The 56,743-nt window shown below is 40.4% G+C and carries 65 protein-coding genes and 1 riboswitch (2 of these 66 only partly in view); of the genes, 16 read left to right on the top strand and 49 right to left on the bottom strand.

The genetic code is table 11. The features are described 5' to 3' along the window. From QUF73_26195 to QUF73_26170, 6 genes are all read right to left on the bottom strand, one after another. Positions 1-661 carry the 5' portion of a glycerol-3-phosphate dehydrogenase/oxidase gene (locus tag QUF73_26195; GenBank protein ID MDM5229611.1) on the bottom strand. 1,004 nt of this gene lie to the left of the window's left edge, so only the first 661 of its 1,665 coding nucleotides appear in the window; the start codon lies at positions 659-661; its stop codon lies beyond the left edge, outside the window. A gap of 318 nt (positions 662-979) precedes the next feature. Beyond that, positions 980-2,470 (bottom strand): glycerol kinase GlpK, encoded by a 1,491-nt coding sequence (glpK, locus tag QUF73_26190; GenBank protein ID MDM5229610.1) that lies wholly within the window; start codon positions 2,468-2,470, stop codon positions 980-982. Positions 2,471-2,505: 35 nt separating this feature from the next. Further along, positions 2,506-3,330, bottom strand: a complete 825-nt coding sequence (locus tag QUF73_26185; protein MDM5229609.1) for an MIP/aquaporin family protein — start codon at positions 3,328-3,330, stop codon at positions 2,506-2,508. Between the two features lie 172 nt (positions 3,331-3,502). Then, positions 3,503-4,048, bottom strand: coding sequence for a glycerol-3-phosphate responsive antiterminator (locus QUF73_26180; GenBank protein MDM5229608.1), 546 nt, complete (start codon positions 4,046-4,048; stop codon positions 3,503-3,505). Between the two features lie 65 nt (positions 4,049-4,113). After that, positions 4,114-4,773, bottom strand: coding sequence for a phosphatase PAP2 family protein (locus QUF73_26175; GenBank protein MDM5229607.1), 660 nt, complete (start codon positions 4,771-4,773; stop codon positions 4,114-4,116). 175 nt (positions 4,774-4,948) lie between these two features. Further along, positions 4,949-5,803 carry a Ku protein gene (locus QUF73_26170; protein ID MDM5229606.1) on the bottom strand — a complete coding sequence of 285 codons (855 nt, stop codon included), beginning with the start codon at positions 5,801-5,803 and terminating at the stop codon, positions 4,949-4,951. Between the two features lie 145 nt (positions 5,804-5,948). Between QUF73_26170 and QUF73_26165 the strand changes: the two genes are divergently transcribed. Then, positions 5,949-7,787: a DNA ligase D gene (locus tag QUF73_26165; protein MDM5229605.1), complete on the top strand. Its 1,839-nt coding sequence runs from the start codon at positions 5,949-5,951 to the stop codon at positions 7,785-7,787. A gap of 15 nt (positions 7,788-7,802) precedes the next feature. On the opposite strand, the gene dapF is transcribed toward QUF73_26165, so the two are convergent. The 6 genes from dapF to ribD form a co-directional block, all read right to left on the bottom strand. Beyond that, on the bottom strand, positions 7,803-8,789 hold the full coding sequence (dapF, locus tag QUF73_26160) for a diaminopimelate epimerase (protein ID MDM5229604.1): 987 nt from the start codon (positions 8,787-8,789) through the stop codon (positions 7,803-7,805). Between the two features lie 549 nt (positions 8,790-9,338). Then, positions 9,339-10,637, bottom strand: coding sequence for an NCS2 family permease (locus QUF73_26155; GenBank protein MDM5229603.1), 1,299 nt, complete (start codon positions 10,635-10,637; stop codon positions 9,339-9,341). A gap of 281 nt (positions 10,638-10,918) precedes the next feature. Next, positions 10,919-11,395: a 6,7-dimethyl-8-ribityllumazine synthase gene (gene ribE, locus QUF73_26150; protein MDM5229602.1), complete on the bottom strand. Its 477-nt coding sequence runs from the start codon at positions 11,393-11,395 to the stop codon at positions 10,919-10,921. 14 nt (positions 11,396-11,409) lie between these two features. Beyond that, positions 11,410-12,603 carry a bifunctional 3,4-dihydroxy-2-butanone-4-phosphate synthase/GTP cyclohydrolase II gene (locus QUF73_26145; protein ID MDM5229601.1) on the bottom strand — a complete coding sequence of 398 codons (1,194 nt, stop codon included), beginning with the start codon at positions 12,601-12,603 and terminating at the stop codon, positions 11,410-11,412. A 25-nt stretch (positions 12,604-12,628) separates the two neighbouring features. Further along, the gene (ribE, locus tag QUF73_26140; GenBank protein ID MDM5229600.1) at positions 12,629-13,282 is read right to left on the bottom strand and encodes a riboflavin synthase; all 654 of its coding nucleotides are present in this window, start codon (positions 13,280-13,282) and stop codon (positions 12,629-12,631) included. Next, a complete protein-coding gene (gene ribD, locus QUF73_26135; GenBank protein ID MDM5229599.1) occupies positions 13,282-14,379 on the bottom strand; it encodes a bifunctional diaminohydroxyphosphoribosylaminopyrimidine deaminase/5-amino-6-(5-phosphoribosylamino)uracil reductase RibD in 1,098 nt (365 codons plus the stop codon). Before ribD ends, ribE (QUF73_26140) begins: the two co-directional genes overlap by 1 nt. Positions 14,380-14,522: 143 nt before the next feature. Then, a riboswitch (FMN riboswitch) is annotated at positions 14,523-14,685 on the bottom strand. Positions 14,686-14,812: 127 nt separating this feature from the next. Between ribD and QUF73_26130 the strand changes: the two genes are divergently transcribed. Then, positions 14,813-15,634, top strand: a complete 822-nt coding sequence (locus QUF73_26130; GenBank protein ID MDM5229598.1) for an EcsC family protein — start codon at positions 14,813-14,815, stop codon at positions 15,632-15,634. Between the two features lie 19 nt (positions 15,635-15,653). On the opposite strand, the gene QUF73_26125 is transcribed toward QUF73_26130, so the two are convergent. From QUF73_26125 to QUF73_26085, 9 genes are all read right to left on the bottom strand, one after another. Further along, a complete protein-coding gene (locus tag QUF73_26125) occupies positions 15,654-16,229 on the bottom strand; it encodes a TlpA disulfide reductase family protein (GenBank protein MDM5229597.1) in 576 nt (191 codons plus the stop codon). An 89-nt stretch (positions 16,230-16,318) separates the two neighbouring features. Next, positions 16,319-17,098, bottom strand: a complete 780-nt coding sequence (locus QUF73_26120; protein ID MDM5229596.1) for a hypothetical protein — start codon at positions 17,096-17,098, stop codon at positions 16,319-16,321. Positions 17,099-17,302: 204 nt separating this feature from the next. Then, positions 17,303-18,643 carry a S8 family serine peptidase gene (locus QUF73_26115; GenBank protein MDM5229595.1) on the bottom strand — a complete coding sequence of 447 codons (1,341 nt, stop codon included), beginning with the start codon at positions 18,641-18,643 and terminating at the stop codon, positions 17,303-17,305. Positions 18,644-18,913: 270 nt separating this feature from the next. Then, the gene (locus tag QUF73_26110) at positions 18,914-19,759 is read right to left on the bottom strand and encodes a patatin family protein (GenBank protein ID MDM5229594.1); all 846 of its coding nucleotides are present in this window, start codon (positions 19,757-19,759) and stop codon (positions 18,914-18,916) included. A gap of 94 nt (positions 19,760-19,853) precedes the next feature. Next, positions 19,854-20,630 (bottom strand): ABC transporter permease, encoded by a 777-nt coding sequence (locus QUF73_26105; protein MDM5229593.1) that lies wholly within the window; start codon positions 20,628-20,630, stop codon positions 19,854-19,856. Beyond that, positions 20,627-21,532 (bottom strand): ABC transporter ATP-binding protein, encoded by a 906-nt coding sequence (locus QUF73_26100; protein MDM5229592.1) that lies wholly within the window; start codon positions 21,530-21,532, stop codon positions 20,627-20,629. The genes QUF73_26105 and QUF73_26100 overlap by 4 nt, the downstream gene beginning before the upstream one ends. A gap of 2 nt (positions 21,533-21,534) precedes the next feature. Beyond that, positions 21,535-21,732, bottom strand: coding sequence for a PLD nuclease N-terminal domain-containing protein (locus QUF73_26095; protein MDM5229591.1), 198 nt, complete (start codon positions 21,730-21,732; stop codon positions 21,535-21,537). 140 nt (positions 21,733-21,872) lie between these two features. Continuing rightward, positions 21,873-22,874 (bottom strand): WYL domain-containing protein, encoded by a 1,002-nt coding sequence (locus QUF73_26090; protein MDM5229590.1) that lies wholly within the window; start codon positions 22,872-22,874, stop codon positions 21,873-21,875. Positions 22,875-22,967: 93 nt separating this feature from the next. Next, positions 22,968-23,306: a DUF4870 domain-containing protein gene (locus tag QUF73_26085; GenBank protein MDM5229589.1), complete on the bottom strand. Its 339-nt coding sequence runs from the start codon at positions 23,304-23,306 to the stop codon at positions 22,968-22,970. 231 nt (positions 23,307-23,537) lie between these two features. Here QUF73_26085 and QUF73_26080 point away from each other — a divergent pair, with 231 nt between their 5' ends. From QUF73_26080 to QUF73_26065, 4 genes are all read left to right on the top strand, one after another. After that, complete coding sequence (locus QUF73_26080; GenBank protein ID MDM5229588.1) at positions 23,538-24,317, top strand: undecaprenyl-diphosphate phosphatase; 780 nt, start codon at positions 23,538-23,540, stop codon at positions 24,315-24,317. A gap of 23 nt (positions 24,318-24,340) precedes the next feature. Beyond that, positions 24,341-24,925 carry a DedA family protein gene (locus QUF73_26075; GenBank protein ID MDM5229587.1) on the top strand — a complete coding sequence of 195 codons (585 nt, stop codon included), beginning with the start codon at positions 24,341-24,343 and terminating at the stop codon, positions 24,923-24,925. 142 nt (positions 24,926-25,067) lie between these two features. Next, a complete protein-coding gene (locus QUF73_26070) occupies positions 25,068-26,192 on the top strand; it encodes an amidohydrolase (GenBank protein ID MDM5229586.1) in 1,125 nt (374 codons plus the stop codon). A 312-nt stretch (positions 26,193-26,504) separates the two neighbouring features. Further along, positions 26,505-27,065 carry a GNAT family N-acetyltransferase gene (locus QUF73_26065; GenBank protein ID MDM5229585.1) on the top strand — a complete coding sequence of 187 codons (561 nt, stop codon included), beginning with the start codon at positions 26,505-26,507 and terminating at the stop codon, positions 27,063-27,065. Between the two features lie 48 nt (positions 27,066-27,113). Here the strand turns inward: QUF73_26065 and QUF73_26060 are convergent, their stop codons facing one another. Further along, entirely contained in the window at positions 27,114-27,272 is a 159-nt protein-coding gene (locus tag QUF73_26060; GenBank protein ID MDM5229584.1) for a hypothetical protein, read from the bottom strand. A 236-nt stretch (positions 27,273-27,508) separates the two neighbouring features. On the opposite strand from QUF73_26060, the gene QUF73_26055 reads away from it, so the two are divergent. Beyond that, a complete protein-coding gene (locus QUF73_26055; GenBank protein ID MDM5229583.1) occupies positions 27,509-28,873 on the top strand; it encodes an MATE family efflux transporter in 1,365 nt (454 codons plus the stop codon). A 42-nt stretch (positions 28,874-28,915) separates the two neighbouring features. Here the strand turns inward: QUF73_26055 and QUF73_26050 are convergent, their stop codons facing one another. Next, a complete protein-coding gene (locus QUF73_26050) occupies positions 28,916-29,689 on the bottom strand; it encodes an SDR family oxidoreductase (GenBank protein ID MDM5229582.1) in 774 nt (257 codons plus the stop codon). 228 nt (positions 29,690-29,917) lie between these two features. On the opposite strand from QUF73_26050, the gene QUF73_26045 reads away from it, so the two are divergent. Then, positions 29,918-30,400, top strand: coding sequence for an Hsp20/alpha crystallin family protein (locus QUF73_26045; protein MDM5229581.1), 483 nt, complete (start codon positions 29,918-29,920; stop codon positions 30,398-30,400). Positions 30,401-30,413: 13 nt separating this feature from the next. Continuing rightward, positions 30,414-30,911 carry an Hsp20/alpha crystallin family protein gene (locus QUF73_26040; protein MDM5229580.1) on the top strand — a complete coding sequence of 166 codons (498 nt, stop codon included), beginning with the start codon at positions 30,414-30,416 and terminating at the stop codon, positions 30,909-30,911. Here QUF73_26040 and QUF73_26035 read toward each other — a convergent pair. The 7 genes from QUF73_26035 to QUF73_26005 all read right to left on the bottom strand — a co-directional run bounded on the left by QUF73_26035 (position 30,908) and on the right by QUF73_26005 (position 36,714). Further along, positions 30,908-31,405: a GNAT family N-acetyltransferase gene (locus QUF73_26035; protein MDM5229579.1), complete on the bottom strand. Its 498-nt coding sequence runs from the start codon at positions 31,403-31,405 to the stop codon at positions 30,908-30,910. The genes QUF73_26040 and QUF73_26035 overlap by 4 nt on opposite strands. A gap of 183 nt (positions 31,406-31,588) precedes the next feature. After that, positions 31,589-32,338, bottom strand: a complete 750-nt coding sequence (locus tag QUF73_26030; protein MDM5229578.1) for a CAP domain-containing protein — start codon at positions 32,336-32,338, stop codon at positions 31,589-31,591. A gap of 451 nt (positions 32,339-32,789) precedes the next feature. Further along, positions 32,790-33,251, bottom strand: coding sequence for a FixH family protein (locus QUF73_26025; protein MDM5229577.1), 462 nt, complete (start codon positions 33,249-33,251; stop codon positions 32,790-32,792). Positions 33,252-33,267: 16 nt separating this feature from the next. Continuing rightward, complete coding sequence (locus QUF73_26020; GenBank protein ID MDM5229576.1) at positions 33,268-34,671, bottom strand: HAMP domain-containing sensor histidine kinase; 1,404 nt, start codon at positions 34,669-34,671, stop codon at positions 33,268-33,270. Then, positions 34,668-35,342 carry a response regulator transcription factor gene (locus QUF73_26015; GenBank protein MDM5229575.1) on the bottom strand — a complete coding sequence of 225 codons (675 nt, stop codon included), beginning with the start codon at positions 35,340-35,342 and terminating at the stop codon, positions 34,668-34,670. Before QUF73_26015 ends, QUF73_26020 begins: the two co-directional genes overlap by 4 nt. A 1-nt stretch (position 35,343) precedes the next feature. Then, positions 35,344-36,324 (bottom strand): WD40 repeat domain-containing protein, encoded by a 981-nt coding sequence (locus tag QUF73_26010; protein ID MDM5229574.1) that lies wholly within the window; start codon positions 36,322-36,324, stop codon positions 35,344-35,346. 123 nt (positions 36,325-36,447) lie between these two features. Further along, positions 36,448-36,714 carry a hypothetical protein gene (locus QUF73_26005; GenBank protein MDM5229573.1) on the bottom strand — a complete coding sequence of 89 codons (267 nt, stop codon included), beginning with the start codon at positions 36,712-36,714 and terminating at the stop codon, positions 36,448-36,450. 117 nt (positions 36,715-36,831) lie between these two features. On the opposite strand from QUF73_26005, the gene QUF73_26000 reads away from it, so the two are divergent. After that, entirely contained in the window at positions 36,832-37,074 is a 243-nt protein-coding gene (locus QUF73_26000) for a DNA alkylation repair protein (protein ID MDM5229572.1), read from the top strand. Positions 37,075-37,119: 45 nt separating this feature from the next. Here the strand turns inward: QUF73_26000 and QUF73_25995 are convergent, their stop codons facing one another. The 3 genes from QUF73_25995 to QUF73_25985 all read right to left on the bottom strand — a co-directional run bounded on the left by QUF73_25995 (position 37,120) and on the right by QUF73_25985 (position 39,393). Next, the gene (locus QUF73_25995) at positions 37,120-37,953 is read right to left on the bottom strand and encodes a hypothetical protein (protein ID MDM5229571.1); all 834 of its coding nucleotides are present in this window, start codon (positions 37,951-37,953) and stop codon (positions 37,120-37,122) included. Positions 37,954-38,078: 125 nt separating this feature from the next. After that, the gene (locus tag QUF73_25990) at positions 38,079-38,999 is read right to left on the bottom strand and encodes a GTP-binding protein (GenBank protein MDM5229570.1); all 921 of its coding nucleotides are present in this window, start codon (positions 38,997-38,999) and stop codon (positions 38,079-38,081) included. After that, positions 38,992-39,393: a hypothetical protein gene (locus tag QUF73_25985; GenBank protein ID MDM5229569.1), complete on the bottom strand. Its 402-nt coding sequence runs from the start codon at positions 39,391-39,393 to the stop codon at positions 38,992-38,994. The genes QUF73_25990 and QUF73_25985 overlap by 8 nt, the downstream gene beginning before the upstream one ends. 115 nt (positions 39,394-39,508) lie before the next feature. Between QUF73_25985 and QUF73_25980 the strand changes: the two genes are divergently transcribed. After that, positions 39,509-40,126: a class I SAM-dependent methyltransferase gene (locus tag QUF73_25980; protein MDM5229568.1), complete on the top strand. Its 618-nt coding sequence runs from the start codon at positions 39,509-39,511 to the stop codon at positions 40,124-40,126. Between the two features lie 49 nt (positions 40,127-40,175). Here the strand turns inward: QUF73_25980 and QUF73_25975 are convergent, their stop codons facing one another. The 4 genes from QUF73_25975 to QUF73_25960 form a co-directional block, all read right to left on the bottom strand. Next, complete coding sequence (locus QUF73_25975; protein ID MDM5229567.1) at positions 40,176-41,105, bottom strand: LCP family protein; 930 nt, start codon at positions 41,103-41,105, stop codon at positions 40,176-40,178. A 127-nt stretch (positions 41,106-41,232) separates the two neighbouring features. Beyond that, positions 41,233-42,711: a S41 family peptidase gene (locus QUF73_25970; protein ID MDM5229566.1), complete on the bottom strand. Its 1,479-nt coding sequence runs from the start codon at positions 42,709-42,711 to the stop codon at positions 41,233-41,235. 151 nt (positions 42,712-42,862) lie between these two features. Beyond that, positions 42,863-43,069 carry a cation transporter gene (locus QUF73_25965; protein ID MDM5229565.1) on the bottom strand — a complete coding sequence of 69 codons (207 nt, stop codon included), beginning with the start codon at positions 43,067-43,069 and terminating at the stop codon, positions 42,863-42,865. Between the two features lie 112 nt (positions 43,070-43,181). Next, the gene (locus QUF73_25960; protein MDM5229564.1) at positions 43,182-43,694 is read right to left on the bottom strand and encodes a GNAT family protein; all 513 of its coding nucleotides are present in this window, start codon (positions 43,692-43,694) and stop codon (positions 43,182-43,184) included. A 189-nt stretch (positions 43,695-43,883) separates the two neighbouring features. On the opposite strand from QUF73_25960, the gene QUF73_25955 reads away from it, so the two are divergent. After that, a complete protein-coding gene (locus tag QUF73_25955; protein MDM5229563.1) occupies positions 43,884-44,129 on the top strand; it encodes a hypothetical protein in 246 nt (81 codons plus the stop codon). Between the two features lie 19 nt (positions 44,130-44,148). On the opposite strand, the gene QUF73_25950 is transcribed toward QUF73_25955, so the two are convergent. Then, positions 44,149-45,021, bottom strand: coding sequence for a M15 family metallopeptidase (locus tag QUF73_25950; protein ID MDM5229562.1), 873 nt, complete (start codon positions 45,019-45,021; stop codon positions 44,149-44,151). A gap of 314 nt (positions 45,022-45,335) precedes the next feature. Continuing rightward, positions 45,336-46,040 carry a purine-nucleoside phosphorylase gene (gene deoD / locus QUF73_25945; protein MDM5229561.1) on the bottom strand — a complete coding sequence of 235 codons (705 nt, stop codon included), beginning with the start codon at positions 46,038-46,040 and terminating at the stop codon, positions 45,336-45,338. A gap of 153 nt (positions 46,041-46,193) precedes the next feature. On the opposite strand from deoD, the gene QUF73_25940 reads away from it, so the two are divergent. Then, the gene (locus QUF73_25940; protein MDM5229560.1) at positions 46,194-46,322 is read left to right on the top strand and encodes a hypothetical protein; all 129 of its coding nucleotides are present in this window, start codon (positions 46,194-46,196) and stop codon (positions 46,320-46,322) included. 14 nt (positions 46,323-46,336) lie between these two features. After that, positions 46,337-46,486, top strand: a complete 150-nt coding sequence (locus QUF73_25935; GenBank protein MDM5229559.1) for a hypothetical protein — start codon at positions 46,337-46,339, stop codon at positions 46,484-46,486. 52 nt (positions 46,487-46,538) lie between these two features. Here QUF73_25935 and QUF73_25930 read toward each other — a convergent pair whose 3' ends face one another. Beyond that, positions 46,539-46,847: a YodL domain-containing protein gene (locus QUF73_25930; GenBank protein ID MDM5229558.1), complete on the bottom strand. Its 309-nt coding sequence runs from the start codon at positions 46,845-46,847 to the stop codon at positions 46,539-46,541. A 305-nt stretch (positions 46,848-47,152) separates the two neighbouring features. On the opposite strand from QUF73_25930, the gene QUF73_25925 reads away from it, so the two are divergent. Further along, positions 47,153-48,010, top strand: a complete 858-nt coding sequence (locus QUF73_25925; protein ID MDM5229557.1) for a glycerophosphodiester phosphodiesterase family protein — start codon at positions 47,153-47,155, stop codon at positions 48,008-48,010. A 75-nt stretch (positions 48,011-48,085) separates the two neighbouring features. On the opposite strand, the gene QUF73_25920 is transcribed toward QUF73_25925, so the two are convergent. Beyond that, entirely contained in the window at positions 48,086-48,856 is a 771-nt protein-coding gene (locus QUF73_25920; protein ID MDM5229556.1) for a sporulation protein, read from the bottom strand. Positions 48,857-49,195: 339 nt separating this feature from the next. Continuing rightward, positions 49,196-49,369: a YozD family protein gene (locus tag QUF73_25915; protein ID MDM5229555.1), complete on the bottom strand. Its 174-nt coding sequence runs from the start codon at positions 49,367-49,369 to the stop codon at positions 49,196-49,198. A gap of 175 nt (positions 49,370-49,544) precedes the next feature. On the opposite strand from QUF73_25915, the gene QUF73_25910 reads away from it, so the two are divergent. Continuing rightward, positions 49,545-49,706, top strand: coding sequence for a hypothetical protein (locus tag QUF73_25910; protein ID MDM5229554.1), 162 nt, complete (start codon positions 49,545-49,547; stop codon positions 49,704-49,706). Between the two features lie 26 nt (positions 49,707-49,732). On the opposite strand, the gene QUF73_25905 is transcribed toward QUF73_25910, so the two are convergent. From QUF73_25905 to QUF73_25875, 7 genes are all read right to left on the bottom strand, one after another. Then, on the bottom strand, positions 49,733-50,428 hold the full coding sequence (locus QUF73_25905; GenBank protein ID MDM5229553.1) for a hypothetical protein: 696 nt from the start codon (positions 50,426-50,428) through the stop codon (positions 49,733-49,735). A 169-nt stretch (positions 50,429-50,597) separates the two neighbouring features. After that, positions 50,598-50,819 carry a YozE family protein gene (locus QUF73_25900; GenBank protein MDM5229552.1) on the bottom strand — a complete coding sequence of 74 codons (222 nt, stop codon included), beginning with the start codon at positions 50,817-50,819 and terminating at the stop codon, positions 50,598-50,600. A 313-nt stretch (positions 50,820-51,132) separates the two neighbouring features. Continuing rightward, positions 51,133-51,420, bottom strand: coding sequence for a YokU family protein (locus QUF73_25895; GenBank protein ID MDM5229551.1), 288 nt, complete (start codon positions 51,418-51,420; stop codon positions 51,133-51,135). Positions 51,421-51,436: 16 nt separating this feature from the next. After that, positions 51,437-52,867: a lysine 2,3-aminomutase gene (gene ablA, locus QUF73_25890; GenBank protein ID MDM5229550.1), complete on the bottom strand. Its 1,431-nt coding sequence runs from the start codon at positions 52,865-52,867 to the stop codon at positions 51,437-51,439. Positions 52,868-53,031: 164 nt separating this feature from the next. Beyond that, positions 53,032-54,474: a sigma 54-interacting transcriptional regulator gene (locus tag QUF73_25885; GenBank protein MDM5229549.1), complete on the bottom strand. Its 1,443-nt coding sequence runs from the start codon at positions 54,472-54,474 to the stop codon at positions 53,032-53,034. Between the two features lie 73 nt (positions 54,475-54,547). Further along, positions 54,548-55,423: a putative beta-lysine N-acetyltransferase gene (ablB, locus tag QUF73_25880; protein ID MDM5229548.1), complete on the bottom strand. Its 876-nt coding sequence runs from the start codon at positions 55,421-55,423 to the stop codon at positions 54,548-54,550. A gap of 182 nt (positions 55,424-55,605) precedes the next feature. After that, positions 55,606-56,743: the 3' portion of an aldehyde dehydrogenase family protein gene (locus QUF73_25875; protein ID MDM5229547.1), read on the bottom strand. Its footprint extends 284 nt past the window's final position; the window shows 1,138 of its 1,422 coding nt (coding positions 285-1,422); its start codon lies off the right edge, out of view; its stop codon occupies positions 55,606-55,608.

Genomic DNA, 56,743 nt, shown 5'->3' with positions numbered 1-56,743 from the left:
CTTCATGAACATTGCCTGTTAGCTGATCTGCAGCTGCAGCTCCGCATACTTTTCCTTGTTCATCATATAAAAGTTTTTCAACCTTCACATAGTTAACAGGCATTGCGCCTTTTTCTGCCGCAGCTTTCATTACCTCAATTGTAAGACGGGCATCATCTGTGCGATATTCCACATAATAACCGCCGCCTTTAAGTCCATCTTTTTTTATAAGCGGCTCTTTTGATAGTGTTTCCCTGGTATTGAGCATGCTTCTGCGTTCAGACTTTCTGACGCCTGCAAGAAAGTCGTAAACTCTAAGGCCGATTGAGGTTGAAAATTTTCCAAACGTGCCTCCTTTATGCATTGGAAGCAGCATCCACTCCGGTGTAGTCACATGTGGTCCATTTTCATATACGATTGCCCGCTCCTTGCCGACTTCCGCTACCATTTTAACTTCAAATTGTTTAAGATATCTTAATCCGCCGTGAACCAGTTTTGTTGAACGGCTGGAAGTTCCGGCTGCAAAATCCTGCATTTCGACGAGTGCTGTTTTCATTCCCCGTGTTGCCGCATCCAGAGCAATTCCCGCTCCGGTTATGCCGCCGCCAATAATCAGAACATCAAATTCTTCCTTTGTCAGTGTTTCTATCATTTCAGTACGATTTAAATTAGAAAATGTCATTGCTGTCTCCTCCTTGTCGAAAAGGCTAGTAGTTGTAACTGCCCTTTAAAAGCAGGGAAATAGAAAAGCGCAAGCGCCTTGCCCAGCCCCGACAAGCACAAGACGAGCTTTCCGGAAAGGCGTTCTTTGCCTTTTTGGAAAGATTGACTTGTGACCTCGAGGGGTTAGGCGCTGTAGCTAGACATAAAAAGAGACCACAAAATACATCATCGATTAGCCGATAATGATTTTGTGGTCTCTCCGCATCTCCTGCCGAACTATTAACTTGAGCTTATTATAACATAAAAGATATGATTTGTGTGTAAAACTTGCTTTTGATTATTTAAAAGCAATTGCTGCCTTTACAGCTTTTTTCCAGCCTTGATAAAGATCTGCACGGACTTTTTCTTCCATTGATGGATGATAAGATCGATCAATTGCCCATTGCTCAGCAATTTCCTCCTGTGATTTCCAGAACCCGACGGCCAATCCAGCAAGGTAAGCTGCCCCAAGCGCAGTAGTTTCATTAATTGTCGGTCTTTCAACCGGCACCTCTAAAATATCTGACTGGAACTCCATCAAGAAGTTATTTTTCACGGCACCTCCGTCAACCCTAAGCGTCTTAAGTTCAATGCCTGAGTCCGCTTCCATAGCAGATAGAACATCTTTTGTCTGATAAGCAAGTGACTCAAGTGTCGCACGGATAAAATGCTCTTTGGACGTTCCCCGTGTGACTCCGAATACTGCTCCCCTTACATCACTGTCCCAATATGGTGTCCCTAGACCTACAAATGCCGGTACTACATAAACTCCATCTGTCGAGTCCACTCTTTTTGCATAGCTTTCACTGTCCTTTGTATCCTTGAGCATCCTCATTCCATCACGGAGCCATTGAATGGCAGAACCAGCTACAAAAATGCTGCCCTCCAATGCATATTCAATTTTCCCCTCAAGCCCCCAGGCAATGGTGGTTAGAAGTCCATGTTCAGATTGCACGGCTTTTTCACCTGTATTCATAAGCATGAAACAGCCGGTTCCGTAAGTGTTCTTAGCCATTCCTTTCTCAAAGCATGCTTGTCCAAATAGCGCAGCCTGCTGATCACCCGCTGCTCCGGCGATGGGTACTTCCTTGCCGAAAAAGTGATAGTCAATTGTCTTAGCATACACTCCGGAAGATGGCTTCACTTCAGGCAGCATCGTTTCAGGAACTCCAAGAATGTTAAGCAGTTCTTCATCCCATTTAAGTTCGTGAATATTAAACATTAATGTGCGTGACGCATTGGAGTAATCAGTCACATGCGCTTTTCCTCCAGATAGTTTCCAGATTAGCCATGTATCGATGGTTCCAAATAATAATTTGCCCTGTTCAGCTTTTTCCCTTGCCCCTTCCACATGGTCCAGTATCCACTTAACTTTTGTCCCTGAGAAGTATGCATCTATTAAAAGACCGGTTTTTTCTCTGAATAGATCGTTATAGCCTTTTTCCTTCAATTCATCGCAAATTTCGCCTGTCTGCCTTGACTGCCAGACAATCGCATTATAAACCGGGGCTCCTGTTTCTTTATCCCAAACTACTGTTGTTTCCCTCTGATTTGTAATGCCAATGCCGGCAATTTGCTCAGGTTTTATGCCGGATTCCGAAAAAACACCGGCAATCACCGATAAAATTGAACCCCATATTTCATTAGCATTATGTTCAACCCAGCCAGGCTTTGGAAAATGCTGTGTGAACTCTTTTTGTGCCGTGTGAACAATTTCCCCTTTTTTATTAAATAGGATAGCACGCGAACTAGTAGTCCCCTGGTCTAATGATAAAATATATGTTTCCACAATTAACTCCTCCCAATTTTGTTCATTATTCTTATTTATGCTGCCACTTTAGAAGAATCAACTTCCCCTGGCTGTTTTTTGCCAAAAATATATGAAAGAATTAATACTATTATATTAACACCCAGCACTGCCCATAACATACCTGAATCTTTCCCATCAAACATCACTTGATAGAAGCTTGAGCCCATTAATCCCCCCAGGATTGGCCCAGTTACCGGTATCCATGCATACCCCCAGTTCGATTTCCCTTTTCCTGCAATGGGAAGAAGAAAATGAGCAATGCGCGGTCCCAGGTCTCGAGCCGGATTAATCGCATAGCCAGTTGTCCCTCCGAGCGACATTCCGATCACAACAATCAAAAGGCCTACAGCAATAGGATTTAAGCCTTCTGTAAATTGATTTGCTCCAATAAACATCAATCCCAGTACAAGAATAAACGTCCCAATCATTTCACTTAATAAATTTGAAAATGTATGGGGAATCGCAGGACTGGTTGAGAAAACAGCAAGTTTTGCACCCTGGTCTTCTGTTTCTTTCCAATGCGGCAGATAGTGAAGGAATACAATAACTCCTCCCAAAAAACCCCCGAGGACTTGAGCCAGAATATAGGCAGGCACGTCTGCCCAAGGGAAATCCCCGCTAAGCGCAAACCCGATTGTTACAGCAGGATTCAAGTGTGCCCCGCTAATCGATCCTACAGCAAAAACCCCCATCGTTACAGCAAGTCCCCAGGCAATTGTGATAACAATCCACCCTCCATTAAAAGAGAAAGTCTTTTTTAAATTCACCCCGGCAACAACGCCTCCTCCAAAAACAATCAAGATCATCGTTCCAATTATTTCTCCCATAAAAGCAGACATCTGAAAATCCCCTTTCCCTTTTAGCTGATCGGATACAAAAAAAGGAGATTCACGACAGATTAAGCCTTCTAAGGCTAAACTGTGTGAATCTCCTAATCTCCGACACATAAATTAACTTGTAAACCGAGTATACAAGTCTATGAAAACGTTGTCAAACGTTTCTTGAACATTTTCATGAAAACATTTCCCATAATTCTATTTTCGAAGTGGTAATAGCAGCTGCTCCTGCATCAAGCGCATTCTTCACTTCTTCTTCTGATCGGATAAGCCCTCCCGCAAATATTGGGGTATTCAAGCGATCATTCACTTCTTTTATCATCCATGGCATGGCTCCCGGCAAAACCTCTATAAAGTCCGGCTTTGTCTTCTCGATTAATTTATAGCTCTTTTCGAGTGCGTGCGAATCGATCAGAAAAATTCTCTGAACAGCAATCACTCCTTTTTGTTTTGCTTTCAGGATGACACTGGACTTCGTAGAAATTAATCCGTAAGGCTTAAATTCCTGGCAAATATATTCTGCGGCATAGTCATCACTCTTCAAGCCATGAATCAGATCAACATGATATATCATTTTTTTGTTATGTACTTTCGCCATCTGTGAAACATTTTTCAGCTGTGAAATGTGCATATCGAGAAATACGCCAATTTCATAGGGACTTTCCAGGAACTTTTCAAATTCTTTCATGTTCGAAGATGCGGGCAAAATCCTTTGATTCATTCTTTCCACTCCTGTTTCTGTTATTCCCCTATGTTATAAAGAATGCGCGCATTTCTCAATACCCATTAAACATTTTTGCGGTACTCATAATAACGGAATCCAATTATCATTATCGTCAGCCATGCACCTCCGGCAGCAAAACCAGCAATTACATCACTGGGAAAATGAACACCCAGATAGATGCGGCTTAATCCAATCATGATGATAAAACAGCCCAGCAGCACTGTCCACGCAGCTTTCCAGCGTTTTCTTTTTGCCAGATGGATGATCATATAAGCCAGTGATCCATAAAAAATAAAAGATCCCATTGAATGTCCACTCGGAAAACTGAATCCCTGCTCCTCGATCAGAGGTCTGATATCCGGTCGTTCTCTTTTGAAAATCCATTTCAGCAGCAAGTTAAAAAGTGCTCCGAGACCAGATGAAAGAACCATGAACAACGCTAGTGACCTCTTTTTAAAAACAAACAAAAGAACGGCCGCCATTAAGACAGCAAAAGCCAGCCACTTAACCGACCCCAAAAAGGTAACCACATTCATAAACTCCGTCAGCCTGGGAGAGATAAATGCCTGAACATACTCAATCACAGTTTCATCGAAACGAATTAGCTCATTTTCCTTCAATTCGTCCACTATTTCAATAAAAAGCAGCAAAAATCCGCCAATAATGGAAGCTGCCAACGCTAAGTAGATGATATTTTTCGATGTTAAATTCTTCCTGTTCATTTATACAAATCCTTTTTATTTATTGTATTACCACTAACTTTGGTAAACGGAACACTTTTTTAAGTATTATTCTAAAATACTCCATGGCGATTTTCTTCAGCATTTCTTCAAAATATGAATAGCTTTCAATCAGTTAAAAACCGAGTTTGCATCAGCAAAGTCGGTTTTATTTCTACTAAGCCTGCTTTTTAGCTTTTGTTTTTGCAGAGGCGCGTTTCTTTTTAGCTGCCGGTTTTTTCGTTGTTTCAGCATCAGCAGGCTTAGTTTTATCAATGGATGCCTGCAGGGCAGCCATAAGGTCGGTTACATTGGCCGCAGGTTCTTTTTCAACAGGTGTGACTATATCTTTTCCAGTCCGTTTTGCTTCGATAAGCTCCAAAAGAGCTGTACGGTAGTCATCATTATATTTCTCCGGCTTGAATTCAGTCGTTAACTGATCAATCAGCATAATGGCAGTATCGATTTCTTTATCAGTCACTTTGTCCTCTGCAGGGACATTTGGAACGTCAGCAGCCTTTCGCACTTCATCAGGGTAATGGATCGTCTCCATAACGAGTGTATTTTCATACACCCGGACAACTGCCAGCTGTTCTTTGGAACGAATAATGATTTTGGCCAAGCCTACCTTTTCTGATGTCTCAAGCGCTTTTCTTAAAAGAGAATATGCCTTCCCTCCTCCATCCCCGGGAGACATATAATACGTGCGATTATAATAAATCGGATCAATCTCCTGTATTTTTACAAAGTCCATAATCTCGACAGCTTTATCCTCATTTTCCTGTTTAAGCTTTTCTAAATCCTCATCCTCTAAAACGACAAACTTTCCTTTTGTGTATTCATAAGCTTTTACAATATCTTCGTTTTTGACTTCTACTTCACAAACAGGGCATGTCTTCTCATATTTAATTGGTGAATGACATTCTTTATGAAGATTCCTCAGCTTTATATCCTTATCTTCTGTAGCTGAGTGCAGCTTAATTGGTATATTCACCAGCCCAAAACTGATGCTTCCTTTCCACATTGTATGCATAGCCAAACTCCCATTCTTATTAGATGTAGTAATCATAATTTGTGTATTAACAAAATCGGAGATACGCTAAAACATTTGGAAACTGAGTAGTTTTAGCGGCAATGGCCAAAACTATAGTAACGATTGTAAAGGGAGGCCAAATTGAATGAGACCTATGCTTCCTACATTAACTTTCGATGTTCCGGAAGAGAAGGCATGGCTATTTGAAGCAAAGTATGATGGTTTTAGAGCAATCCTGCACTTGGACAAGGAACCCAGACTGACAAGCAGGAACGATAAGCCCTTATTACATCTTTTCCCAGAAATTAAGACTTTTTTGGAACAAAACAAAGATAATTTTAAACCATATCTTCCACTTGCACTAGATGGAGAATTAGTCTTTCTTGAGAATGCCTATAAAGCTCATTTTGGGTCCATCCAGGTCAGGGGCAGGATGAGGTCTGAAAAGAAAATTCAAGAGAAAGCAAAAACTGCCCCCTGCCGTCTTCTTATTTTTGACATATTAATGGCAAAAGGCAAAAAAATGAACGATAAAGAGTACTTTATCAGAAAAGCAGAACTGGAAGCATTGTTTAAAGATTGTAATATGCCCTTAAAACCTGATGAGAAGGATCCGAGATTGATACAATTAATCCCTCCATACCGCAGCTTTAATGAACTTTGGGAAAAAATTGTCCTGCATGACGGTGAAGGAATCGTGGCAAAGCAGATGAAGAATAAATGGGAAGAAGGAAAAAGATCATCTTTATGGCTAAAATTCAAGAATTGGAAATACGTTTCCTGCTTTATCACTGCATATGAAAAATCAAATGGCTACTTTTATGCTGGTGTATACCAGGAGGATGCTGTCATAGCAATCGGACAGTTTCTTTTTGGGTTGAAGCCCGACGAAAAACAAGCCTTATTCCAAATAATTAAAGATAATAAAACAGATGAAAACAGCCAATTCATTTATGTAGAACCAGCCATATGTGTGGAAGTTAAATATCTGGAGATTTATGAGGAACAAATGCGCGAACCTCATTTCCACCAGTTTCGTTTCGATTTGAAGCCTGATGCCTGCACTTATGATAAATTTATACAGAAGCAGAAAAACCTGCCTCCCGAAATAGAAATTACCCACCCAGACAAGCCATTATGGGAAACACCAGCTATTCAAAAGATTGATTACATTCACTTTTTAAGAGAGATTGCTCCATATCTGCTGCCATTTTTAAAAAACAGGCTTTTAACTGTAATCCGCTATCCGCATGGGATCTTTGCAGAGCCTTTCTACCAGAAAAATTGCCCGGATTACGCACCGGATTTTGTGGAAACCGAAATGTCAGAGGGCATCAACTATATTGTCTGCAATAATATTCAAACGCTGCTCTGGCTTGGCAACCAGCTTGCATTCGAATATCATATCCCCTTTAAAACCATTTACAGCAATGGACCAAGCGAAATAGTGTTTGATTTAGATCCTCCTTCGAGAGACGCTTTTCATCTTGCCATTAAAGCTGCTCTATTGATTAAAGAGGTGCTTGACCAGCTGAAATTAATCAGCTTCGTTAAAACATCCGGCAATAAAGGTCTGCAAATCTATATCCCGCTGCAGGAAAATACGTATAGCTTTGATGATACTCGGCTGTTCACCGAATTTATTGCCCAGTATCTAGTTTCCAAAGCCCCCGATTCTTTTACAACAGAAAGATTAAAGAAAAATCGCGGAGGCAGGCTTTATGTGGATTATATCCAGCACGCAGAAGGCAAGACAATCATTGCTCCTTATTCAGCAAGAGGAAATAAAGCAGCGACTGTTGCTGCTCCTCTGTTTTGGGAGGAAGTCAACGAGAAATTAACAATGGAGCGGTTTCAGATAACCAATCTTATAAAAAGGATAAACAGCGATGGAGATCCATTCAGTTCTTATTTTCAAACAAAGGAAATTCAGCCCTTTTCCCCGGTGCTCGAATTTTTAAAACATCAAAACAAAAAAGGATAAGGCCAGTGCCTTATCCTACATCCATTCTTTAAGTACTGCTTGGGCATATTCCTGAAGTTTAGCATACTGCTTAATTTCACCAGTATGTTCCGCTTTCGGGGACAGGGAGAACTCTGCTGGATTTTCCATATTGACTTCCGCTTCACAGCGGTAAACATAGCTGGCATTCCCAATTAAATCAATGAACTGCCTGCCATTCTTCTCATGAACTACACAGCGCACTTTTCCGCCATTATTGTATACTTCAACAGGCTCTTCGATTTTATTCAGCCCATTCATGCAAGTAACAAGTGTTGAAGCGGACATGGCCGTACCGCAGGCATTGGTAAATCCTACTCCCCGCTCAAATGTCCTAACATAAATATGCCCTTTTTTTAATGGCTTTACAAAGCTGACATTTACTCCATCAGGAAAGAATTCATTCGGCCCGTTCAAATATTCGCTGATATTTTTTTGCAGGTCAGATGTAATTTGCTCTTTCTCCACAATGGAAACAAAATGGGGATTAGGGACTGCTAAGGCTGTAAAAGCTAATTCCTCTGAAATCCCGCTGACTTTTTCATTAATTATAGTATCTTTATCATCGAGAACTAAAGGAAGATCCTTCAAATCGAATGAAACAGGTGATATTTCAACAAGATAAGTTGGGATGTCCTCAAAGATGTCCTCTTGCTTTTTCACCTGCAAATCCGCTTTCATGGTTTCAATGATGGCTTCTTTTAGACCAAGAAGTTCACATACATAACGGGCAACGCATCTTAATCCATTTCCGCACATTGAGGCTTCTGATCCATCCGGATTAAAAACACGCATCCTGGCATCTGCTTTTTCGCTTTTTAATACAAAAAGAATTCCATCTGCACCAAGTTCAGTGCTGCGGTCACATATTGCTTTAGCAAGCTCAGCACGATTCTCTTCTGTAAAATTATACGTATGGGAAATTTCATCTATTATAAAGAAATCATTTCCTGATCCATGACATTTCAGCAGTTCAATGTTCATAGTAATTCCTCCAAACCATTTGTAGCTCAACTTATAATTAAGAGTGCCATAAAAGCATTTATTATTCAATAATTGTTTTCTTTATTATATTATTAACTTATCAGAAAACTGATAAGTTCCTTCATTTAGGGAAGTGACCGATATTAATACTGAACTTTATACATTTAAATTTTTCATTCAGCGGATCGAAGAGTTTAGCAGCGTTATTAATGAAAAAAATGCCTTTGTAGAAACAACGGCATTTTTTAATAAAACTATTGTTTATGAAGGGATTATCCGGGTGCGTTTTAATGACTATAGGATTTTCCCCTTCCCCGAGGACCTTTCCCAGGCAGACATTCCGGTGTCTGTTAAAAGGAAGATGGCAGCAGAAATGAAAAGATATATTAAGCCGCAGAAAAAATATCTCAAATACCACTGCGGCTAACATATTAGCTGCGGCTGTTAGCTGGTATATTTTCCAGGATTCATAAGCTGACTGGACCACGCTAATGATTCTGAATAGATTACATAAAAAGGATGCCCCAATAGGGCATCCCAATGTCTATATTAACTAATCACATGAAAAACAAAGTTGAATAAAAACAAAGCAGCTATGACATACAATGCAAATGAAACTTCCCTTGCTTTGCCAATCGAGATCTTTAAAATTGGATACAGAATAAATCCAATGGCAATGCCGTCCGCAATACTATACGTGAACGGAATCATGGCAATGATAAAGATAGCTGGAAAGCTTTCGCTCATATCCTTTAAGTCAAGGTTGCGGATGTTTTGAAGCATCAGTCCGCCAATAATGATAAGAATAGGTGCAATTGCACTGTTGGGAATCAATTTAATAACAGGAATAAAGAATGCTGATAGCATAAACAGCAAACCAGTTGTAACTGCTGTTAATCCTGTACGTCCGCCGGCAGCCATACTCGCTGTACTTTCCACCGTTGCTACAGTTGGGCTTGTCCCAAAAATACCTGACAATAATGCAGAAACCGAAGTTGCCTGAAAAGCACGCTTAAACTGTTCCGGCCTATTTATAAAACCAACATGACCGTGAACTAATCCGATATTTTCAAAGACAAGAACCATTGTCAATGAAAAAATGGCAATCCAAAAAGTGACGGAAAGCAAGTTATCGAATGACATCGCTCCAAATACTTCCATATAATCAGAAAGAGCAAACGGCTTTTCCTCGGTATTTTGCACATTAATCAGCCCAAAAGCCCATGCTATCAATGTTCCTGCTACAACAGTAATCAAAAAGTTGCCAGGCACATTGCGCATGAATAAAATGATGGCAAGCAAGAACGTTAAGATGCTTGCAAGCACTTGCGGGTCTCCAAGCTCACCCAGAGCAATAATGGAGTTTGTCCCTTTTTCAACGATTCCGCCCTTTTCAAGTCCGATCAGCATCAAGAAAAGTCCGAGTCCCACTGTTATTGCTTCTTTAAGTGAATGCGGAATCGATTCGCTCAATGTCTTTGCGAATCGCGAAAAAGCCACGAATACAAAGATCAGACCAGAAATAAAGACAACAGCCAATGCTTCCTGCCATGATAAGCCCATGGATTGGACCATAGTATAGGAAAATAAAGCGTTAATTCCCATTCCAGGCACAAGGAGAATCGGTACATTTGCCCAAAACCCCATTATCAAACAGCCGACAACCGATGTTATAATGGTTGCAAAAATGGCTGCTTCCAGCGGAATTCCTGCTTCAGAGAGAATTAGAGAGTTAACTGCGATAATATAAACAATCGTAAAAAAGCCGATTGCCCCAGCCATAACCTCCCTTTTTACAGTTGTTCCATTTGAATCAAGCTGAAAAAGCTGGTTAAACCACTTATTCATATATACTACCTATCTATTAAATTAGCCCTCTCCCTACCCGCTCTCCCCGCATATATCTCCCTCAGTTAAGAGGGATCCCTTAAAAGCACGGGTGAGCCACAAGCAGTATTTTATCAAAAAAAACTCATCTTGCCAATAGAAAGGTCAGACGTCTGCTCATATATTTCTAAAAAAATCGGCGGAAATTTCCCCGCCGATTTTGATAGATATAGCAACAGGGCAAGACAGTTGCACCTGGAAGCATCCTCTTATTTTTTCATGCCGGTAAAAAATGCGGAACATTATTCACCGTCGGATAATTGTCTATAAAGATTGCCCATTTCAATTGCTCCAACAGCCGCTTCCCATCCTTTGTTTCCGGCTTTGGTGCCTGCACGCTCAATTGCCTGTTCAATCGTGTCCGTTGTAAGAACACCGAAGATAACAGGGACACCGCTTTGCAATGCTGTCGCAGAGACCCCTTTAGCCACTTCGCCGCTGACATAATCAAAATGCGGAGTTGCTCCGCGGATAACTGTGCCAAGTGTAATGACTGCATCATATTTTCCGGATTGGGATAGCTTTTTAGCTGCCAGAGGGATTTCGAATGCTCCAGGAACCCACACAACTGTCACATCTTCTTCGCTTACTCCGTGGCGCTTGAGTGCATCTTCCGCTCCGCTTAAAAGCTTGCCCGTAATGAATTCATTAAAACGCGACACTACAATTGCCATTTTTAATCCTGTTCCTACTAGATGTCCTTCGATTACCTTTTTCATCTCTAATCGCTCCCTTAAAATTGTAATAAATGCCCAAGTTTTGTTTTCTTTGTTTTTAAGTAATTTTCATTTTCAGATTTGGCAGGCATTTGAAGAGGAACCCGTTCTGATACCTCCAGCCCGTAGCCGCCCAGTCCAGCAATTTTGCGGGGATTATTGGTTAGCAGGCGCATTTTTTTTACTCCCAGATCCCTAAGGATTTGTGCACCTACCCCATAGTCGCGTAAATCGTCCTTAAATCCGAGCTTATGATTTGCTTCAACGGTATCGTAGCCCTCTTCCTGCAGCTTATAGGCTTTCATTTTATTGATCAGGCCAATGCCGCGCCCTTCCTGTCTCATGTATAAAAGGATCCCCCGACCTTCTTCTTCAATCTGCGCTAATGCTGCTTCAAGCTGCGGTCCGCAGTCACAGCGGTTAGACCCGAATACATCTCCGGTCAGACATTCCGAATGAACACGAAGCAATACGGGGTCATTTTCATCGATTTCTCCCTTTACAAGAGCAACATGGTCTTTTCCATCGACTGTGTTTGTATAGCCTACTGCTTTAAAATCTCCAAATTCTGTTGGAAGCTGTATCTCCACTTCCCTTTTTACAATGGAGTCATGCTTCAATCGATACTCTATCAATTGCTGAATAGTAATCATTTTTAAGTTAAACTTTTCAGCCACTTTTTCCAGGTCATCCACTCGCGCCATTGTTCCATCATCTTTCATAATTTCACAGATAATCCCGGCTGGTGCAGCACCGGCAAGGCGAGCCAGATCAACCGCAGCCTCTGTATGGCCTGCACGCCTTAAGACTCCACCCTTTTTCGCCACTAGGGGAAAAACATGTCCCGGCCTGGAAAAGTCTGAAGGTTTAGCGTCATCCTCAAGCATTTCCTTTATCGTGAAAGCACGCTCAAATGCACTGATGCCTGTAGTGGTTTTCACATGGTCAATACTGACTGTGAAAGCTGTTCCATGGCTGTCAGTGTTCACTTCTGCCATTGGATTCAGTTCCAGCTTTTCAGCCAGCTCCTCAGTGATAGGTGTACAGATCAGGCCTCTGCCTTCTTTGGCCATAAAGTTGATTGTATCGGGTTTCGCATATTCCGCGATTGCCAGGAAATCACCTTCATTTTCCCTGTCTTCATCATCACAGACAATGATGACTTTTCCTGCTTTTAAATCTTCTAATGCCTCATTTATTTCACTGAACATGTTTGATTGACCCTCCTTTTGCTAATTATAAGAAGCCATTCTCTTTAAGGAATCGCTCTGATACTCCTTCTTTAGGCGAAGCGGCTTCCTGCTGCCTATTCATGAAGGAATATAGATATTTGGCAAGCATATCGAACTCGAGGTTAACAATGTCTCCCGCTGCTTTGAAGCCGAGTACCGTTTCACTTGCTGTGTGGGGAATGATTGAGACAGTAACAGTATTGTCTTCATTACCGAAAACAGTCAGGGAAATCCCATCCACGGCAATTGATCCTTTCATGATAAGCAAATGGCTTAATGCAGGCGGCACAGAAATTTGTATATAAATGGCATTTTCACTTGCTGATTTTTTTATGATCTGACCTGTTCCATCAACATGCCCTGTCACAAAATGCCCTCCAAAGCGGCCATTTGCCGACATCGCCCTCTCCAGATTAACTTTTGTTCGTTCTTTAATGGCAGAAAGCGAAGTACTTTTGAATGTTTCAGGCATGACATCTGCTGAAAATTCATTTTTCGCAAATTCCGTAACTGTAAGGCATACGCCATTAACCGAAATGCTGTCCCCCAGTTGAACATCTGATAAAACTTTGGAGGCCTGAATCGTCAGTTTCATGGCCTTGCCTTGCTGAACTACTTTTTTTACTGTTCCCAGTTCCTCAATAATTCCAGTAAACATTATTCCCTGGCCTCCCTCAGCGGTTTTGCGGTAATTCTAAGGTCTCCGCCAATCCTTTGAATTTCTGTGAATTCCAGTAAAGGGGCGTCTTTTACATAGTCGGCACCATCCCCGCCAATAAATGGAATCGCCTTATTGCCACCAATAATTTTAGGAGCCACATAAAGGATTATCTGCTGAAAGAAACCGCTTTTTATAAATGAAGCATGAACCTCTGATCCGCCTTCAACAAATAAAGACATAATATTTCTTTCACCTAAATTTTTCAATACTTCTTTAATCGGCACCTCATTAGCAGGAAAAGAAAAAACTTCAGCATCATACTTCTTTATCTCTTCTGCCTTTGACCGATCTATTTCGCAACCGGTAAAAATTATGGTCTTTACAGATTGATCTCGGATGACATTTGCGTCTGCCGGAATTCTCAGATTTGTATCTAATACAACTCGAATGGGATTTTTTCCGCCTTGGGGCAGTCTGGCGGTTAAAAGGGGATTATCGTGAATGATCGTATTTACGCCTGTAAGTATTGCGTCATGTTCATGCCGTAGCCGATGTACATCCTGCCTGGATTCTGGAGAGGTAATCCATTTGCTGTCACCGGTTTTTGCAGCTGTTTTCCCATCAAATGATGAGGCTGCTTTAATGGTTACATATGGTGTCTTTGTTTTTATTAAATGGAAAAATGGTTCGTTTAGGGCATCTGCTTCCTCCTTCAATAAGCCGGTCACTACTTCAATCCCGGCATCCTGCATCCTTTCAATTCCTTTGCCGGAAACAAGAGGATTTGGATCGGCAGAAGCAATAAAAACCCTATTAATTCCTGAATTAATGATTAAGTCTGCGCATGGCGGAGTCCTGCCAAAATGGCTGCATGGCTCAAGCGTGACATAAATATCAGCGCCCTTAGCCTTATCGCCAGCTGCAGCAATCGCATGGACTTCAGCATGGTGAGTTCCTGCTTTCAGGTGAGCACCCATCCCCAGAATTTCACCATTTTTAACAACAACCGCACCCACCTGCGGGTTAGGACTGGTTTGGCCTTTAGTGGCCGCTGCCAGGCTGATGGCTAACTTCATATATTCCTGATGGTTCAAATTATCTGATTCCTCCTTCCCTTACAATTTCTCCAGATTAAGTTTGAAACGGCAAAACCCCGTACACCAGCTAGGCGAAACGGGGCAAAATCACATGACAAAATAAGCGTTTAAAAAAGGTTTTTTTGAACGCAGTACTATAATCATTCCTTCTCCCATCCAGACTTTCACTGTCGGCTTTGGAGTTTCACCAAATCCACCGCTTTTATTAGAAAAGCATCTCTACTAATAAAACCGGGTCACGGACTAAGAGGGCGTACCCTCATCACCGCCGGTTGGGAATTTCACCCTGCCCCGAAGGAAATCCTATTCTATTATAAGAATCTTACCATGAATAGTCGGAATATACAAAGAGAATTGCTTGTGAAAGAATTGAAACTTTTGCTTTAAACAGCCGTATAGTTAATTATATAAGAAGGAGAGGACTTTAAATATGATTGAACCAAGAGAACATCTAATAAATGAATTAAAAAAATGTGAAGAATGGGAAAAAGACCAAGGTGATTTATGGTTTTGGGAGAAGCTGGGAAGACTCCCTTTTAAGCTTATTGATAGATTCACACCGGAGTTCATACAAAAAAAAGTTGGAGTGATTCTTGATGAGCTTGGCACATATATTCAATCAGGAGGAAGATATTTAAGTTCAGCTTCGGCCTTAAAGAATTATTATCCTGAACAAAATATTCATACCTTACAGGATGTAGAAGCCCTGCCCATATCAAAGATGAATGAAGCCGCCGAAAAGCTAAGCTCAAACCGCAAAAGAACCGCTGCATTGCAAGGTGCGAGTACTGGGGTGGGAGGGATTTTCACCCTGACGATTGATATCCCGCTTCTCCTTGGCATTCAGCTAAAAACCCTGCAGGATATCGCGATTTGCTATGGCTTTGATCCAGCTGATAAGAATGAAAGAATGTTCATCGTAAAAATTCTGCAATTTGTTTCCAGTGACATTGTAGGAAAAAAAGCCATTCTGCAGCAGCTTTCCATGTTTGGTTCTAAAGAAGACGGACAAAAAAGGGAAGTCGTTTCAGAGCTTCAGGGATGGAGAGAAGTTGTGTTTTCTTACAGAGATCAAATTGGCTGGAAAAAACTTTTCCAATTGATCCCGATAGCCGGACTGCTGTTTGGGGCTTTCATAAATCGCTCAGCCGTAAATGATATTGCCGAAGCAGGCAGTATGCTATACCGAAAAAGAGTAATCATTAATCGTCTGCACCAGAATATGATTACAGAAATAAAACCGGAGAGCTAAAATGGCTCTCCGGTTTTATTTAAGGAAGCTTTTTAATCTCCTTCTCCATATACTCTTCATTTAAAGCTCCCAAAACTTTCTCTCTAATAACACCATCAGAATCAATAAAATAGCTTGTGGGATAAGCCATTATATTATAGTCAGAGCCCGCCTCTCCTTTTACATCCATAGGAATTGTAAAAGTCAGCCCCAGCTCTTTTACGAATTTCTCTGCGTCACCGCTATTTTTTTCTGTGTTTGTGAGATTAACGGCAAGAATATCGAAATTTTCATCTTTATACTTGTTATACAGCTTCTCCATATGCGGCATTTCCGCACGGCAAGGAGGACACCAGCTTGCCCAGAAATTCAAAAGCACTGCCTTGCCCCTGTAGTCGGAGAGTTTTACTGGGCTTCCTTCCATATCTGTCAGTTCAAAATCCGGAGCAAGATTTCCTTTCTCCAGACCAACAGGCAAATCTTCAGGATCATCCATTTTATCGTATTTCTGCATTTGTCCGGCTTGCTCTACTACCCCTTTTTCCTTAAGAATTGTTTTGTCGACAATAAACAGCAAAAGGACAATAACTGCTGCTGCGAGTAGAAACTTTTTCATTCCAACACCTCTATACTGTTATCCCTATATTTTAGCTGAACTTATCATACTATATGGGGAATATAGAATCTATAAATGTGCACTCTGTTTTAGTGATTGCGGTAAAGAAAAAGTGTCGCAAAAATGGCATAAATTCTAAGCTTTTCTTTTGCTGTCAGACTCTCATCAAAGGAAAGTACAGGTGTATTGGGGTCCCTAAACTGCTGCCCCCATTCAAGCGGCATCCATCCTTTGCGAAGACGTGCAATCCTTTTTGATTTCTCATCAAGAACTTGAAAATCCGTATGGAAAAAGGTTTTAGCAATCGAATATCGATCACAGCCATTCTCATATACCAGTTTGGATCCATCTTTTTTATTAATTATTGTTTCTTTGCAGGAGTCTTTCGCAAACGAAATATCTATGCCCTTTTTAGCGATTAGGATTGATGCCTCCAGATTATCGTAATGATCATAGATTTCCAGCCTTCTTGGAAAAAGCCGGTCCAAATAATAAGGCAAGAACCATCGAAACTTCCACATTTTCATATCCCTGATTTCACCAACCTGCCTTCCTTCCGGATCAAAAAGCACCATTCTAAGGGAAGGAGCAGGCATAAAAGCGATCATCAAATTTGACTGGCATAGCAAGGCTTGTCTGCTTTTCTTGGAATTTCTCTCCACAATCTCGTCCGCCCTTTGCTTATTCAGCAAGTGAATTTGATGGCACAGAAAACTATAAATGATGAAAGGGATTAGAAAAAGGATTAAATTAGTCCGTGGAGATTCATTTATTAAAACCAATAGAAAGAAAAATGGAGGTACAAGTGCGGCAAGGCTTGCATTTATTGAGATGTCAGCTGTTTTCCGGTAATATTGCTGGATATTCATCAGTATGTCTCCCCCGCTATATGTATTTCTCTATATTCTATTAAATAGTTCCAAAAAAAATGAATTTTTGGCAGGATTTTATAAAGGTACATATTACAGCATCTGCAGGTAGTCTGTTTGAGTTTTTTGTTAACATCTTTATTCGCTGATTTTCCTTCAAATAAAAAAGCTGACGGACACTTTCCGCCAGCTCGTTTGATGGAATTATTTTAAAGCATTAACTGCATTAATTAGCCCATGGCCAGATTGTTCGTCGTATCCAGGCTTAAAGATATCTTCTGATGAAGATTGAATGATCTGCTTTACTTGTGCAGGAGAGATTTGGTCTTTCCCATGTTTCGCGATGATAACACCAGCCAGTGCCGCAACTTTCGGAGCAGCCATAGAAGTCCCGCCTTTATACCCATACCCGCCGCCTGGGATTGTTGCTAATGCTAAATAAGTATTGTCTCTGCCAGCTCCAGTATTTGGATCATAGTTTGGTCCCAAGTCTCCGCCAGGTGCCATGACATCAATTTTGCCGACACCGTAATTGGAATAGAAAGCAAGATTCTTTAAAGCGCCTCCCGCAGATACACGAATCATCAATTGACTGCTGGGGCTTCTGTGTGTTGCACCGTTATCAGAACCTGACAGCTGTCCCGGGCTCTTTAAATCAACAGCGTTATTGCCTGCTGAACCAACTACAGTAACACCTTTTTGAATCGCATATTTGATGGCTCTGTTAAACATTTGCACGTCCGCTACGGTTTCCTTCGTTGTATATTCGGGATTCTGGAACCAGTCATAGCCGCCAAGAGACATGTTGACAACATCCACATTGTCATCCGCAGCTGTTATTAAAGCTTCGGCGATATGGGAAGTCGCTGCGCCGCCTTCAGGACCGAATACACGGTATGCTGCTACCTTCAAGTCAGGTCCGACACCCATTGTTCTTCCTTTCGCTGCAATGGATCCTGCAACATGGGTTCCATGGCTGTTTTCATCCATTGGATCTGGGTAGCCAGGAACAAAGGATTTGCCATATGCGTAATTCTCTTTTAAATCAGGATGATTATAGTCAATACCTGTGTCAATTACACCAACAACGATATCTTTACCGTCAGCTGTCTTTCCAGTCCCTCCTGGAAGATTCCATGACGCACCATCATTCGTTACTTGTTTGATATCCCATTGCAGACTGTTATATAAATCAGCATTATCTAATGGAAGATCTGCATCTGCTGCAGGAGCTTCGGGATAAATAACATTTTCAGCGCCAGCAGACAATACCAGGGAAGACTTCCGGATTTCATTAAGAAAATTAGGATTTTCTGATGAAACCTCAACAGCTCCTAATTTGTCAAGCTTATTCTCTACTTGTCCTCCAGATTTTCTCACTAATTCTGTATAGCCTGCAGGAAGCTTTGCTTCATCTTTGAAAACGACTAAATAACTCTTTTCAGCCGTTTGGGCTTGTCCAATGCTGACAGAACCCGCAAAAACCGCTGAGGCACTTAATGCCAAACTTAATGTACCCGTTACGATGCCCTTCTTGATATTCATTTTTTATTGAGACCCCCTTATATTTTCTAATTTTCATTATATTCAAAATAAAGATATCGACAATCTTTGTATTTCGACATACTTCTTCGTCATTTTGCAGAAAACAATACTTAAAACCCATTTTTCTTACATAAATACCATTTTTTTAAGTTTTTCTGGGTCTATTAGCTTGATCCTTAATGAAAAACTTTGTTTGTTCCTCGACAGCACTGTCGAAAAGACAAGACTATTTCCTTAATAAAAAACCGCATCTTATTAGATACGGCTTGGCTAAAATTGATTGATCCTCTTAAAGGATTTTCTTGCATCTTCATATCCTTGCAGATATAACTTTTCCAGTTTTTGAGGATTCCGTTCCATCCGCCCCACTGTTAATGTCTCCTGCGGCTGGATGACAAGAACTGTTCCATTCTTCTCTTCCTGTTCAATATATCGGAGGGTCTCATTATAGGTCCGGCAGCGTTCCGCCAATGCTTTATGAAGCCCAGTGTATTGCGGATATTTCCTTTTGACCATAAAAGTAAATTTAGATGGCTTCTTGGAATATCCCCTGTTTCTTGTCAAGATTACTATATTTTTTTTGAATCCATCTTGCTGGGCTTTTTTAATCGGTATAGGGTCGCTGATTCCTCCATCAAGGAGGACCAGACTATTAAAATCTACCTCCGGAGCAATAAAAGGCAAGGAACTGGATGCTTTTAAAACCTTAAGCATATCTTTGCCGTAATCTTTTTTACTGAAATACACCGGTTTACCTGTATGGCAATCTGTTGTTCCAATGACAAATTCAGACTCATTTTTATAAAACTCATCATAGTGATATGGGACAAGTTTATTCGGTATTTCATCAAAAATAAAATCCATCCCGAAAAACTGACGGGATTTAAAGTAATTCCGCCATGAGATATATCGGGGATCTGTAACATAATCCACATTCACGATTCTATTCCTGCCCTTTTGCTTGGACAAGTATGAAGCTGCATTGCAAGCCCCTGCAGAAACTCCAATTACATAAGGAAAGCAGAGGTCCTGTTCAAGAAAATATTCGAGAACCCCCGCTGTGTATACTCCCCGCATTCCTCCGCCTTCAAGCACCAGACCTGCTTCACTGATCACCCTTCATCTTCCTCTCATTCTTTTAAAGCTATACTACCAAAATATTTACCTCCCTATATACAAATATGCCCAAAAAGAAAGAACATGCCATGATTCAGGCAAGTTCCCTTCTTTTAAAAATAGCAATTGATGCAAGCATGGAAAGAATAATTGTAAACACAGATACAATGATACTCGGCAATACTTCATCCGGGAAATTCCGGCCCATAATAAAAGCATTTGTATAAGCAGACAGAAGGGCCGGACTCCACTCCAGCAGATGAGAAAGCGAACTGCTTAAAAGGCTTAATATGACTATGATGCCAATACTGATAAATCCGATCGCACCAGGAGATTTTATAAAAGTATTGAACAGTATTACTACAGTTACTATAAGGGTAAGCCAGATACCATAGACAAAGAAAGATTGGAGAAAATTCGAAAAAGGAATAAATTCAAACAATATGCCTACATAGTACCAGGAGAGGAAGTAACCTAAAAAATATGAGAACCATATGAGAATCATAGAACCAGCCCACTTTGAAGTTACAAACCGGGCGTATGAAACAGGCTTCACCAGTATAAGCCCCGCCACACCGCTTTTCCTTTCCCCAGCAATAGTCCCCATTGTAATTAATACTATAATAAGCACACCAAACGTATTGAACTGGCTAAGACTTGCAGCGAGTGCTTCACCTGCAGAAGGAACTGGAAGCTCGATGACTGCCCCTTCCGGAAGACCGCCTAAAGAATCAATAATCTGAGGCATATAATATAATGTCAGCGGCTCTTTTACAGCTATCAGAATAAAAGTAAGAGGCACCCAGATCCATTTGTAATTTCTGGACATTTCAAGTATTTCTTTTTTAAATAAAGTTAACCATTGGTTCATTTTCGCACCACCTTCATGAAGACATCCTCCAGGCTTGTTTTGCTGATTTCAAACTTAACCAGCGGCAAGTTCCGTTTCATAATCTCAGTTAAAAATAGTTTTCTGGCATATTCTATATCCTCAACCAAAAAACTCGCACACTCTCCATCCAATTTCATTGAAGAAACAGGCTGAAGCAGAGATAATTCTTCGGCAAATTGCGGAGTATTCTGCTTAAAAGCTAAGTCAATCTTTGCCTGCTGATGTTTAGCTCTCAGGTCTGCCATTGTTCCAGACTCAACCAGTTCACCATTATGGAGAAATAGTATTTCATCACATATTTCTTCGGCATCATTTAAGATATGTGTTGAAAACAGGATGGCAGTTTCTTTTTTCAGCTTATCCATCATTTCCAGCACTTCTCTGCGTCCAAAGGGATCAAGGGCAGAAACTGGTTCATCTAGCATGACGAGCTTCGGACGATGGATTATAGCCTGAGCGATGCCAAGCCGCTGCTTCATGCCTCCTGAATATTTTCCTATACGGCGATTCTTTGCATCAGCTATGCCTGTAAGTTCAAGAAGCTCCTCTGCTCTGTCTTTGGCCGCTGCTTTCGATAGTCCAGTAAGCTGGCCGGCATATTCAAGAAATTCCTTACCTGTCATCCATTCATAAAAAACGGGAAATTGAGGAAGATAGCCTATTAGTTTTCGGAAATCCGTTAATTCTCCCCCTTCAAACACGATCGAGCCGGAATCTGGCTTCATCAGGCCGGCCAGCATTTTGAGTGTGGTTGTTTTTCCTGCCCCGTTTGCTCCCAGAAGGGCAATACATTTTCCTTCAGACAATTGGAAGTCCAAACCTTTTATTACTTCCTGGTCCTGGAACTGCTTTTTAAGGTTCCTTATGCTTACAACCGGCATTTTCAGCTTCTCCTTCCGAAAACAAAATAAATAATTGGCCCAAGCAGGTTTATAAATAAAATGACAAGAGCCCATACCCATTTTGGCCCATTTGGTTTTTCTATTTTTACCAGGTCAATAATTGCAGCGGTCATTAAAATAAGCTGAATAATGATAATTGGTGCAAGGATTGCCCAGTTAATGCTTTCTAAAAACTCCATTATGATGTCCTCCCTTATTTGTTATGTCATTCATATGACGTGCAAGTTCATAAAACGTTCAGTATGAATTCAATTGTTTTTAAACAAAAAAAACACCCCAATAATGGAGCGCTTCAAAGTTTAATAGAATAAAGAAGGGGTTAATCCGTTACTTTTTCATAAACAGACATCATATTGCGGATTTCGTTTGTTACTTGATCAATGAGCGAGGACGGCGAGAGTACCTTCGCCTGGTTACCCCAGTTAAGGAGCCATTTGACAAGACCATCACTCACAATAGCTTTTGCTGTTAAAACGAAATGGTTTTCATCAAGCTTTCTAATGTCTGCATCCCGCCCGAATTTATCAATTATTACGTTGATCAGATCGTTATGGAACCGGATTTTTATCCACTCTTCAGAGCCGGCATACATATGAAAGGTTGAGCTCACATACCTGGATACATCAAAGGGTTTATATGCGAACTGTTCCTCCGTTATATTTACATTGCGCAGACGGTCAATTCGATAATGGCGGATTTCTTCTTTAGCAAAGTAATAGGCTATTAAATAATAAAAATCATTTACCCAGGTGAGCGCCAGCGGCTTGACCCTGTATTGCCCTCCATTGTGGCTTAAAACAAATTCCTTGTTGAGATTATATCTCCCATATTGAAATGAGACGATTCTCCGCTCAGAAATGGCTTCATGCAAATCATTGATAGCCAGCCGAACCAGTTTACTTTCACTTTTTACAGAGGAATCGATCAAAATTTCATTATGCAGCTTTTTGGCATGATGAATGCTTGTCAGCTTTTTAATTTTCCGGATCAGCTGTTTCGTCTCCTCTTTCGTGATGAAGCGTGCAGAAGCAACAGCATCAATCAGCATACGCAATTCATAAAGCTCGAATAGACGGTATTGATGGCTGTAGAACTTCGGCATCCCCTCTTTTTCCTGGTTGATGGTAATATCGAATTTTGCTTCAATCAGGTGTTCAATATCGTCCCTTAGTGAGTTTTTGTTTAATTTCACATCCGGTCCATATTCCTTTTTAAAGCATTCAGTTATATCGTCCAGTGTATATTCATTTTCTTCATCTGTCTGCTCTCTTAGAATATCCCTAAGCTTGAGCATCCTTTGTTTGTTATCAAGTCTATTCATTACATCACCCCGTGTACTTTATAACTAAAAGCTCTGCAGAATTAATTATCCATTAAAAAAAGCCCAGTGGCAACGGCCCTGGACTCTGTTTAATTACTTTAAAATCCTGAAAACTAAAGGTATTCTGTACTCCTTGCCCTCATAAGCTTTGACTGCAGCTACTATCGTGAAAATAAAAGCAAGGATTCCCACGATCCAAATAGTAATCATCCCAATTAAGATGATCATTAGCACTACGCTGATCGCACTGTAAATTGTATAGGAAATTAAAAAGTTTAAATATTCCTTGCCATGATAATCTACAAACTCAGAGTCATTCTTTTTTAAAAGCCAAATGATAAGCGGTCCGATAAAAGCTGTAAAAAAGCTGGTTACATAGATGGCTGCTGCTAAAAGCCTTTCATCATTGGAAGGCATTTTATAATCATTCATTCTGTTTCCTCCTAATAATCCTCAATATATTATGCTTTCTTCTATATTATTTACGTTATTCATTTTTAAAGGTTTCATGTATTTTTTAATTTTTGCGCCCTTCCCCAAAATCCGTAAAACCTTAATTTCAAGTTCTTGATTGGGACAACTTGAATACAAATGTTAAAGACAGGCATTGCGCCATGACTTTGCCTAATTCTCATACCTGCTTAGGAAGGTGATATATAGATGATGTCAAAGCTGGAGGCATTCATTCTGGGGATCATCCAGGGACTTACCGAGTTCCTGCCTATATCCAGTACAGGACATTTATATCTGGGGAGACATCTATTTGGGCTTGATGAAGCAGGCCTCTTCCTTGATACAATGCTGCATATAGGAACTTTACTGGCAGTCCTTGTCGTTTACAAAAATGAATTGCTTCAAATTGTAAAGAAGCCATTCGGCAAGCTGTCGATGCTTCTGATAGTCGGGACGATTCCAGCCGTAATCGTTGGGCTCCTGCTGAGTGACATGTTTGATTCAATTTCAAAATCCGGTGTTACAATCGGCTGGGAATTTCTATTTACCGGGTTCATACTCTGGATTGCTGATGGTGTTAAGAAAGGTGCAAAAAAGATGGACCGCATCACATACGGAGATGCTCTGTTTATCGGCACTTTTCAGGCAGCTGCCATCTTTCCGGCAGTCTCCAGGTCCGGTTTAACTATTGCAGCAGGCCTGTTCCGAAAACTCGACAGGGAAACAGCTGCTTATTTTTCCTTTCTGCTATCCATTCCGGCCATCGCAGGCGGCATTGTCATGCAATTTGGAGAATTGATGTCCGGTCACACAGAAGCCATAACCCTTGGCAGTATGTTAATGGCAACTTTGTCATCAGCACTCTTTGGCTATGCAGCAGTCGTTTGGATGATAAATTTCCTAAAACGAAAATCCTTGAAGATATTTGCTGTATACGTTTGGTTATTAGGGTTCACCATTATATTCCTGCAAATGACCGGGATTTTTTAAATTTCTAATGGGGAGGTATCAGTATGGAAGAGATCATTGCCCGCATTTTTGAAATACTTTCCCAGCTGGGTTATGCCGGCATTGCACTTGGTTTAATGGTTGAGGTGATACCAAGCGAAATTGTCCTGAGCTATGGCGGCTTCTTAGTCAGCACCGGTGACATCCATTTTATAGGAGCCCTCCTTGCAGGGATTGCAGGCGGAACATTTGCCCAGCTGTTTCTTTACTGGCTTGGCGCGTATGGCGGAAGGCCTGTACTTGATAAATATGGAAAATATTTGCTGATTCAAAGAAAACATTTGGATGCATCGGAGAAATGGTTCGAAAAGTATGGAACAGGAGTAATCTTCACTGCAAGATTTATACCTGTAATACGGCACGCCATATCCATCCCTGCAGGAATAGCCAAAATGCCATTATCGGTCTTTACTGTTTACACCATAGCTGCCATGGTGCCATGGACGGTCCTCTTTTTATTATTGGGAATGGAACTTGGTGACCACTGGAGAGACATCAAAGAATATGCAAAACCATTTATATTGCCGATAATAGTCATCGCGTTGGGTTCGGGAGTGTATTATTTTTTTTACAAAACGCGGAAAAGTTAATATAACCTAAATTAGCTTATTACTCAAAAGTGTAGAATGATCATTTTACACTTTTTTTATTTGTTCAAACAGAAAATGTTCACCCTTTCTTATCATTTTTGTAAAATAAAGCAAATACTACAGGATCAAAGGACGAGATCATGTGATGAAAATTTTATTAAAAAATGCAATCATTTACCCTGTTACTTCCCCTACTTTCCATGGAGATGTAATAGTAGAAAACGGAAAGATTTTAAAGACCGGCAAGAACTTAAAGTCTGATTCAAATGTAAAAATTATTGACTGCCATAGCCACCACCTGCTTCCAGGCTTCATTGATGTTCATACTCACTTGGGTCTTTATGATGAAGGCACCGGATGGGCAGGCAATGATGCCAACGAAACAATTGAACCGCTGAGCCCGCACATTCGAGCGATGGATGGAGTATATCCTCTTGATCCCGCTTTTACCGATGCTGTGAAATATGGCATAACAACTGCCCATATCATGCCAGGCAGCGCCAACGTAATTGGGGGAACTACTTCTGTTATTAAGACTGCAGGAAAAAATATCAGCAAAATGATTATCCAGGAAACAGCCGGACTTAAGATTGCCCTTGGAGAAAATCCAAAACGGATTCACAGTCATGGCAACAAGGATTCTATTACAAGAATGGGGATCATGGGAATGCTGAGGGAAGCCTTTTATGAAGCTATACAGTGCGATACCCCTGACTCTTTAAGGTTTGCACCGCTTGTAAAAGCACTTAAAAGAGAAATTCCCGTCAGGATTCACGCGCATAGGGCAGATGATATTATTTCTGCCATCCGCTTTGCAGAAGAATTCAATCTGGATCTTCGGATCGAACATTGTACAGAAGGCCATTTAATTGCGGAAGAATTGGAAGGGCTGAACTTAAAGGTATCAGTCGGGCCCACTTTAACAAGAAGATCCAAAGTGGAGCTGAAAAACAAAACCTGGAAAACGTATCAGCAGCTGACAGAGCATGGTGTTGAAGTTTCCATCACTACAGATCATCCCTACACACCTGTGCAGTATTTAAATATGTGTGCAGCTATTGCAGTCCGGGAGGGCCTTTCCGAACAAAAGGCCTTAGAAGGAATCACCATTCTGCCTGCAAAAAACCTCAGGATCGATAATCAGCTTGGGAGCATCGAGGAAGGAAAAGATGCCGATTTAGTATTGTGGAATCATCACCCATTTCACTTTCTTTCCAAGCCGAAATGGACTATGATAGGCGGAAATTTTGTGTATAGGGAATCGTGAAACCGTGTCGAATATCGCTGGTGTAATTTGACATAAAATCGCAAAAAAAATAATCAAAAAACCTATTTCCTTTTTGATTTTTTTTTAGTATTATACCTAAAGTGAAGTGAAAATTTTGCTTCTTAATGATTACAATCTAATATCGGAAACGATAGTAATAGGGAAGGCAAATGGTGCGCCACCAGTTATCTGGTTCTAGTGGGTTCGATTCCCACCCCGAAATTTTTTAGCAGCATAATAAAAAATTTCGAGGGTGGACCGAAGGCTCTATTTGGCATGGAGTAGGACTGCCCTCAATTGGAGGGATATCCTATGCTCAAGAAACGTGATCTTCACGACTGCCATGCTTTATTTGATTTGATGACGCACCCTGATGTCTTCCCTTTTGTTCGCCAAAAAGCCAATTGTTATGATGAGTTTATGTTTATTACAAAGCAGACAATCGAAGCAGAAGAACGCGGTGAATTGATTTCACGCACAATTCTTGATGAATGGGGCGCTCCGATTGGGACGATCAATTTGTATGACATCCAGGAAAATGCCGGCTTCTTAGGCACATGGCTTGGCAAGCCCTATCATGGCAAGGGCTATAACAAATTAGCGAAAGATGCTTTCTTTGAAGAGCTCTTTTTTGAAACTGGCATTGAAACAATCTTTATGCGGATCCGCAAGGAAAATATCCGCTCGCAAAAAGCTGCAGAAAAGCTTCCTTATGTCATCCTTGCAAATGAAACGAGAAAGTCTGTTTATGATCAGCTGAATGCAAATGGAAATATTTACAATTTATATGAGATCCCGAAAGATCTATATACTCTTCATGTAATGCGTCATGGAGCAGCAGTCCAAGAATCGTCCCAATTACTGGAGGCTTAATAAAAACGCAAAGCACTTGCATAGAGGCAAGTGCTTTTTATTATTCTTTCAATTGATAATATTGGATTCCGGTTCATCTGTTTTTTCTCTAATTCCGTACTGGGACAGCAATTCATCCAGCTCTTCATTTGTAAGTGTTTCAAAACGCCCGTCCACAAATGAAACTTGAGTCTGATTTGGATTAATCCTATTAATATTGAAGCTCATCTTTCTGCCTCCTTCAAGTCGAGTTTTGGAAATGGCTGCTTTTAATATTTATATTCGCCGATGGAAGGATTTTTATTCTCGTTATTCAAAAGTTCACATAATTGAAACATTTTGTTTTCTTGATTTGTTCAGATCTCTTTAACTGTTTTTCCAGGTAAAAAAGGCCTGAGTTGCTCCGGCCTTTCTTTAGAGTATGATATAATTCTCTAGTCACTTTAAAGAAAGAGGAAAGATTTATGAATCAGACATACAGCAAAAAACAAAAGCTGCATCAGCTGCTGGTGATTTTAATTCCAATATTAGTAACACAGCTGGCGATGTACTCCATGACATTTATTGATACTTTAATGACCGGCCGCTATAATTCACAGGACCTGGCAGGTGTAGCGATTGGATCCTCACTTTGGGTTCCTGTGTTCACCGGTCTCAGCGGCATACTCCTTGCTGTTACACCGATCGTGTCCCATTTGGTGGGAGCAAAGAAACAGAGTGAGGATGTTGCTTTTTCTGTCATTCAAGGTGTTTATCTATCCATCATTATGGCCGTCCTTGTATTTGCCGGAGGAGCACTCTCCTTAAATCCAATCTTAAGTGGAATGAATCTCGAAAACAGGGTCCAGGACACAGCTTTCAACTACCTTGCAGCCTTAAGCACAGGATTGATTCCCCTGTTTGTCTATAATGTATTAAGATCGTTTATTGACGCTCTTGGAAAGACTAGGGTGAGTATGATCATTACTCTTCTTTCACTGCCAATCAATGCTGTGTTTAACTATATGCTTATATTTGGAAAATGGGGATTTCCGGAACTCGGAGGAGCAGGTGCAGGTTATGCTTCTTCTATTACTTACTGGCTGATCATGCTCATTTCCTTTTTTATTATTCATAAAAACTCTCCATTCTCAAATTATGGTATTTTTAGGAATTTACATGCTTTTTCAATCGGCAAATGGAGAGAAATTCTTATGATTGGCATCCCGATTGGCTTATCGATTTTTTTCGAAACAAGCATTTTCTCAGCAGTTACTTTATTAATGAGCACATTCGAAACTGCCGTTATCGCAGCTCATCAGATTGCCCTCAATTTTGCATCGCTTCTTTATATGATACCGCTCAGCATCTCAATGGCATTAACAATAGTTGTAGGATTTGAAGCGGGGGCTGCAAGATATAGGGACGCTAAAGAGTACAGCTGGATCGGGGTGGGCATTGCCGTAATTATGGCATTAATTTGTGCAGCTATCCTTTTGGCTTTCTCAAAAGAAGTTGCATCTATTTATACAAAAGACGGTGATGTTTTAAAATTAACGGTCAATTTTTTAATTTATGCCATGTTCTTTCAGCTTTCAGATGCCATTCAGGCTCCTGTCCAGGGAGCGCTGCGGGGATATAAGGATGTGAATGTCACCTTCATTATGTCACTTATTTCTTATTGGGTCATCGGGCTGCCCTTTGGCTATTATCTAGCCATTAACACGAACTGGGGGGCATATGGCTATTGGATCGGCTTAATTACAGGACTTGCAGCTGGCGCCATTACCTTAACAAGCCGGCTGATTTATCTGCAAAACAAAAAGTACCCAGCATCCATGGAAGTATAAAAAAAGGCAGAAGAATCCAGTTCTTCTGCCTTTTTTATAAATTTACACCTGATAAATTTTCCCCAGGACGTCTTTGCCCCCTGTAACCGGGATAATGCTGCCTGTAATAAAATCGGATTTCTCATCGGTCAGAAAGCTGATTACACGGGCAATATCCTCACCTGTTCCCGGTCTTCCCACTGGTGATGCATTTTCCTGAACCTCAGCAGCTTCTTCGATATTTTTTTCCTTCCATTCACCGGTTATATCCCCCGGACAAACCATATTTGCAGTAATTCCATTCCCGGCCTCTTCAATTGCGATGGATTTCGTCAAAGATGCTGCACCCGTTTTTGCAGCGGCAAAAGCGGAACGGTATATCCAGCCGGAAGCTGATTCAACACGATCAAAGCCAATCGTAATAATCCTTCCCCATTCATTTTCCCGCATTTTCGGGATAAACAGCTTGGATAAATAAAATACCGCATTTAAATTACCATTAATCAGATAATTCCATTGTTCGAAGGTATAATCCAGCATCTCTTTTCTTTCATGTACATAAGGGCCGGCATTATGAATGACTATATCGATGACTGGGAATTCATTCAAAGCAGCTTCTGACATCTTTACACAATCCGCCGGTATAGAAATATCTCCCTGCAGTGCAATATTTTTAGTTCCATGCATTTTGGTCAGTTCCCCGCATAATGAGACAGCTTCCTTTTGACTGTTACGGTAATTGATCACCAGATCGATGCCTTTAGCGGCAAGCACATGCGCCGTTCTTTTTCCGATCCCTGTTGCTCCTCCCGTGATTAAAGCTGCTTTATTTCTCACAAAATTACCCCTCAGTATTTAATAAATTTTATATACATCAATACCAATATACTAGTAATTACAGTGTATTAATGCAAATAATAAGAAGTTTTTTTCACCTTCTTCAACTGGGCTGTGCAAAACTTAAAGATCCATTATTAACGGATAGGCGTCTATCCGCATAGAATATATGGCATAGTGATGAAGCATTAGCCTTGCCGGCAGTTTAGCATGGAAAGGATGAGAAGGATGTTTCCATGGAACCTTTTCCCATTTAATAAAGACATGAAAAACCCTCCCCATCAAATGAAACCGGAGGATATTGATAAATATGTTCGAAATATCATGGGGCAAATGTTTCCTCAAAATATGCAGGGAATGGCCGGAACATCAGATTTTATAAAAGGCTTTAATACAGCAGCCCCCGGAGCTAATCACCAGCCATATCCTGCACCACTGAATGCATCCGTCTTTGAAACACATGATTATGTATTTGTGAGATTCCCCGTCAAAAACGAGGACTGGTTAAAAGAAATGAAACTTTACCACACATCCAACCAAATGATTATTGAACATATTCCTGAGAAAGACGATAAGCATATCATAACCCTCCCTGCTATTGTCAGGAAAAAAGGGTCAGCAGCCAGCTGCAAAGAGGGGTATATGGAGATAAAAATACCTAAAAACGTCGATATGCAATATTCAGAAATTGAAGTAACCGAAATATTATAAAGGGGGCATCTTTATGGAGCTGGATAAATGGAAAGATTTAATAAAAATGTCCGTCCAATATCAGAACCAGGATTTCTGGGGAACCTTTGTATCCCCTGAAAATTCCAGCCACAATAAAAAACATTCCTTTTCAGGACTGGAGCAGGAAAAAATCAATCGCTTTTTATCGAATCAGAATATTTATCCGCGATGTGACATGTATGAGTACAATGGGAATATCAAAATTGAAGCTGAGCTCCCCGGTGTATGCAAAAATGACATTAAAGTATCTCTCGTACAAAATGAACTAATTATTAAAGGAAAATGTTCATCATTTCATCAGCACTTGCGCTATTTTCTGAAAGAAAGACATAGCAGATCTTTTGAAAAAGTGCTGACCCTCCCTATGCCTGTTGATAAATATTCGATAGAATCGTCATTCGAAAATGGAATACTTTCCATTTCTCTTCCCATCTTATTCGAAGAGAAAGAAATAATACCCATTTTTGTAAAGAGTGAAGAAAAGCTTTAATCCAGCAGTTTATCATAACAATAAAAAGGGTTGTCCCTATCCATATAGATTGTACCTGTATTGACATATCCGTTTTTTTCAAATAATCTTTGAGCCTTTTTATTCAGAGAGTATGTATCTGTTCTCATATACAGAATCCCTTTGCTGACTGCATGTTCTTCAGCAAATATAATTAACTTGCTCGCAATTCCCTCGCCTCTGATCTCAGGATCTACTGCCAGACGGTGAAATACAAAACATGGCTCATCCTTTCTCCACGAGGCATTTATATATTCCTTTGCCTGGGTTTGATCGACAGTAATGGAACCTGCAACTTTTCCATCATATATGGCCGTATACAAATTGCCTGCTTCAACATCAGCTAAAAAATCCTGATCCTGGGGATAAGTCCGGTTCCATTGGTCATTCCCCTCGGATTCCATAATGTTAACAGTCTGCTGGACGATATCCATAATTTTTTTCAAATCGTCTCTTGTTCCTTTTCTAATATCCATTGAAATCACCTGTTGATTCTGATTTTAGTGTCTTTTACTAATGTTCCTATGAATGATTGAATACATACATAGAGGCGAAGCAGATACTATATTGAATCGCAAGGAAAAAAACGGAATTCAGATGACAATGCAAAAACAAATAAAAAGACAGCCTAAAGAGGCTGCCTTTCACTCAATCACATATTATTTTCCAATGAACATTTGAGTCCAGTAGTTACCGTCAGCAACATGGCCAACACCAAGGTGCGTGAAGTTTGCATTCATGATGTTTTTACGGTGGCCTTCACTATTCATCCAAGCTTGTACAACTTCTTCAGGAGACTGCTGGCCCATAGCAATGTTTTCGCCTGCTGAAGTGTATGAGATGCCGAATTGCTTCATCATATCAAATGGTGAACCGTAAGTTGGGCTGTTATGGTCAAAATATCCTTTAGACTGCATATCACGTGATTTTTCACGAGCAACTTTGCTTAATTCAACATCCAATTTAAGTGCAGGCACTCCTGCTTTTGCACGTTCCTGGTTAGTTAATTCAAGTACTTTCTTCTCGTAAGCACTTACTTCAGAAGTTGCAGGTGCTGCTTCTTTTGTCTGTTCAGCAGGTGCTTGCTGCTGTGCTGGAGCTTTTGCTGGAGCTTTTGCTGTTTCTTGTGCTTTTGCAGGCTGTGCTGCTGGAGCTGCTGGAGCTGCCGGCTTCTGAGCATCCTGTTTATTTACTTGAACATTTCCCCAATTAATATTGTAGTTTTTAAGGTATTTTTGAAGAATGTTATTAATCTGCTCCTGGCTTAGGTTGCCAGATTGAGAGATTTGAATTTTTTTAGCTTGCTCAGGAGTAGGACAATTTGAAGCTGCGTCCGCTTGGTTAGCTCCTGGTGCTGATACTAGTAATGCTGCTGCCGCTGCTACTGAGTAAATAACTTTCTTATTCATATATATAAATCCTCCCTGTGTTTGTTTTTTCTTTGGTGTGTGGTGCTGTGTGACTTGCACAATCATCATAACACAGGGTTTTTCGTAATATTTTTGGACAGATTTTACAAATACCTGATTTCAGCTCACCTAAGAGACTTTGAAACTAGTAAAAATAGAGTTACAACTTTTCATAAATCCTTATATTAAAAGGTTTAGGGTTATTCATAAATGGGTATTCAAATGTCTGGATTTTTTTCTCTTTAGTGGAAGCCGCTCTGAACAAATGCCATTTATATACTAAAACATCGCTATTGACAGGTTTTTAGTCTGATACTATTCTTTACTTTTATTACACCAGTGTAACAATTGTTGTAGGTATATGTACCCGAATTTGGGTATTTATACCCTTAAAGGAAAAGTTTTTGGAGAATTTCACAGATCCAAAACAAAAAGCAGCCATTGCTGCTTTTTACTGGCTGCCATAACCACTCTCATCCTTAGTTTCCATTTCCGGGCTGCCTGATTCTTCTTCAGGTTTACTCGGCTGGCCAATAACAAATTCTTTTTTAGGCATATTATGCATCCTTCGAGCCGTTACATGTGAATATATATAGTAGGTTCCTTCTTCCTCAAAGCTTTTCTCCAGACGATAAATCCCGTTTTCCGCATGTTCAACTAGAATTTTTTCATGTTCTTCAGCATTCGCTCTCCAGATTTCAAACTTTACTTCATCAGCATCTGTAACCTCTTCTTCCCCATATGTAACTTTTGCTTCAAAAACTACCGGCTCATTTGCTTTTGCTTTTTCAGGATTAATGGATAAATCGACTTCCAGGAATTGCGGTTCTTCCTCAGCTGCATTATTATTGCTGCAGGCTGTCAGGCTTACCATGATCATTACTGGGAGCCAAATATTTAATAGCTTCTTCATCATAATCTCCTTTATCTTACCTTATTTCGAACAGCGGCAGCACGATTCTAACCGTCGTCCCCTTATTTAATTCACTTAAAACAGTCAGCTCACCTTGATGGAGCTTGACTAGCTTTTCTGCAATCGCAAGACCAAGGCCTGTGCCGCCATCTGATCTCGTTCTGCCTTTATTCACTCTATAAAACCTTTGTTTAATTTTGCTTAAATGTTCTTCAGAAATCCCTATCCCTGTATCCTCTATTTCAATCACGCATTTATCTTTCTCTTGAGATAAACGGATCATGATTCTGCCTTCGGCTGTATACCGAATTGAATTGTCCATAATATTTTGGATAACCTGCTCAATCCTGCCTTCATCCCCATTGACGATTACTTCAGGATCCAGGCGGTATTGTAAATCCAAATTTTTTTCACGGAGGATAGGCTTGTATTTTTCAATAGCATCCTCTATAAGCTGTCCCAGCGGCAGCGGCATTTTTTCAAGTTTATATTCGTCGGATTCAAGTTTAGATAAATCAAGCAGGTCTCCCACCAAACGTTCCATCCTTTTTGACTCTCTAAGTATCAGCTGCAAATATTTTTGCCTGTCCTCCTCAGATTCTGCCATCTCGGAAATGAGTGCTTCACTGTAGCCCTTTACATAGCTAATGGGGGTTCTTAACTCATGCGATACGTTTGCCAGAAAATCCTTTTTCTTTTCGTCTTCTTTTTGTATGGATGAAGACATATGGTTAAAAGCATTTGCCAGCTGGCCTATTTCGTCCTTGGAATCAATGTTTAAAGTAATATCATAGTGTCCCTTTGATACATGGTCTGCTGCAGCCTTCATATCCATTAGAGGCTTTGTCAGTTTTTTAACCAGGATGGTACCTAAAATGATGCTGATAACCGTAAAAACCATTGCGGCTGCAAACCAAAGATACGTAAAATCCTGGGTAATCTCTGAAATTTTTACAAGAGGAACATATAAATATATTATGCCCTGCAGCCGATTATCATCGAGAAGCGGAATAATGACACCCATAATCTTTCGGTCGAACCTTTTTTCATAGCCCAATTTTTCAACTGCATTGCCTTTAAGCAGCTCTTCACGTTCTTCTTCACCTATTAGTGTCTGATAGTCAATTTCAAAAGGCAGACAGGCGCTAAGCTCTCTGGGATTACTGACAATAAAAACCTCTGTTTCTGATTTTGAATTATACCAATCGATTTTTCCCCTGAGATCCTCTGTCAATGGACCCCCCTCGTACTCTGACGAAAGGCTCCTCCCTTCAGTCAGCAGGGATTCCCTTACATTTTCCACATAAATTTTTTCATAAAATAAATAAGATAAAAAATAGGAGTATAAGATTGTAATGATAATCGCGGCTGTCACTGTCAGCCACATTTTTTTGGCCAGGCTATTGGTCAGGAATTTCATTCACCTGGCACCTCGAATTTATAGCCTACTCCCCAGACTGTTTGGATATAGTCCCCGACCCCCAGCTTCATTCTCAGCGTTTTAATATGAGTATCCACAGTTCTTAAACTTCCTGTATAATCAATGCCCCATATATATTCAAGCAGCTGCTCCCTGCTTAATGCCTGGCTTTTATGTTCGATAAAAAATAGAAGCAATTCATATTCTTTAAGAGTAAGCGTGACCTGCTTCCCCGCAACTGAGACTTTCCTTGCTTTTTTGTCAATTGTGATCTTTCCAATTTGAATAGAATCCATGTCATTTTTTAATCCGCCTGTTCTTCGGAGGACAGCATTCATTCTGGCAATAAGTTCTCCAGGACTGAAAGGTTTGACAATGTAGTCATCCCCTCCTATCTGCAGAGCTTTCACTTTATCCCATTCCTCTCCCTTGGCAGAGAGAAATATAATTGGCACATTTGATTTTTCCCTGATTCGAGAACATACTTCAAATCCATCTTCACCAGGCATCATTATATCCAGAATCACTAAGTCCATCACATTATTTTCCAGTATGCCATATGCTTCAAAGCCGCTTTCTGCTGAAAAGCATGTAAATCCTGAATTCCCCAAGTACATTTCAATCAAATGCCTCATATCTGCTTCATCATCTATAATCAGGATATTCAGCATGTTATTTCACACTCTCCCTAATGACTATTTTAAAAGGGCCCTCTCCAACCTTAATATTTTTAAGGGTTTTTAAATTTTTTGGCTCTAGTATATGTAAATCATTGCTGTCATAACCGGCGACCAAAAGTATATCTTTTGCAAAAGCCATTTCAAAGGGATTTGCTGCAACCGAGACAGAGGCAGCTTCTTCCCCTGATTCATTAATTTTATATAACATATTTGATCCATGGCTTAAGACATATACATGATTTTCTTGTCCAAGAAAATTAATCGGCATCGAAGCAGCTGAAATTTTCTTTTTTAACTCCCCGGTTTCAGTGTCATACACATGGATATTTTGTTCAATCTCAACTCCTTCTCCATGACCGCCAATCCAGATTTCACCGCTTTTCTCATTAAGCCAGGCACCGGCTGCTGAAGGATGGATTGTAAATTCCCCGCTTTTTGCTTTTGATTCAAGATTGATAATTCCCAGTTTTTCATGATTGAAGCTTAGGACAAACAACTTATTCTCTTCAACAGATTCGAGGAGGGTAAGCGGATCTTTTTCCGTCTCGACCTGTTTTTCCTCCTCTCCATTTACATTAAAGAACCTAATTTTATTTAAGTTTTGATCGGCAAAAGCTATTTCATTAGTATTAAGCAGGATGCCATTGACGATACCTTCTCCTGTCTCCCAGCTATCAATCAGTTTTCCTTCCTTTAAGGAATATTGATCAGCCGTTTCAAGCTGTTTTCCATAAAGAAGAATGGAATCATTGTCCGGGAGAATCAGTGCCCCTGTATAAGGTTTCTCCATGATCCACTCTTCCGCCAGCTCCTTTTTATCCAAGTCCACAAAAGATAAGGTCATATCCTTTATATTCACTGTAGCAGCAAAAGTTATATCTTCAGGAATTGCAGGCTGTCTCTTTTCTGAGCAGGAAGTAAGGAAGGCGGCTAATATCAATAATAGGAAAAACCAATAAATTTTATTTGACATACCATTTCTCCTTATGACTATCTTACCTTCATCTTACCTTAAGAATGTGAGATAAATGTGAAAGGATCATGAAACCTATAGAAAACCTGCTGAATTCAAAAAAAATAGGAAGCTTTACCCTTCCTATTTCAAATATTCAAATTCATTGATATGCATTTGGATAAGTGCGTTTTTTGCTGTTTCATCCAACTCTGAATGTGTTATCCTCTTAACCGCAAGGTAAAATTTTTCATAGATCGTCTTACGGACTCTAGGATGGGAATTTTCATCCTTTAGTTCCCTGGAGATTGCTTCTTTCAATATCATTTCAGCATTATGATCCTCTTCGAGTTTCCGGTTATTCCAAAGCTTCCGGTATTCATTCAGAAGCTTTTCATAGTCTGCACTCATTACTGCCACTTCCCTTCCAAAACAGGAAACCATTATATTTCCTTAGATGTATTTTTACATAAATAATTTTATAAATGCAAAAAATATAGCTAATATGCCAGAAAGGAGAATGAGTTAATGAATTCACCTTATCGGTGCCCAAACTGTAAAACCAACAGAAGCCGATTTAATATTATTCAGCAGGTGCCTCAATCCATCAAAATGGATCCGCAGACAGGGAATGTATTAGAAGAGTACAGTAATGAACAGCTGTCCCCATTCCATATGCCTTATAAAGGTCCTGACAAGAGAGTGCAGTGTGCGGCCTGCGGACTTGTAGAAGACGAGCGCACATTCATCAAATTTGGCGAAAAACAGTAGTCTTGCTGAAAACGAATAAAAGCTTGAGATATTATTCTCAAGCTTTTATTCGTTCACTAACTTATTTTCATTTAGGAATCTTTTATTGTCCACTTTCCATGGGTCCGCTTGTGAAAAGCGAACAAGATAGATGCTGCCTCGAAAATGCAGTCTGCCGCGGTTTTTTATAAACCAGTCTGCTTCTACCGGCACTTCCAAGCTCAGCTCGTCTGTCAAATCCTCAGCAGGAAGGACAGGCATCGCACTTAGCCTTACATTTTCTATGCTGGGCAGGATTTTTTTCCAGGCTGAGGGCTGGAGGGAAATGGGCTGTACCAGCTTGGGATCCTGCTGTTTTAATCCGGCCATGAATGCACTGATTACTTCAAATGGATTTGCATTATAGAGATATTCATCAAGTTTTCCTGCTGCTTTTAAGATCATCAGCATATGTGATAAATCCATGTAATTGGTACGGTGGGTGGTGCTGCCATAAAAATGAATACAGAAGTGCCCAGGAAAGTTGTTTTTCAGTGCTCCGCCTCCATGGGGCATTCCATGCATCGAAGCGGCAATCCACTGATTTCCATTAATAACAATGATTGCCCGCCGCTTCCAGCTCCATTTTCCTCCATAAATGCTTTTCATTATTTTTGTCTCTTCAGCATTTAATGGCTGAACATCAGCATGATGGCTGCCGGCTCGTCTTTGAACTTTAAACTTCTTGCCTGTTTCAACATCCAGAACAGTAAATTTACTGTATTTAGGCAATATCCCATTCACTTTTTTCCAAGGGATCATCTCAATTTGCCAGCTTATCCCCTCTTCGCTTGCAGCAGTGTGTGTGCCTCCTGCAGCAAGAAGAACAATGAAGATCATGATTGCGTGTATTGTTTTCATAAGTTCCACTCATTTTTTAAGTTTTTTCGGTTCAGCATTATATATTGAGTTTCCCAAAAACAGGTTTTTTTCATTCATCTTAGGAATAAAAAAATCGCACAATTTGAGTGCGATTTTTCTTAACTTTAATTAATGCCTTCTAAGGTTTTTAACCTTTTTTCAATTTTTCCCCAGTCAAGATTTTCTCCTATAAAAACCATATTCAGGGGCATATTTATGTTCTCCTGCATATACAGCGGCATTCCATAAGAAAACTGAAAAAGAAACGGGTACTTTGATGAATTCAGTTTCAAATAACCTTTTATTCTGTAAACAGTATCAGGGATACCTCTTAGAAAGTCCTCAAATTCAGACTGATTGACAGGTTTTTGAAACTGATAAACAAAAGTGCTCAAGCGTAGATCAGAAAAAACATGTGACCTGGATGCGGGGCTTTTTTTCCCGGAAGACATGCCTCTTACCTCCTTCACAGCGACCTTTGAGTACGATGTTAAGATGCTGAATGCCTGGCTGTTTAGACCCTGAACCTCCATCGTAAGCCGCGCCTGTTCCGCTTCGGTAAGTTCATCTGCTTTATTTAAAATTATTAAATCCGCATGCCGCACCTGCTCAATTAAGAGCTGCTGAATCTGAGGGCTTAACATCTTTCGATTAAGCCATCTGGGACCGTCAACAACAGAAAGAACCCCTTTTACCAGCATGCGTTCTGCAAAGAGGGGGGAAAGGATGCTATCCAGAACTTCAATGGGATGTGCAGCGCCTGTTGTCTCAATATAGATCGCTTCCGGCTTATCAGCCATCAATAATTCCTGAAGCTGAGCTTCCAGCTTATCTGAGATTGTACAGCATATGCATCCGTCAAGCAGCTCCTTTAAAGGTACATCCTCATCGACCACGTCTGAGTCAATTGATACTTTCCCAAGCTCGTTCATCATGACTGCCACTTTCCTGCCTTGCTTTTTTTCATCCTGGAGCAGCTGCTTAAGAAGTGTAGTCTTCCCGCTCCCAAGAAAACCTGATAATATATATATTTCTGTTTTATTCATATTTTTCCCCTTCTTCACGATCTGCAAGCATTTCTTCAATCATAATTATCATTTTCTTCTCTATTGCATCAATATCAAGATTTGTTAAATAACCAACTGAATGAAACATTTCCTGTTTGCATTTCCAGATGGGAATATATGCATTTGGAAAAAAATCATCTTCCGTTTCAATTCCCAATTCCAAAATGGACTCATAATCAACTTTAAAAACATCATTTTCTGATGCACAGCGGCCTTTAATGGTTCTGATCAGGTCCACTACCAGATTTTCCCCGCCGGTTTGAAAGACTGATTTATAGTTATTAAGAAGTTTTTCTGCAAGCTTTTCGCACTTTTGTTCTATATCTGATATTTGATTGCGGGTCTGCTCATTAAGTTCCACTATCTGCTTCAAAGGATCACCTCTTTATAGCTATCCTGTCTAATGACACATTGTATATGATTTTATCAGTCCATACAAACCATAAGTCATATTTGCTATAATCTCTAATAAGGATGGTGGAGTTAATATGCTAGAAAATACCGGAGAAAGAATCATACCGGAGGAAATGCCCATTACAAACGGAATGCTTCTGGAACATTTGGCGCGTTACTATTTTGCCATTTATTATGCCAGAGGAAGAGTCCTTGATATTGCCTGCGGAACGGGGTACGGCTCAAAAATTATGGCAAAAGCCAAGAAAAAAGAAATCAATGAAATTATCGCAGTGGACGTTGATGAAGATACACTGAAATATGCCAGGCAGCACCACTATCATCCTCTTGTACAATTTGTAAAAGCCAATGCAGAAGATGAAAACCTCACTGATCAATTAGGATTCTTTGATGTGATAACGAGCTTTGAAACACTTGAACACCTGGCATCAGAAGAAATATTTCTTAACAGCCTTTATAAGATGCTAAAGCCTGGAGGGACTCTCATTTTATCCACTCCATTCGGCGCTGGAAGGGGACAACCAACGAGAGAGCCATTCCATTATCATCAGCTGACTGAAGATGAATTCACCGATCTGTTTAAGTCATACGGAGAGACGGAATTTTATTATCAGAGAAGTGTTCTTATTGAACCGAAAAGAGAAGGCAAACACTACCCTTTTGGGATTGCGGTCTGCAGAAAAAATAAATGAGGAGCCCCACTGGCTCCTCATTTTTAAAGCGCTATGGCTCATATCTGCACTATTCTTTTTCAGCCTTCAAAAACTGCTTAAGTGCTTCAGAGTTTTCCTCGAAATCCAGCTGGAGAACCGATCCGGCATGCTCATATGTTTTATTTTCAAAACTGTCTGTAATCGGCACCCTCAGTGTTTCAATATCAGTAACAGGATCCATTAAAAATGAAACACCCAAAGCTATTGCTTCCTCAATCTTTAAGTCAGTTTCAACGTATTTCAATGCCTGGCTGATCACTTCCGGAAACCTTGCCAAACCAGCAGGTGATGAGAATTGATTCATCACTTCATCTTTAAGCTCTATCAAAATTTCCTGCTGTCTGTCCACTCTCCCAAAATCACTTTGTCCATCATGGCGAAATCTCACATACGATAAAAGGTCGCTCCCCTTAAGTTTTTGCTTGCCGGGCTCCAAATCCAATCCCATATCGTCAATCATTGCAGAACTGACTTCCAATTCAATACCGTCAGGGGCAATGGCATCAAGCATTTTTGTAAATCCCTTAAAATCGATAATTGCTGTATGATCGATTTGGACTCCGAAGTTTTGTTCTATTGTATCCTTTAATAAATCCTTGCCGCCTATATAATAAGCATGATTCAGTTTGCTGTACATATATTGATAATCAGGAATTTTTACATAGCTGTCCCTCATTAAAGAGACCAATTTAATCGAATCTCCAGAAGGTGCATAACTGGCTAGAAGAATAGCATCTGAACGTGACTCCTCTTCTCCCCTGCTGTCAACACCTATCAGCAAAAAGTTTTTCGTTTCATTTCCAAGAGCGGATGGCTCTTTATCTTCCTTTTCAGCCTCATCAGCTGAAGAATCCTGCCTTACCTCATTGCGATCTTCTTTTTGCTGAAAGGAAGTACAGCCGGACAGGATGGCTGCAGCCAATAAAAAACCAATTATTATATTCTTCAAGCGAATCACCCCACCGTTGCTTATTGTAAAGTTTACTATCATTGTGGGAAAGATGAATGCTTTATATACCCATTTTCTATAACAGGAATACATGTATCCATAGAAAAAGCTCTCCAAAAAATGGAGAGCTTTTACCTTAAGATTCTATTTGTTCTTTCAGCACTTCGGCTGCTTTTTGAATTTGCGTATCATTTTGATCAATTTTTTCACGGAGTTTTTCCATCAGTCTAAGGGTAGACTGCCCTGATAATACTCCATTTTGTTCAAGCTTTTCAGCAGCCTGAAATTCCTTGACAGCCTGTTCTGTTTTTTCATCAAAGAAACCGTCTTCTCTTCCAGGATCATACCCAAGTGCTTTCAGCATTTGCTGTGCTGCTTTAACCTGAGCTGAAGAAGCAGAAAGCTTTAATTCAGTGTCAGGATTAATAAATGGCAGTGTAGCATAATCAGGCAAGGCCACTTTGTGGTCTGGTGTTATTCCCTTTTTATGAATCCAATTTCCATCCGGAGTCAGCCATTTTTCAGTAGTGAATTTCATGTTAGATCCATCTGAGAAGTCCTGTGCACGCTGGACTGTGCCTTTTCCAAACGACTTTTCACCGACAAGCGGCACATCTGCAGACTCGTGTACTGCTGCGGCCAAAATTTCTGATGCACTTGCGCTTCCTTTATCAATCACAACTACTAAAGGAATATTCGGGTTTTCTTCTTGCGTTGATTTAACTTCTTCCCTGTTTCCATTGCGGTCTTCAATTTGGAATAAAATCTCGCCATCCGGGACAAACAGGCTGGAAATTTTCACTGCCTGATCCAGAAGGCCCCCAGGATTCTGGCGAAGATCAAGGATTAATCCTTTCATGCCCTGCTTTTGCAGCTCATTCAGAGTTTCCACCAGCTCTTTAGAAGTATTTTCCGAGAAAGTAGTAATCTGCACTTTAGCAATACCATCTTCAAGCATTTCCCCATAGACGGTTTCAAGCGGGATAGTATCGCGAGTAATGGAAATATTCATAGGCTCATCCCCGCCAGGGCGCTGAACTGAAAGTTCTACCTTAGTGCCTTTTTCGCCTCTGATCAGCATAACGGCTTCTGTAGAACTCATTCCCTGAAGGCTTTTTCCATCAACTGACAGGACCTTGTCATTCGGTTTAAGCCCTGCTTTTTCAGCAGGTGAACCTTTTAATGGTGAAACAATTACAATATAGCCTTCCTGCTCCTGGATTTCAGCTCCGATTCCTTCAAATGAGGATGAAATACTCTGATGGAAGCTTTTGGCTTCTTCCTCGTTCATATAGTCTGAGTATGGATCATCCAGCGCTTCAAGCATACCGTTAATAGCGCCGTTTATAAGGTTATCCTGGTCAACTTCCTGGAAATAGTTTGTTTTAAGGGTATCATAAGCTGTATAAAGCTTATCAAATTCCCTTCTTTCGCCTGTTCCAACATCTACTGCTTTTTCATCTCCAAAAGCCAATGCAAAGGTAGTAATTCCAGCTGAAAGGAAAACAATAAAAAACAGCAGCATGACAAAATGAAACTTTTTCATGCGGATAAAACCTGAATGGTTAGTATCTGGTGTTTCGGAAGTTTCTTTGTTTACATCTTCATTTTGCAAACTCTTCACCACTTTCGTTACCGTAAAATAACTATGTACAATCCTTAATGATTAGAATAACATTTTTATCGAAAAAATAACAAAGAAAAATGCGTATGTGTAAAATTTGAAAGAGCGCCAGCGAAATATGCTAAAGCGCTCCTTCTTTTTGTTAGGCTACCCCATAGCCTTGATCTTCTATCGCTTTTATTAAGTTTTCCTTATCAGCTTTTTTCGAGTCATACTCAATATCTGCATGTTCGTCGTGTAAGGCAATTGCGACGCTTGCCACGCCATCAATGGAGAGAAGGGCATTTTTGACCGCCTCTTCGCAGTGGCTGCAGGTCATGCCCACAACTTTAAGTGAAACCTTTTCCAATGTATGTGCCTCCTTTTTATAATGAAACCTGGTATATTTATACCTCATTAAAGGAAGTTAATAAACATACGGTCAACAGCCGGCAATACCAACAGGCCATATAACAAATAGCTTAATAAAGTTTCTTGCAGAATACCATGGCATCAAACTTCTCACCATTAAACGGCAAATGTTTTTCCAGTTTTTCTTTTTCAATAAATCCATTTTTTTTCAGAACCTTGCCTGAAGCTTCGTTGAATGACATGGTCAGTGCTTTAAGACAGATTAATCCTAATACCTCTTTAGCTTCTCTGATTATTAATTCAACTGCTTTTGAAGCATAGCCCAATCCTGTATGATTCTCCCCAATTCTATAGCCGATTTCCCCTGTAAGAGTCTCTCGGTTAATATTGTAAACATTTATCCGCCCGGCTATTTCGTCATTTTCATTTTTAATTAGGTACATATAATACTCATCATAACTTCTCGATTCCTTCATTTGCAGGATTGAAGCAATAATGAAATCCACTGAATAATATGCATCCCCTCGCGAAGGGACATATTGTTCAAAATACATACGGTTTTCTTTTTCAAAATTTAAAAGTTTTTCCGCATCCCTGCCTGTTAGCTCACTCAGAAAAATCATATTATTCCCTCAATTACCCTTTTTATTATATTTTACATGGGAGCATCCAGAAAATAAAAGATTAATGTTTTGCCGCTGTAAACCATATTTTATTATAAAGTCTCTTTTCAAAAACCCACAAGAATTCTCCCAATCCTTTCGAAACAGCCAGACTTCAGCTATTCCATCACTTTTTAAGGGGTGAATATTATGATAAGCGCAGTATTATGGCTAAGTTTCGCACTTTCCCTGATCAGCCTTATTGCCGGAGTCATGAACCAGTCATGGAAACTTGCATTTTTCAGCTTCCTTCTTCTGCTGCCTTTAGGATATTATTTATCAGGAGCAGAAAACACACTCCGCTTTTTATCGGCCCTTCCGGTTGTTCCTCTTATTTTAGCAGTTATTTACTATTTCCAATCGGGGAAAAGCAGATCAAAGCAGAGAAACAAATGAAAGAGGCCTTTTTGGCCTCTTAGATTTTTTTAACAATATCGAAGTATTCTTCCAAAGTCCATTTCTTTTCATAAATGACTTTTGCAGCCTCTGTACCCACATATCGGAAATGCCAAGGCTCAAATTTATAACCTGTGATGGCTTCTTTTCCTTTTGGATAGCGGAGAATAAAACCGTAGCGATGTGCATTTTCAGCAAGCCACTTTCCTTCATTTGTTTCCCCGAATTCTTCTGAAAGCTCAAGGTTTGCACTTCTGCTGGAGATATCCATTGTAAGTCCTGTCTGATGTTCACTGCTTCCGGGAATTGCCACAGCCTGAACCGCTTTTTCTTTCCCCACTCTATTTACTTCTGCCTCAAAAACCTGTGACTGCCGTGTAAATGAGCGATATCCGGAAACAGCAAATAATTCCACACCCTCATTCAATGCTCCGGTAAATAGCTTCTCCAAGGCCTGGGCTGCGTCCTGCCGCATATAGCTTTTTTCCAAATCTAATTTACCATATGAAAATGCAACATCCGGGATCATTAACTTGGATGGTTCATAGCCATCCGGAAGGCTGAATTGTTTGTTGACAAGGACCATCACATTATCAGGGTTCTGGATTATATTTCTGCCATCGACAGCTTTTATATCATTAAAATATGAAGCTTCCAATGAAAGAGGATCATCTTGAATTTCTTCATTCTCTTCGTTGCCTGCTTCCTCCGCACTGTTTTCTTCTTTTTTTGAGGATTCATCTTCTTGAGGAGGTTCCTCAAGGCTTTTTTCTTCCCCAATGAACGGTATTTTTTCAATAAGCGGCTGGACCTTATCCAAATATGGATCAAGCTGGCTGCAGCCGGAAAGCAGGAGGCTAAGAGTCCCTGCCATAATTATAATCTTTTTCATTCAAACTCACCTGTCTTTTTTTGTCTAGCGCAAGCAGCCTGCCCCCTCGAGTGTCGTGGGTGAACACCAAGGAATGCTTCATTGGACTAACTTCGCAGGAACAAGTGATCTTTACTTGTTCCGAAGGCGCTTCCGCTTTTCTTTTTCTTTGCACCATTACTATTTTAACACTACAAGTCAACTAGTCCATAATTGTGTAAAAAACAGGACAAACGGCACAAATTGCGTTTTGCAGATTTGAATTTTTTTAATTTTTTTATTTAAATTTCAAAAAAAAATAAAACTGGCTCTCAATGAACCAGTTTCCATTTCCTTTATTCTTTAACAGCAGCCTCAAGTGCAACTTCAATCATTTCATTGAAGGTAGTTTGTCTTTCTTCAGAAGTTGTTTCCTCACCTGTTAGGATGTGATCGCTGACTGTTAAGACAGAAAGCGCCTTACGGCCAAACTTCGCTGCAAGTGTATATAGCGCAGCCGTTTCCATCTCAATAGCCAAAATCTGATATTGTGCCCATTTTTCGTGATCAGCATTGTCATTATAGAACATATCTGCTGTAAATACATTTCCGACTTTAAGGTTTAATCCTTTTTCAACACCTGCATCATAAGCTTTTTTCAAAAGATCGAAGTTAGCTGTCGGCGCAAAGTCAACTCCTCCGAAAGTCAGCCTATTCATTTGGGAGTCTGTAGAAGAGCTCATTGCCAGGATTACATCCCTAACTTTCACATCTTTTTGAATCGCACCGCATGTGCCTACTCTAATTAAGTTTTGAACCTTGTAGCTCTGCATCAGTTCATTAATATAGATAGAAATGGATGGAACTCCCATGCCTGTGCCCTGAACTGATATGCGTTTCCCTTTATACGTTCCAGTATAGCCAAACATGTTGCGGACTTCATTGTAGCATTCTGCATTTTCCAGAAATGTTTCTGCAATATATTTTGCACGCAGAGGATCTCCAGGAAGCAGGACCGTTTCCGCAATTTCGTTTTCTTTAGCACCGATATGTATGCTCATAATCAAAACCTCCAAATTATTTCTGAAGCCTCTGTAAATGCTTCCAAGTCAAACTATACCATATGTGCCATCACTTAGAAACAAATTACATAAGGCATGTTTTTTTTCTGTAAGGGCAAGCTATTTTTAGCTTTTCCAAAGGAGGTTGTAATCATGCCGCAAAAAGGAATGAGCAAAAAAATCAGGCAGGCCGTTCAGCATGCCAATGAGACAAATCCATCATCAAGGGCTAATACCGAGCCTCATACATCCAAAACAGTCAAAACAAAAAGCAATCGATAATCGGAGGGATTAGGATGGGCAAAAAGCACCGTAACCGTATAAATTCTCCAAAGAAAAATAATCATATTCCTGCTGAAGCAATTATTGCAGAGCAAGAAGCCCACGGCAAGGAGTACACTGCCAATAAACGCAAAAACAGTCCGGGATCAAACATAACAGAATAAAATATTTAATAAAAATAAGCAGGAGAGCTATACTGACCTCCTGCTTTTTCATTTAGCGTATATGTATTCGATTAACTTCTTCCCAGCCGCCCGGCTTTAGCTGGTAATAAAATTGCCCTCTCCTGCCTTCATCAATATAGAGTATATCCCCTGTGGAAATAAATCGGCCATCAAAATCCCCAGGGATCCGGTCATGCACATTAAACTTCCTAAAAACTGAATCCAGACATTCCACATGGGTTAGTGCTTCGACATTTAGGCGATATACTTGCTGAAAGCCTTTTTTGTCCCTAAATTTAGGTGTTTGAAAGATCGTCACATCATATTCTTTTCTTTTGATTCTTGTTAATTCCTTCAGCATTTGGTATCCTCCTCTTTTCTATGCATCCGCTTTTTTGACTTATTTACTTATTAATCGCAGTGATCTGTCAGCTGCTTTGACGAATAAGGTCTTTAAAAGCATTTTTTATGACATTTTTTTACTTGCCGGCCAAAATTTCTAAGAACAATTTTCTATTACTGTTTAATTAGCCATTTTTCTTGTCGCTTCCTCCATCAAAAAAATACTACTTTTGTCGATTCACGGTTTTTTTCATAAAGAAAACGCTTTCAAAAGTGTTTAACCTGCATATTATGTATAAAAGTCTTCTCGGGAGGTGATGAAAATTGTGGGTATCTAAAAAGCCTGTTATATATTCAATCCTTATCGGATTGGTAATAATGACTATTTCTTATTTTTTTCAGCCTCTCATGCCTTTTCAGTCTATCGCACACAGAGGCGCATCCGCACTTGCACCGGAAAACACGCTTGCCTCCTTTGAAAAAGCTATTGAATTGGGCTTTGACTATATCGAGTTAGATGTAAGGCTGAGCAAGGATAATCAGCTAGTCGTTATCCATGACGCTAATGTTTTGCGCACTACCGACGGCGAGGGGCTGATTGAGGATTTGACGGTTAAGGATATAAAAAAGCTTGATGCAGGATCTTGGTTTTCTCCTGAGTTTGCCGGTGAAAAAATCCCATTATTAAATGAAGTATTAGAAAAAGTCAGCGGAAAAACAGGAATCATAATTGAAATGAAATCACCTGAAAATCAGCCTGGCATGACAGAAACTCTGGCAGACATGCTAAATTCTTATAAACCAGACAATCACATAAAAGTCCAATCTTTTCATATTAATGAGATGAAAAAATTCCACCAGCTTGCTCCCGAAATTCCTGCTGGCCTGCTGCTGAGCAAACACCTGGATTTGTTTCATTTGGCATCCTACCGCGATTTTGCCTCTTTCCTATCTGTTCACCATCTCTTACTTTCCAAGTCTTTCATTAACCAAGCTGAGTTATTCGGTTATGAGATTTACTCGTGGACCATCAGCAAGCCATACCAGTTTGCAGACATGCAGCGGCTCGGTGTTCATGGAATTATTTCCGATGATGAGAAGAGAATTCCCGACTCAATCATGTACGCGTTAATCACCCCATTTTTAAAAGGACAGGATTTCTTAAAAACACTTCTGGCATAACTATATGCATTCCACAGCCACAGTCTGAGCATAAAAAAACGATGGGCGTCACCCATCGTTTTCGTCAGCATTTATTTAAGCATATTTTGCAATGACAGACTGTAGCTTTTGCTGCATATAAGGAATATCTGCATTTGTAACAGTGAAACGGACAAAGGCTTCATCCATTTCCAATGCTTCTGCCAGGAATCCGCCCAGCCCTCTCGCTTTGCGGTCTACTTGCATCAGGATCTCAGTCTCTCCATTTGACTGTGGAAAAAATACAACTTCCAGTTCATCCAGCTTTCCTCTGAAAGGACCGGAGACTGGAACAAATTCAAACTCTTGTATAAACGGCAGCCTTCTGCGGAGGCGGTGCGGAGCCTGTTCGCATTCTGCTTCCCGCAAACGGAATCCCATACTCGAAACAGCGTTCAATACAGAATCCATTAGCGGGTTTGCCACAACTCGAATATAATCCTTATCGGCAGGATCCACCGCGTTTTTTATATCCAGCCCAGTCGCCACCCAAATTTTTGTTTTCCCAAAAGACAAAGGTGTGTCAGCTGGAAGGTTAAAGGTAAATGGAATCTCCTTTCGTTCATTCGCAGCCAGGGTGAAGGATTGAGCAAGCCTGAAACGGTCAATCAAACCGGAGACTGTATATTTTTTATCATCTGATTCTTTAATATAAGTAGTATTCAATGAAAGATAAATATCATCGATTTTCTGTTCGGTGCTTCCCCCTGTAATCTCGACAACGCCTCTGAGGACTTCACCTGGGGCTGCTGAATCCTTTTCAAGTTTCGTATCGACTTTTGCCGATCCAATTCCCACACTTGCCAGGACCTTATTAAAAAATGACATATGCTTCTCTCCCTAGTTCTTTTTTTATTTTATTTCTTTCCCAATTGAAGATTTACCTTCAAGCCGGCCAACTTTTTTAAACATTTCCGGCAGTCTTTACTATATATAACACAAAGCACTTGTTTCATTTAGATATACGTGCTCATAACAAGAAAAGTTTCATTTTTTTGATGTGCTGCCGGATATTTTTTATATTTGCGGAATTTGCTTTATCATTTCTAAGCGTTTTCTTGAAAGATGATGTGTGCTTTTATTCGATGTTTCAGAATATGTATGTGCTTGATGCTCCTGCTGCTCCGCAAAAAAATGACGAGCACCTTTCCTCGTCATTTTTCTATATTAGTCGTCTTCAATTTCTTCATCAATGATGCACTTTTGCAGGAGGTATTCAAATGTGATATCTGCAAGTTCATCCAATTCTCCTTCAGTAGGAACATAACCTCTTTTTGCCAGCTCATGAAAGAAAAACTCAGCAATTTCTTCCGTATCTATTACTACCTCTATTTCCTTCACAGCAACGCCCCCTTTGTACAAAATGTATGAAGCACTGACTGGATTCATGCAAAACAACTTTCAGAAAAGTAATTCTTTATTTTGTCTTACAGTGCATTTTTCTCTAGTAAGGACATACATATAGGATAAGCAGCTAATAAGGATCCATTTTATTCAGTAATTGAGGAGGAGCGACATGTCAAGTATATCCAGACTGGCCCTAATAATTAAAGAAGATGTCAATCGTGAAGAAAGCTCCATCATAAATCTTTATAGCAATCTATTAAATGCCTGGTTTAAGCTGGTCATATGGTTTGGCATCCCGTTTTTACTGTATCTCCTAATCACTTGGCTCTAAAAAGAGCTTAAACCACTGAGCTGTTTTTAAACAGTGCTCTTATCATCATTATTGGCAATATGCTTAAGTTTTCTGAGTATAACCCGCATGATATGCTTATACTCATCATCCTGAAACATTTCAAAAAGAATACGATAATCATTATATATATCAAGCAAACCATCAATCAGCACTTTTCTTTCTTTTATGCCTTCAAGCAATTCCTTTTCTGCCTTGCGGAATGAATGAGCGGATTCCTTTAATTCAGGCAGCTTTTCTTTTTTGTTGATCATATAAAGGAGTCCCAGCTTCTGGATAAAAGCATCTGCACTTTCAGCATCCGCAACGAGTGTCAGCTCTTCCTCGCCTGCCTCCAGCCATTCCCCGTCATTTATTCTCGAAAGCTCATATATAACATCTTCCCATGCATCTTCTTTGTATCTCCAAATTTCCGTCCTGAAGCCTACTATTTTGAAAAGATCCGAACCATACCCCTTGACTTGGACAAGGTCGCCAAAAAAGTATTTATATTCGATGTCAATATGTTCCTTTTCCATAATCTCACCTTCATACTCAGACAGCATTTGAAGGCTGGATTCCATATATAGACCTTCGCTTTTATTGACTTCATAGACGTACATATCATCTAGCCATTTCACATCTGTTACTTTTCCGACTGTACCATAAATAGTGATCACGACTGTATCACCGATTTTGTACTTTGGTTTCTTCTTTTTGCTCATTTCCTCCATCCTCTCAATGACTGAGTCGTGAGTATTGAATACAATAGTATATGCACTTTTTATGAAAATCGTCCGTACGTTCATCACAATCAAGCAAAAAGCGCAGACGTCCTGAATTGATTTCAAATAAAAAAACACTCCAATAGACGGAGTGTTTCCAAGAAATCATTTAGCTTTCAGAAAGAATATACAATTCCCAGACTTCATCAAATACAGACATGCTCTCAGGATAACTTCCATTCATTTCAAGGTAAGAGCTGATCTCATCATAATCATAGGCTGTTTTCGGAAAGCTGTGATCCTCATAAGCATCATTGGCAAAACGGCTGATGTGATCCTTCGGTGCAGGGTGCCTGTACTTCATTAAAAAGTGATAGAAAGTTTTGGACATACTAACGCCTTCCTTTTTTCTGTCGTTCATTAATTTATTTTCTACTATAATTGAAATGTGCTCAGTTCGTCTACTAATTCATAAGAAAAGCGGAAGGCGCCCGCTTATAAAGGAACGCAGACTAAAAGCGCCACGTCCTGTGGCAACGTCTGCTTGACCCGCATCCTCCCAAAAGCTATCGCTTTCGGTCGTGCGATGTTTATGCTGACGAAGCCTTCCATGTCCTGCGGGCCTCAAGCATAAGACGAGCCGGCTGAAAGGTTGTTCTTTAACCTTTTGGCCGGCTCGTCTTATGACCTCGAGCCCTTATCACTTACTTATCATAGGAAGAGAAATCGAAATAATTTCGCTTCAGCAGCCTCGGCTGCTCCATCAATTTTTCAAAATTTATTTCTTTTCCGATCTTTTTCGCATCAATTAAAAATAGTTGGTCCTCAATCTCCTTAACAAGATCATCGGACTGGTAAACCATATCACAATCGCTGCAGGAAATGGAAGGTGTCTCATTGATTTGGATGGCCCTTGTTCCATCAGGCAGCTCCCAATAAACAGTTTCCCTGCTCTCATTTATATTTGGGCTTTCACACCATGCGCATTTAATTTGCATTCTTAGCCTCCTATTCCTTTGCCGCTGCCGTCTCGGCATCCGTTTCAGCTGATGGATTCTGCTTCGTCTGCTGGGCATTGAATTTCTTTTCCTTTAGTTCATCCCGTTTGTCACGTTTATCCTTCAATGAACTATGGGACGGATCGCTTTCATATTTTTCTCGGCGGTCAAGTCTTGCAAGCCCTTCAGGTACAAGATTAAACTGCTGATCATTCATCAGCGCGGCTATTCCGACATTGGACCGTTTTTCATCCATTTCCGGGTAAACTTCTTTAAAATACCCTTCAGCACGGCCAGGAACATAGTTTTCCGGCTCCGGATAAGTGGTTATGACTCCTTCAAAATTACGAAGGACCACTTTATCGGCACTTTGTGATATCAGGTAATTCGGCTGCAAGGAGATTTTTCCGCCTCCCCCAGGCGCGTCCACAACAAAAGTTGGAACCGCATATCCCGAAGTATGCCCTCTTAATCCCTCAATGATCTCAAGCCCTTTTGAAACTGGTGCGCGGAAATGGCCAATGCCTTCAGATAGATCACATTGATAAATGTAATAAGGCCGGACCCGGATTTTAACAAGGTCATGCATTAGTTTTTTCATAATTGGAACGCTGTCGTTTATGCCCGCCAAAATAACGGATTGGTTGCCAACTGGAACACCGGCATTTGCCAGCATCTCACATGCTCTCTTAGAATCTTCGGTAATTTCAATAGAAGTATTAAAATGTGTATTTAGCCATACCGGATGATACTTTTTCAGGATATTGCATAAATTTTCGGTAATCCGCTGCGGAAATACAACCGGTGCCCTCGTGCCGATTCTGATGATTTCAACATGATCGATTTCCCGCAAATTCTTCAGAATGTATTCAAGGATATTGTCATTGATTAAAAGTCCATCCCCGCCAGATATAAGAACGTCTCTAACCTGAGGGGCACTCCTGATATAGCTGATCGCTGCATCAAGCTGTTTTTTCGGTACTCCCATGCCAATTTGACCGGAAAATCTCCTCCTTGTACAATAGCGGCAATACATGGAGCATTGGTTTGTCACTAAAAATAAGACACGATCAGGATAACGGTGCGTCAGGCCAGGGACAGGTGAATCTTCATCTTCATGCAAAGGATCTTCAAGGTCATATTTTGTTTTATATATTTCTTTTGAAATTGGTACCGATTGCATTCTAATCGGACATCGCGGATCATCCGGATTCATTAGTGAAGCATAATAAGGTGTAATGTTCAGCGGAATCGTCCTGGTCGAGATCCTCACCCCTTCTTCCTCATCCTGAGTGAGATTTATGACTTTCTTCAGATCATCAACAGTGCGAATTGTATTTGTCAGCTGCCAAAGCCAATCATTCCATTGTTCTTCTGTGACATCCTTCCACAGCTCAATGTCTTTCCAGTGCCGATCCGGTTTATATAAAAAGTTCTTCATTTAAATTCCCCCTATATGGATTTCTTTCAAATACATACTGCAAGAATCATGCCAGTTTTGAAGCTTTCCTATTATCATATGAAAACCTTGCCGGAGTGGCGATTGTTAGCAGCTGAGGGAATATTTTTATTAAACTGGTGGTCTATGAAACAAAAAAATGCCGATTATTCGGCACTTTCATTAGTGTTGCAGACTAAGCTCCTGGTATTTATCTCAATATTATACTTTGCCAGTTTATATTGCAGCGTTTGACGCGGAACCTCCAATAGCTTTGCGGCTCTTTTTATATTTCCATTCGTCTCTAGAAGAGCTTTTTCAATTAATGCTTTTTCCTGTTCTTCCATGCTCGCCTTTAATGGCTGAACCTTTAGTGAAACATCCTGTTTATCCTTTTGCAGCTGCTGTCTCATTATAACTGGCAAATCCTCAGTTTTAAGGAAATCATCTTCACAGACATTCATCATGTATTCGATTGTATGCTTTAATTCCCTGACATTTCCGGGCCAATGATATTGTCTGAAAAAGTCAAGCACATCATCCGCGATTCCTGAAAGGTTTTTGTGTAAAACCTGATTAAATCCCCCAATAAAATGATATGCAAGAAATTCAATATCTTCTTTCCTATCCCTTAGAGGAAGGAGCCTGAAAGTGAGAACATTTAAACGGTAAAATAAGTCTGTTCTGATTTGGTTTCTCTCCAGCGCTTCAACTGGATGGATATTCATGGCTGCAATCACTCTCACATCTGCCTGGGAACTCTTCGGGCTTCCCACTCTTCTGACAATCCCATCCTCCAGCACTCTAAGCAATTTTGCCTGAAGCTCAATTGGCATGGCATGTATTTCATCAAGGAAGAGTGTTCCCCCATCGGCTAATTCAAATAGCCCTGGCCTGTCTACAGCTCCTGTGTAGCTTCCTTTAGCCGTCCCGAATAGAATGCTTTCAAGCAATGGTTCCGGTATAGCTGCACAGTTCTGGGCAATAAATGGCCCGGCAGCTCTTGAGGAAGCATGGTGGAGTCCCTGAACAAAGAGCTCCTTTCCGCACCCGCTTTCGCCAAACACCAGAATGGAGGAATCAGACTTAGCCAGTTTGGCCGCTTCTTTTTTAATTTTTTGCATTTCCTGATTTATAGTGAGAAGGCTATCCAGTGTGTACTGGACATTATCAACAGCAGTCTTTTTTTTGACAGGCTGTTTTATTTTTTTTCGCAAATCCAGAAGGCTTTCAGAAAGAAGCTTCAACCTGGAATAGTCCTTTGCAATCTCAACAGCTCCCGCTACTTTCCCACCTACAGTAATAGGGAGAGTTGTATTAATGGTTTCTATTTGTGAGCCATGAAGGTTCACATAGGATTGCGTCTGATTATAGATCGGTTTTTTTGTTTTCATTACTTTTAATAAGGTGCTTGTCTCTTTATCCAATGAAGGAAAGACTTTCAGAACAGGTTTTCCGATAACCTCAGAAACCTCCAGACCATCGTGTCTTGCAGCAATTTCATTATAAAAAATGGTATTTCCATTCAAATCTACTACATGAATTCCTTCATCAATGCCCTTTAATATGGCTGCCAGAACTTCTTTTGAAATGCTTTGAGTTTCAGTCATCAAAATCCCCTCCCATATATATGTATATGACAGGGTGCCGAAAATTTGTCAGGATGGTGCCGAAATACCGGCACTATTTTTTGTGGCCCGAGTAATCCGCTGCAGCCAAATTCTTTACCCAGACATTCATATTTTCAAGTTTATCGAAAATATAACAGTTGTTAAGAAGCCGGCCCCGATAGGAATAGCCCAGCTGATGCAGAACGGCATTCATTCCAAACGACAGCGCTCTGGCAATGGAGTAGGCACAGAATACACCCTGCGATTTTAAATCTTTTTCCAATTTTTCAAGGAGTATTTTCATTAAACCATGTTTACGGTGGGATGGAAGTGTCGCACAATCTGTCAGTTCTGCGTTTCTATAAAAAAGATTGACCTCCGCTGAAGCTGCACTGACAAGGTCATCATTATACTGAAATGCATAATAGATGGTACCTTCCTGGATTGTCTTTTTAATATATGAGGGATCATGGAGAGGTGTTGGATAAATTTGAAATACTTCCCGGTAAAGTGCAGCAAGTTTTTCAGTATCTTGCTCCGTTACTTTCAGGAGCTGATATTCGGAAGGAGGCAAGATGACATCCGGGTTTCTTGAAAGGGCAACTACATTTGTAATGATGCTGTCTTCAGAAATCCAATGGGGATTGATTCTTCTTTCGTCTGAGAAATATTTACAGAAAAAGTATTGATCAGAGCCCCGGAAATACCCGTCAATAACAGCTTCGCATTGAAAACCATTAGCAAGCAGATCCGTATAATTTTCCACTCTTCCTCTAAAAATTAATTTCTCACACTGGTGTTCTTTTGCCGTTTTCTCTGCTTCATGAACAGCATCTTCCAATTTCCCTGCATAATCATCTACTCTTAAGCGTTTATTGAATGGATCAAGGTATAATTCGGCAAGAACGTTTTCTTTTTTTATTGTTTTTACAGAAGCTGTATTATGCATCGCTCAGACCCCTTTCTATTAAAAAACTGCCCGGCCAAACGGCCAGGCATTATAGATATATTAAGGAATTCAGGCCAATACTGCCTTTTTCCGGCCGAATCAGCGGTTTTACCGGCCAATTCGGTAAATATACCGGCCAAACTCAGGCATTTACCGGCCGAATAAAATTCCTGTCCTTCATCTTAGTCAATTTTAAAGCTGATCAGCTTCATCTCTGTCATTTCTTCAACAGCATATTTTATGCCTTCACGTCCCATTCCGCTCATTTTCACTCCACCATATGGCATATGGTCTACACGGAAGGTTGGGAAATCGTTAACCATCACACCGCCAACATGAAGCTCTTTTGCTGCTTTGAAGGCTTTGTTCACATCATTGGTGAAAACACCAGCCTGCAGGCCATAATCAGAATCATTCACAAGTGCCAGCGCCTCTTCAAAGCTGCTGAATGAATTAATATGGACAACAGGTGCAAATGCTTCCTCACATGAAATTTTTTCTGATTTATCAACGTTCAGCAGAACGGTTGGGTGCAATGTATTATTTTCTGCCTTACCGCCAAGAGCAAGTTCTGCTCCACTCTTAACGGCACTCTCGATCCAGCTTTGCGCGCGGTCGGTGTCGCTCTTGGAGATCATTGCAGAAATATCTGTTTCCTCATTAAGCGGATCGCCGATTTTTAGCTTTTTGGTTTCCTCAACAAAGCGTTCGGCAAATGGCTGGTACAGGGATTCATGCACATAAATGCGCTGAACGGAAATACATACCTGCCCCTGGAAGGCAAATGCCCCAGCTGCAATTCGCGGGACAATTTTCTCCACGTCTGCATTCTCATCCACTACAACGGCCGAGTTGGAACCCAATTCAAGGGTTACTCTCTTTAAGCCTGCATTTTCGCGGATCTGCTTTCCTACTGCCGGGCTCCCTGTAAAAGTAATCATCGATATGCGGTCGTCTGCAACAAGTACATCCCCGACCGTTCCGCCGCTCCCTGTTATTACATTCAAAGCTCCATCAGGAAGTCCGGCTCTGTGAAAAATATCAGCTATTTTATATGCCGACATTGGCGTTTGGGATGCAGGCTTTAATACAACCGTGTTGCCGGCAGCAATTGCAGGACCTACTTTATGGGCAACCAGGTTCATAGGAAAATTGAATGGAGTGATGGCGCCGATAATTCCAAGCGGCTCCTTTACTGTATAAGCAACCCTGCCTTCGCCTCCAGGAGCAGCATCCATTGGGATAGTCTCTCCATAAAGCTTGCGCGCTTCCTGGGCAGCGAAGGTATATGTCATGATGGTGCGGTCCACTTCTCCTCTT

Source organism: Cytobacillus sp. NJ13, from assembly GCA_030348385.1.
GTDB lineage: Bacteria > Bacillota > Bacilli > Bacillales > Cytobacillaceae > Cytobacillus.
The sequence above is the reverse complement of the archived record's forward strand: the minus strand, read 5'-3'. Positions and strand labels throughout refer to the sequence as shown.

What these genes read in the sequence shown, in the direction of transcription:
- QUF73_26185 (MDM5229609.1), bottom strand. Translation starts at nt 3,330, where the DNA reads ATGTCTGCTTTTATGGGAGAAATAATTGGAACGATGATCTTGATTGTT.
- QUF73_26180 (MDM5229608.1), bottom strand. Translation starts at nt 4,048, where the DNA reads ATGAATCAAAGGATTTTGCCCGCATCTTCGAACATGAAAGAATTTGAA.
- QUF73_26175 (MDM5229607.1), bottom strand. Translation starts at nt 4,773, where the DNA reads ATGAACAGGAAGAATTTAACATCGAAAAATATCATCTACTTAGCGTTG.
- QUF73_26170 (MDM5229606.1), bottom strand. Translation starts at nt 5,803, where the DNA reads ATGCATACAATGTGGAAAGGAAGCATCAGTTTTGGGCTGGTGAATATA.
- QUF73_26165 (MDM5229605.1), top strand. Translation starts at nt 5,949, where the DNA reads ATGAGACCTATGCTTCCTACATTAACTTTCGATGTTCCGGAAGAGAAG.
- dapF (MDM5229604.1), bottom strand. Translation starts at nt 8,789, where the DNA reads ATGAACATTGAACTGCTGAAATGTCATGGATCAGGAAATGATTTCTTT.
- QUF73_26155 (MDM5229603.1), bottom strand. Translation starts at nt 10,637, where the DNA reads ATGAATAAGTGGTTTAACCAGCTTTTTCAGCTTGATTCAAATGGAACA.
- ribE (MDM5229602.1), bottom strand. Translation starts at nt 11,395, where the DNA reads ATGAAAAAGGTAATCGAAGGACATCTAGTAGGAACAGGATTAAAAATG.
- QUF73_26145 (MDM5229601.1), bottom strand. Translation starts at nt 12,603, where the DNA reads ATGTTCAGTGAAATAAATGAGGCATTAGAAGATTTAAAAGCAGGAAAA.
- ribE (MDM5229600.1), bottom strand. Translation starts at nt 13,282, where the DNA reads ATGTTTACTGGAATTATTGAGGAACTGGGAACAGTAAAAAAAGTAGTT.
- QUF73_26130 (MDM5229598.1), top strand. Translation starts at nt 14,813, where the DNA reads ATGATTGAACCAAGAGAACATCTAATAAATGAATTAAAAAAATGTGAA.
- QUF73_26125 (MDM5229597.1), bottom strand. Translation starts at nt 16,229, where the DNA reads ATGAAAAAGTTTCTACTCGCAGCAGCAGTTATTGTCCTTTTGCTGTTT.
- QUF73_26120 (MDM5229596.1), bottom strand. Translation starts at nt 17,098, where the DNA reads ATGAATATCCAGCAATATTACCGGAAAACAGCTGACATCTCAATAAAT.
- QUF73_26115 (MDM5229595.1), bottom strand. Translation starts at nt 18,643, where the DNA reads ATGAATATCAAGAAGGGCATCGTAACGGGTACATTAAGTTTGGCATTA.
- QUF73_26105 (MDM5229593.1), bottom strand. Translation starts at nt 20,630, where the DNA reads ATGAACCAATGGTTAACTTTATTTAAAAAAGAAATACTTGAAATGTCC.
- QUF73_26100 (MDM5229592.1), bottom strand. Translation starts at nt 21,532, where the DNA reads ATGCCGGTTGTAAGCATAAGGAACCTTAAAAAGCAGTTCCAGGACCAG.
- QUF73_26095 (MDM5229591.1), bottom strand. Translation starts at nt 21,732, where the DNA reads ATGGAGTTTTTAGAAAGCATTAACTGGGCAATCCTTGCACCAATTATC.
- QUF73_26090 (MDM5229590.1), bottom strand. Translation starts at nt 22,874, where the DNA reads ATGAATAGACTTGATAACAAACAAAGGATGCTCAAGCTTAGGGATATT.
- QUF73_26085 (MDM5229589.1), bottom strand. Translation starts at nt 23,306, where the DNA reads ATGAATGATTATAAAATGCCTTCCAATGATGAAAGGCTTTTAGCAGCA.
- QUF73_26080 (MDM5229588.1), top strand. Translation starts at nt 23,538, where the DNA reads ATGTCAAAGCTGGAGGCATTCATTCTGGGGATCATCCAGGGACTTACC.
- QUF73_26075 (MDM5229587.1), top strand. Translation starts at nt 24,341, where the DNA reads ATGGAAGAGATCATTGCCCGCATTTTTGAAATACTTTCCCAGCTGGGT.
- QUF73_26065 (MDM5229585.1), top strand. Translation starts at nt 26,505, where the DNA reads ATGCTCAAGAAACGTGATCTTCACGACTGCCATGCTTTATTTGATTTG.
- QUF73_26060 (MDM5229584.1), bottom strand. Translation starts at nt 27,272, where the DNA reads ATGAGCTTCAATATTAATAGGATTAATCCAAATCAGACTCAAGTTTCA.
- QUF73_26055 (MDM5229583.1), top strand. Translation starts at nt 27,509, where the DNA reads ATGAATCAGACATACAGCAAAAAACAAAAGCTGCATCAGCTGCTGGTG.
- QUF73_26045 (MDM5229581.1), top strand. Translation starts at nt 29,918, where the DNA reads ATGTTTCCATGGAACCTTTTCCCATTTAATAAAGACATGAAAAACCCT.
- QUF73_26040 (MDM5229580.1), top strand. Translation starts at nt 30,414, where the DNA reads ATGGAGCTGGATAAATGGAAAGATTTAATAAAAATGTCCGTCCAATAT.
- QUF73_26035 (MDM5229579.1), bottom strand. Translation starts at nt 31,405, where the DNA reads ATGGATATTAGAAAAGGAACAAGAGACGATTTGAAAAAAATTATGGAT.
- QUF73_26030 (MDM5229578.1), bottom strand. Translation starts at nt 32,338, where the DNA reads ATGAATAAGAAAGTTATTTACTCAGTAGCAGCGGCAGCAGCATTACTA.
- QUF73_26025 (MDM5229577.1), bottom strand. Translation starts at nt 33,251, where the DNA reads ATGAAGAAGCTATTAAATATTTGGCTCCCAGTAATGATCATGGTAAGC.
- QUF73_26020 (MDM5229576.1), bottom strand. Translation starts at nt 34,671, where the DNA reads ATGAAATTCCTGACCAATAGCCTGGCCAAAAAAATGTGGCTGACAGTG.
- QUF73_26015 (MDM5229575.1), bottom strand. Translation starts at nt 35,342, where the DNA reads ATGCTGAATATCCTGATTATAGATGATGAAGCAGATATGAGGCATTTG.
- QUF73_26010 (MDM5229574.1), bottom strand. Translation starts at nt 36,324, where the DNA reads ATGTCAAATAAAATTTATTGGTTTTTCCTATTATTGATATTAGCCGCC.
- QUF73_26005 (MDM5229573.1), bottom strand. Translation starts at nt 36,714, where the DNA reads ATGAGTGCAGACTATGAAAAGCTTCTGAATGAATACCGGAAGCTTTGG.
- QUF73_26000 (MDM5229572.1), top strand. Translation starts at nt 36,832, where the DNA reads ATGAATTCACCTTATCGGTGCCCAAACTGTAAAACCAACAGAAGCCGA.
- QUF73_25995 (MDM5229571.1), bottom strand. Translation starts at nt 37,953, where the DNA reads ATGAAAACAATACACGCAATCATGATCTTCATTGTTCTTCTTGCTGCA.
- QUF73_25990 (MDM5229570.1), bottom strand. Translation starts at nt 38,999, where the DNA reads ATGAATAAAACAGAAATATATATATTATCAGGTTTTCTTGGGAGCGGG.
- QUF73_25980 (MDM5229568.1), top strand. Translation starts at nt 39,509, where the DNA reads ATGCTAGAAAATACCGGAGAAAGAATCATACCGGAGGAAATGCCCATT.
- QUF73_25960 (MDM5229564.1), bottom strand. Translation starts at nt 43,694, where the DNA reads ATGATTTTTCTGAGTGAGCTAACAGGCAGGGATGCGGAAAAACTTTTA.
- QUF73_25955 (MDM5229563.1), top strand. Translation starts at nt 43,884, where the DNA reads ATGATAAGCGCAGTATTATGGCTAAGTTTCGCACTTTCCCTGATCAGC.
- QUF73_25950 (MDM5229562.1), bottom strand. Translation starts at nt 45,021, where the DNA reads ATGAAAAAGATTATAATTATGGCAGGGACTCTTAGCCTCCTGCTTTCC.
- deoD (MDM5229561.1), bottom strand. Translation starts at nt 46,040, where the DNA reads ATGAGCATACATATCGGTGCTAAAGAAAACGAAATTGCGGAAACGGTC.
- QUF73_25940 (MDM5229560.1), top strand. Translation starts at nt 46,194, where the DNA reads ATGCCGCAAAAAGGAATGAGCAAAAAAATCAGGCAGGCCGTTCAGCAT.
- QUF73_25935 (MDM5229559.1), top strand. Translation starts at nt 46,337, where the DNA reads ATGGGCAAAAAGCACCGTAACCGTATAAATTCTCCAAAGAAAAATAAT.
- QUF73_25930 (MDM5229558.1), bottom strand. Translation starts at nt 46,847, where the DNA reads ATGCTGAAGGAATTAACAAGAATCAAAAGAAAAGAATATGATGTGACG.
- QUF73_25920 (MDM5229556.1), bottom strand. Translation starts at nt 48,856, where the DNA reads ATGTCATTTTTTAATAAGGTCCTGGCAAGTGTGGGAATTGGATCGGCA.
- QUF73_25910 (MDM5229554.1), top strand. Translation starts at nt 49,545, where the DNA reads ATGTCAAGTATATCCAGACTGGCCCTAATAATTAAAGAAGATGTCAAT.
- QUF73_25905 (MDM5229553.1), bottom strand. Translation starts at nt 50,428, where the DNA reads ATGAGCAAAAAGAAGAAACCAAAGTACAAAATCGGTGATACAGTCGTG.
- QUF73_25900 (MDM5229552.1), bottom strand. Translation starts at nt 50,819, where the DNA reads ATGTCCAAAACTTTCTATCACTTTTTAATGAAGTACAGGCACCCTGCA.
- ablA (MDM5229550.1), bottom strand. Translation starts at nt 52,867, where the DNA reads ATGAAGAACTTTTTATATAAACCGGATCGGCACTGGAAAGACATTGAG.
- QUF73_25885 (MDM5229549.1), bottom strand. Translation starts at nt 54,474, where the DNA reads ATGACTGAAACTCAAAGCATTTCAAAAGAAGTTCTGGCAGCCATATTA.
- ablB (MDM5229548.1), bottom strand. Translation starts at nt 55,423, where the DNA reads ATGCATAATACAGCTTCTGTAAAAACAATAAAAAAAGAAAACGTTCTT.